The 57,671-nt window shown below is 40.7% G+C and carries 51 protein-coding genes and 1 other annotated feature (1 of these 52 cut by a window edge); of the genes, 32 read left to right on the top strand and 19 right to left on the bottom strand.

Features of this window, described 5'->3' with window-relative positions:
- The first annotated feature begins 5 nt into the window (after positions 1-5).
- The 12 genes from ribF (at position 6) to BM380_RS08945 (ending at position 13,205) form a co-directional block, all read left to right on the top strand.
- Entirely contained in the window at positions 6-932 is a 927-nt protein-coding gene (gene ribF / locus BM380_RS09000) for a bifunctional riboflavin kinase/FAD synthetase (RefSeq protein ID WP_024602833.1), read from the top strand.
- A gap of 29 nt (positions 933-961) precedes the next feature.
- Entirely contained in the window at positions 962-3,790 is a 2,829-nt protein-coding gene (gene ileS / locus BM380_RS08995; RefSeq protein ID WP_090494031.1) for an isoleucine--tRNA ligase, read from the top strand.
- 12 nt (positions 3,791-3,802) lie between these two features.
- Complete coding sequence (gene lspA / locus BM380_RS08990) at positions 3,803-4,303, top strand: signal peptidase II (protein ID WP_013464471.1); 501 nt, start codon at positions 3,803-3,805, stop codon at positions 4,301-4,303.
- Positions 4,300-4,740, top strand: a complete 441-nt coding sequence (fkpB, locus tag BM380_RS08985; RefSeq protein WP_013464472.1) for an FKBP-type peptidyl-prolyl cis-trans isomerase — start codon at positions 4,300-4,302, stop codon at positions 4,738-4,740. The genes lspA and fkpB overlap by 4 nt, the downstream gene beginning before the upstream one ends.
- Positions 4,740-5,669, top strand: coding sequence for a 4-hydroxy-3-methylbut-2-enyl diphosphate reductase (gene ispH / locus BM380_RS08980; protein WP_013464473.1), 930 nt, complete (start codon positions 4,740-4,742; stop codon positions 5,667-5,669). The genes fkpB and ispH overlap by 1 nt, the downstream gene beginning before the upstream one ends.
- A 30-nt stretch (positions 5,670-5,699) precedes the next feature.
- The gene (locus BM380_RS08975) at positions 5,700-6,734 is read left to right on the top strand and encodes a sensor histidine kinase (protein ID WP_013464474.1); all 1,035 of its coding nucleotides are present in this window, start codon (positions 5,700-5,702) and stop codon (positions 6,732-6,734) included.
- Positions 6,731-7,435, top strand: coding sequence for a LytR/AlgR family response regulator transcription factor (locus tag BM380_RS08970; RefSeq protein ID WP_024602831.1), 705 nt, complete (start codon positions 6,731-6,733; stop codon positions 7,433-7,435). Before BM380_RS08975 ends, BM380_RS08970 begins: the two co-directional genes overlap by 4 nt.
- 114 nt (positions 7,436-7,549) lie before the next feature.
- On the top strand, positions 7,550-8,110 hold the full coding sequence (gene pilV / locus BM380_RS08965; RefSeq protein ID WP_024602830.1) for a type IV pilus modification protein PilV: 561 nt from the start codon (positions 7,550-7,552) through the stop codon (positions 8,108-8,110).
- 1 nt (position 8,111) lies between these two features.
- Complete coding sequence (locus BM380_RS08960) at positions 8,112-9,110, top strand: PilW family protein (RefSeq protein WP_090494029.1); 999 nt, start codon at positions 8,112-8,114, stop codon at positions 9,108-9,110.
- Positions 9,098-9,601: a hypothetical protein gene (locus BM380_RS08955; RefSeq protein WP_016899436.1), complete on the top strand. Its 504-nt coding sequence runs from the start codon at positions 9,098-9,100 to the stop codon at positions 9,599-9,601. Before BM380_RS08960 ends, BM380_RS08955 begins: the two co-directional genes overlap by 13 nt.
- A gap of 1 nt (position 9,602) precedes the next feature.
- The gene (locus BM380_RS08950) at positions 9,603-12,776 is read left to right on the top strand and encodes a pilus assembly protein (protein WP_090494027.1); all 3,174 of its coding nucleotides are present in this window, start codon (positions 9,603-9,605) and stop codon (positions 12,774-12,776) included.
- A 9-nt stretch (positions 12,777-12,785) separates the two neighbouring features.
- Positions 12,786-13,205 (top strand): type IV pilin protein, encoded by a 420-nt coding sequence (locus BM380_RS08945; protein ID WP_013464480.1) that lies wholly within the window; start codon positions 12,786-12,788, stop codon positions 13,203-13,205.
- Between the two features lie 6 nt (positions 13,206-13,211).
- Here the strand turns inward: BM380_RS08945 and BM380_RS08940 are convergent, their stop codons facing one another.
- Together BM380_RS08940 and BM380_RS08935 are read right to left on the bottom strand one after the other, a co-directional pair.
- Positions 13,212-13,745, bottom strand: coding sequence for a GspH/FimT family pseudopilin (locus tag BM380_RS08940; protein WP_013464481.1), 534 nt, complete (start codon positions 13,743-13,745; stop codon positions 13,212-13,214).
- 78 nt (positions 13,746-13,823) lie between these two features.
- Positions 13,824-14,369, bottom strand: a complete 546-nt coding sequence (locus tag BM380_RS08935; protein ID WP_013464482.1) for a GspH/FimT family pseudopilin — start codon at positions 14,367-14,369, stop codon at positions 13,824-13,826.
- A 158-nt stretch (positions 14,370-14,527) separates the two neighbouring features.
- Here BM380_RS08935 and BM380_RS08930 point away from each other — a divergent pair, with 158 nt between their 5' ends.
- Positions 14,528-14,866 (top strand): P-II family nitrogen regulator, encoded by a 339-nt coding sequence (locus tag BM380_RS08930; protein ID WP_013464483.1) that lies wholly within the window; start codon positions 14,528-14,530, stop codon positions 14,864-14,866.
- Positions 14,867-14,920: 54 nt separating this feature from the next.
- On the opposite strand, the gene BM380_RS08925 is transcribed toward BM380_RS08930, so the two are convergent.
- Complete coding sequence (locus BM380_RS08925; protein WP_013464484.1) at positions 14,921-15,685, bottom strand: outer membrane protein assembly factor BamD; 765 nt, start codon at positions 15,683-15,685, stop codon at positions 14,921-14,923.
- Between the two features lie 141 nt (positions 15,686-15,826).
- Here BM380_RS08925 and rluD point away from each other — a divergent pair, with 141 nt between their 5' ends.
- From rluD to clpB, 3 genes are all read left to right on the top strand, one after another.
- On the top strand, positions 15,827-16,804 hold the full coding sequence (gene rluD, locus BM380_RS08920) for a 23S rRNA pseudouridine(1911/1915/1917) synthase RluD (RefSeq protein WP_028835384.1): 978 nt from the start codon (positions 15,827-15,829) through the stop codon (positions 16,802-16,804).
- A 2-nt stretch (positions 16,805-16,806) separates the two neighbouring features.
- Positions 16,807-17,538 carry a peptidoglycan editing factor PgeF gene (gene pgeF / locus BM380_RS08915; protein WP_090494025.1) on the top strand — a complete coding sequence of 244 codons (732 nt, stop codon included), beginning with the start codon at positions 16,807-16,809 and terminating at the stop codon, positions 17,536-17,538.
- 96 nt (positions 17,539-17,634) lie between these two features.
- Positions 17,635-20,211, top strand: coding sequence for an ATP-dependent chaperone ClpB (clpB, locus tag BM380_RS08910; protein ID WP_090494023.1), 2,577 nt, complete (start codon positions 17,635-17,637; stop codon positions 20,209-20,211).
- Positions 20,212-20,273: 62 nt separating this feature from the next.
- Here clpB and BM380_RS08905 read toward each other — a convergent pair whose 3' ends face one another.
- The gene (locus BM380_RS08905) at positions 20,274-21,821 is read right to left on the bottom strand and encodes a methyl-accepting chemotaxis protein (protein WP_090494021.1); all 1,548 of its coding nucleotides are present in this window, start codon (positions 21,819-21,821) and stop codon (positions 20,274-20,276) included.
- 427 nt (positions 21,822-22,248) lie between these two features.
- On the opposite strand from BM380_RS08905, the gene gshA reads away from it, so the two are divergent.
- Both gshA and BM380_RS08895 read left to right on the top strand, forming a co-directional pair.
- Positions 22,249-23,826, top strand: coding sequence for a glutamate--cysteine ligase (gene gshA, locus BM380_RS08900; RefSeq protein ID WP_090494019.1), 1,578 nt, complete (start codon positions 22,249-22,251; stop codon positions 23,824-23,826).
- A 389-nt stretch (positions 23,827-24,215) separates the two neighbouring features.
- Positions 24,216-24,824, top strand: a complete 609-nt coding sequence (locus BM380_RS08895; RefSeq protein ID WP_013464490.1) for a transglycosylase SLT domain-containing protein — start codon at positions 24,216-24,218, stop codon at positions 24,822-24,824.
- Positions 24,825-24,865: 41 nt separating this feature from the next.
- On the opposite strand, the gene BM380_RS08890 is transcribed toward BM380_RS08895, so the two are convergent.
- Both BM380_RS08890 and ccsA read right to left on the bottom strand, forming a co-directional pair.
- The gene (locus BM380_RS08890) at positions 24,866-26,134 is read right to left on the bottom strand and encodes an HlyC/CorC family transporter (protein ID WP_013464491.1); all 1,269 of its coding nucleotides are present in this window, start codon (positions 26,132-26,134) and stop codon (positions 24,866-24,868) included.
- 61 nt (positions 26,135-26,195) lie between these two features.
- Complete coding sequence (gene ccsA, locus BM380_RS08885) at positions 26,196-27,002, bottom strand: cytochrome C assembly family protein (RefSeq protein ID WP_013464492.1); 807 nt, start codon at positions 27,000-27,002, stop codon at positions 26,196-26,198.
- Between the two features lie 223 nt (positions 27,003-27,225).
- Here ccsA and ffh point away from each other — a divergent pair, with 223 nt between their 5' ends.
- The 7 genes from ffh (at position 27,226) to tyrA (ending at position 33,307) form a co-directional block, all read left to right on the top strand.
- Positions 27,226-28,605 (top strand): signal recognition particle protein, encoded by a 1,380-nt coding sequence (ffh, locus tag BM380_RS08880; RefSeq protein ID WP_090494018.1) that lies wholly within the window; start codon positions 27,226-27,228, stop codon positions 28,603-28,605.
- A 261-nt stretch (positions 28,606-28,866) separates the two neighbouring features.
- Entirely contained in the window at positions 28,867-29,115 is a 249-nt protein-coding gene (gene rpsP / locus BM380_RS08875) for a 30S ribosomal protein S16 (protein WP_008114468.1), read from the top strand.
- Between the two features lie 17 nt (positions 29,116-29,132).
- Positions 29,133-29,669, top strand: coding sequence for a ribosome maturation factor RimM (gene rimM / locus BM380_RS08870; RefSeq protein ID WP_008114470.1), 537 nt, complete (start codon positions 29,133-29,135; stop codon positions 29,667-29,669).
- Positions 29,669-30,436, top strand: a complete 768-nt coding sequence (gene trmD, locus BM380_RS08865; RefSeq protein ID WP_008114471.1) for a tRNA (guanosine(37)-N1)-methyltransferase TrmD — start codon at positions 29,669-29,671, stop codon at positions 30,434-30,436. The genes rimM and trmD overlap by 1 nt, the downstream gene beginning before the upstream one ends.
- Before the next feature lie 33 nt (positions 30,437-30,469).
- On the top strand, positions 30,470-30,829 hold the full coding sequence (gene rplS, locus BM380_RS08860; RefSeq protein WP_011327636.1) for a 50S ribosomal protein L19: 360 nt from the start codon (positions 30,470-30,472) through the stop codon (positions 30,827-30,829).
- Between the two features lie 192 nt (positions 30,830-31,021).
- Positions 31,022-31,891 carry an MYG1 family protein gene (locus BM380_RS08855; RefSeq protein ID WP_090494016.1) on the top strand — a complete coding sequence of 290 codons (870 nt, stop codon included), beginning with the start codon at positions 31,022-31,024 and terminating at the stop codon, positions 31,889-31,891.
- Positions 31,892-32,173: 282 nt separating this feature from the next.
- Positions 32,174-33,307 (top strand): bifunctional chorismate mutase/prephenate dehydrogenase, encoded by a 1,134-nt coding sequence (gene tyrA / locus BM380_RS08850; RefSeq protein WP_013464496.1) that lies wholly within the window; start codon positions 32,174-32,176, stop codon positions 33,305-33,307.
- A gap of 61 nt (positions 33,308-33,368) precedes the next feature.
- Here tyrA and BM380_RS08845 read toward each other — a convergent pair whose 3' ends face one another.
- Positions 33,369-34,526, bottom strand: a complete 1,158-nt coding sequence (locus BM380_RS08845) for a chorismate mutase (RefSeq protein WP_013464497.1) — start codon at positions 34,524-34,526, stop codon at positions 33,369-33,371.
- 44 nt (positions 34,527-34,570) lie between these two features.
- Positions 34,571-34,693: a sequence feature (Phe leader region), on the bottom strand.
- A 189-nt stretch (positions 34,694-34,882) separates the two neighbouring features.
- Here BM380_RS08845 and BM380_RS08840 point away from each other — a divergent pair.
- Positions 34,883-37,885 (top strand): bifunctional diguanylate cyclase/phosphodiesterase, encoded by a 3,003-nt coding sequence (locus BM380_RS08840; protein WP_064663788.1) that lies wholly within the window; start codon positions 34,883-34,885, stop codon positions 37,883-37,885.
- A 15-nt stretch (positions 37,886-37,900) separates the two neighbouring features.
- Here BM380_RS08840 and BM380_RS08835 read toward each other — a convergent pair whose 3' ends face one another.
- Positions 37,901-38,230 carry an SUI1 family translation initiation factor gene (locus BM380_RS08835; RefSeq protein WP_008464752.1) on the bottom strand — a complete coding sequence of 110 codons (330 nt, stop codon included), beginning with the start codon at positions 38,228-38,230 and terminating at the stop codon, positions 37,901-37,903.
- Between the two features lie 247 nt (positions 38,231-38,477).
- Between BM380_RS08835 and BM380_RS08830 the strand changes: the two genes are divergently transcribed.
- Positions 38,478-39,137 (top strand): GAF domain-containing protein, encoded by a 660-nt coding sequence (locus tag BM380_RS08830; protein ID WP_090494014.1) that lies wholly within the window; start codon positions 38,478-38,480, stop codon positions 39,135-39,137.
- A gap of 78 nt (positions 39,138-39,215) precedes the next feature.
- Positions 39,216-40,406, top strand: a complete 1,191-nt coding sequence (locus BM380_RS08825; RefSeq protein WP_090494012.1) for an amino acid aminotransferase — start codon at positions 39,216-39,218, stop codon at positions 40,404-40,406.
- Between the two features lie 152 nt (positions 40,407-40,558).
- On the opposite strand, the gene BM380_RS08820 is transcribed toward BM380_RS08825, so the two are convergent.
- The 8 genes from BM380_RS08820 to BM380_RS08785 are packed head-to-tail and all read right to left on the bottom strand — an operon-like array spanning position 40,559 to position 48,775.
- Positions 40,559-41,311: a DUF3379 family protein gene (locus BM380_RS08820; protein WP_090494010.1), complete on the bottom strand. Its 753-nt coding sequence runs from the start codon at positions 41,309-41,311 to the stop codon at positions 40,559-40,561.
- Positions 41,311-41,868, bottom strand: coding sequence for a sigma-70 family RNA polymerase sigma factor (locus tag BM380_RS08815; protein ID WP_013464502.1), 558 nt, complete (start codon positions 41,866-41,868; stop codon positions 41,311-41,313). The genes BM380_RS08820 and BM380_RS08815 overlap by 1 nt, the downstream gene beginning before the upstream one ends.
- A gap of 53 nt (positions 41,869-41,921) precedes the next feature.
- Entirely contained in the window at positions 41,922-43,568 is a 1,647-nt protein-coding gene (locus tag BM380_RS08810; protein WP_090494008.1) for a BatD family protein, read from the bottom strand.
- Positions 43,562-45,457 carry a vWA domain-containing protein gene (locus BM380_RS08805; RefSeq protein ID WP_090494006.1) on the bottom strand — a complete coding sequence of 632 codons (1,896 nt, stop codon included), beginning with the start codon at positions 45,455-45,457 and terminating at the stop codon, positions 43,562-43,564. The genes BM380_RS08810 and BM380_RS08805 overlap by 7 nt, the downstream gene beginning before the upstream one ends.
- The gene (locus BM380_RS08800) at positions 45,457-46,440 is read right to left on the bottom strand and encodes a vWA domain-containing protein (RefSeq protein WP_090494005.1); all 984 of its coding nucleotides are present in this window, start codon (positions 46,438-46,440) and stop codon (positions 45,457-45,459) included. The genes BM380_RS08805 and BM380_RS08800 overlap by 1 nt, the downstream gene beginning before the upstream one ends.
- Positions 46,433-46,867 carry a DUF4381 domain-containing protein gene (locus BM380_RS08795; RefSeq protein WP_013464506.1) on the bottom strand — a complete coding sequence of 145 codons (435 nt, stop codon included), beginning with the start codon at positions 46,865-46,867 and terminating at the stop codon, positions 46,433-46,435. The genes BM380_RS08800 and BM380_RS08795 overlap by 8 nt, the downstream gene beginning before the upstream one ends.
- 3 nt (positions 46,868-46,870) lie before the next feature.
- Complete coding sequence (locus BM380_RS08790) at positions 46,871-47,815, bottom strand: DUF58 domain-containing protein (RefSeq protein WP_024602812.1); 945 nt, start codon at positions 47,813-47,815, stop codon at positions 46,871-46,873.
- Positions 47,816-47,818: 3 nt separating this feature from the next.
- Complete coding sequence (locus BM380_RS08785; RefSeq protein ID WP_013464508.1) at positions 47,819-48,775, bottom strand: AAA family ATPase; 957 nt, start codon at positions 48,773-48,775, stop codon at positions 47,819-47,821.
- A gap of 330 nt (positions 48,776-49,105) precedes the next feature.
- Between BM380_RS08785 and fadI the strand changes: the two genes are divergently transcribed.
- Together fadI and fadJ are read left to right on the top strand one after the other, a co-directional pair.
- Positions 49,106-50,416: an acetyl-CoA C-acyltransferase FadI gene (gene fadI, locus BM380_RS08780; protein WP_013464510.1), complete on the top strand. Its 1,311-nt coding sequence runs from the start codon at positions 49,106-49,108 to the stop codon at positions 50,414-50,416.
- Positions 50,416-52,608, top strand: coding sequence for a fatty acid oxidation complex subunit alpha FadJ (gene fadJ, locus BM380_RS08775; protein ID WP_090494003.1), 2,193 nt, complete (start codon positions 50,416-50,418; stop codon positions 52,606-52,608). The genes fadI and fadJ overlap by 1 nt, the downstream gene beginning before the upstream one ends.
- Before the next feature lie 110 nt (positions 52,609-52,718).
- Here the strand turns inward: fadJ and BM380_RS08770 are convergent, their stop codons facing one another.
- Complete coding sequence (locus BM380_RS08770; protein ID WP_013464512.1) at positions 52,719-53,105, bottom strand: MmcQ/YjbR family DNA-binding protein; 387 nt, start codon at positions 53,103-53,105, stop codon at positions 52,719-52,721.
- Positions 53,106-53,298: 193 nt separating this feature from the next.
- On the opposite strand from BM380_RS08770, the gene yeiP reads away from it, so the two are divergent.
- On the top strand, positions 53,299-53,871 hold the full coding sequence (yeiP, locus tag BM380_RS08765; protein ID WP_024602810.1) for an elongation factor P-like protein EfpL: 573 nt from the start codon (positions 53,299-53,301) through the stop codon (positions 53,869-53,871).
- 174 nt (positions 53,872-54,045) lie between these two features.
- Entirely contained in the window at positions 54,046-54,240 is a 195-nt protein-coding gene (locus BM380_RS08760; RefSeq protein ID WP_024602809.1) for a hypothetical protein, read from the top strand.
- Here the strand turns inward: BM380_RS08760 and BM380_RS08755 are convergent.
- Both BM380_RS08755 and BM380_RS08750 read right to left on the bottom strand, forming a co-directional pair.
- Positions 54,237-56,477, bottom strand: a complete 2,241-nt coding sequence (locus BM380_RS08755) for a sensor domain-containing protein (protein ID WP_033103870.1) — start codon at positions 56,475-56,477, stop codon at positions 54,237-54,239. The genes BM380_RS08760 and BM380_RS08755 overlap by 4 nt on opposite strands.
- 51 nt (positions 56,478-56,528) lie before the next feature.
- A protein-coding gene (locus BM380_RS08750; RefSeq protein WP_090494001.1) for an insulinase family protein crosses the window boundary here: on the bottom strand, positions 56,529-57,671 show its final stretch. 1,581 nt of this gene lie beyond the right edge of the window; only the last 1,143 of its 2,724 coding nucleotides appear in the window; its start codon lies beyond the right edge, outside the window; its stop codon occupies positions 56,529-56,531.

Here is a 57,671-nt window from a genome sequence, read left to right as displayed (position 1 = left end):
GTGGCATGGAGTTAATTAGAGGTATACACAATATACGCCCACAACACTTTGGTTGTGTGCTAACCATTGGTAATTTTGATGGTGTTCATTTGGGTCATGCTGCCGTATTAAAAGGGCTGTTAGCGGATGCCAAAGAAAATAATTTACCCAGCACTGTAATGTTATTTGAGCCTCAGCCACAAGAGTTTTTTGCAAAAAACAATGCCCCGGCTAGGCTTACTCGACTGCGTGATAAACTTCGTCTATTGAGTAACTTGGGGATTGAGCGCGTTATTTGTATTAGCTTTAATCAAGCGTTTGCAAATATGCATGCAGAGCAGTTTGTGAGCGATATTTTAATTAAAAAGCTGGGCGTTAAAGCATTAACGGTTGGCGATGATTTTAGATTTGGTAAACAGCGCCAAGGAAATTTTAGCCTATTGGCTAATATGGGTACTCAAGCGGGAATGAGTGTTAAAAGCACTGCCAGCTTTAGGCAATTAAATGCTAGAGTAAGCAGTACCTTAATACGAGAAGCGCTTGCTGAGGGTGACTTGGTTAGTGCAAAAGTCATGCTTGGGCATAATTATGCGATATCTGGGCGTGTTATTCACGGTTGGAAAAAAGGCCGAGAACTAGGTTTTAGAACGGCAAATATTGCCCTAAAGCGTCAAGTTTGTCCGGTTAATGGCGTATTTGCGGTTCAAGTGATGATCGCAGGAAAACACGTTTTTGGGGTAGCTAACATTGGAAACAAACCCACATTTAATGGAACTCGTGCCTTATTAGAAGTACACCTTTTTGATTTTGCACAAGATATTTATGGACAATTTATGCATGTGGAGTTGATTGAAAAACTCCGCAACGAGAAAAAATTCGAGACATTAACACAACTGACGGCACAAATAGCAACCGATGTTGCCGCCGCTAAGCAGTGTTTTGGTTTAAATTAGGTAGCCGATAGAGACGGAAAGTAGGATTAATGAGCGACTACAAACATACTTTGAATTTACCGGAAACAATGTTTCCAATGCGTGGCAATTTGGCACAACGTGAACCAAAAATGCTTAAAGCATGGTATGAAGACGACCTGTATGGTCAAATTCGCAGCGCAAAGAAAGGTAAAAAAACTTTCATTTTGCATGACGGCCCTCCGTATGCAAACGGCGATATCCATTTAGGCCATTCAGTAAATAAAATATTAAAAGATATTATTGTTAAGTCTAAAACCTTATCAGACTTCGATGCGCCATACGTACCGGGTTGGGACTGTCATGGTTTACCAATCGAGTTAATGGTTGAGAAAAAAGTCGGTAAACCCGGTGTTAAGGTAACTGCTGCAGAATTTCGCGAAAAATGTCGTGCCTATGCTAAAAAGCAAGTGGAAGGCCAAAAAGTAGACTTTAAACGTTTAGGCGTTTTTGGTGATTGGGATAAGCCTTACCTAACCATGAACTTTGACTTTGAAGCCAATGCAATTCGTGTACTAGGTCGCATTATAAAAAATGGCCATCTACACAAAGGCGCAAAACCTGTGCATTGGTGTACAGATTGTGGCTCTGCATTAGCAGAAGCAGAAGTTGAATACCAAGATAAACAATCGCCAGCTATCGATGTACGTTTTACTTTTGCTGATCAAGACGCAGTAATAAATGCGTTTAACTTAGCTGATGGCCATCAAGGCACTGGCAGTGTAGGGACTGTTATTTGGACTACGACACCGTGGACTTTGCCAGCTAACCGTGCGGTTGCTGTGCATGCTGATTTAGAATACGCGCTAGTACAAGTAGACGATGAAGGTGCTCAGCAGCGTCTGATTTTAGGTTCTGAGCTTGTTAAAGATGCGATGGATCGTTTTGGCTTTAACCACTTCCATATCCTTGGCTATGTTAAAGGTGCAGCACTTGAAAACTTAAACGTTGCACACCCATTTTATGACTTTAACGTACCGGTTATTGTAGCTGAACACGTAACCACAGATTCTGGTACGGGTGTTGTACATACTGCACCTGGTCATGGTCAAGAAGATTTCGTGGCAGGCCTTGAGTATAATCTTGAAGTAGCTAACCCAGTTGGCGCAAACGGAGTGTACTTACCTGACACTGAATTATTTGCCGGTCAGCATGTGTTTAAAGCCAATGCGAGTGTAATTGAGGTATTAAAAGAAAATAATGCCCTAATGCATCATCATGCATTAACTCACAGCTACCCACATTGTTGGCGCCATAAAACGCCTATTATCTTTCGTGCCACACCACAATGGTTTGTTAGCATGGATCAGGCTAACTTACGCAAAGATTCACTGGCTGAAATTAAAAATACTCAATGGTTACCTGAATGGGGCGAAAGCCGTATTGCCAACATGGTTGAAGGCCGCCCTGATTGGTGTATTTCGCGTCAACGTACGTGGGGTGTACCTATTGCATTGTTTGTTGATAAAGACACGGGTGCATTACACCCAAATACTCAAGAGCTGATTGAACAAGCTGCAGTACTTGTGGAAAAATCAGGTATTCAAGCATGGTATGACCTAGAGCCTGCTACTTTGCTAGGTGAAGAAGACGCTAAACAGTACATGAAAGTACAAGACACGCTAGATGTGTGGTTTGACTCAGGTGTGACTCATGCCTGTGTTGTTGATGCGCGTGAAGATTTAGTTGGTCCTGCAGATTTATACCTTGAAGGTTCTGATCAACACCGTGGTTGGTTTATGTCATCAATGATGACTTCAGTGGCAATTAATGGTCATGCACCATACAAGCAAGTGCTTACGCATGGCTTTACGGTTGATGAAAACGGCCGCAAAATGTCTAAGTCATTAGGCAATGTTATTTCGCCACAAAATGTGATGAATAAACTGGGCGCTGATATTTTACGTTTATGGGTAGCATCAACTGATTACACGGCAGAAATGACTGTATCCGATGAAATATTCAAACGTTCGGCAGATCGTTACCGTCGTATTCGTAACACCAGCCGTTACTTACTTGCTAACCTAAGTGGTTTTGATCCAAAAACGGATCAAGTTGCTGTTGATGATATGGTTGAGCTTGATAAGTGGATTGTAGGGCGCGCAGCACAGTTACAAGATGATATTTTAGCGGCTTACGATAGCTACCAAATGCTATTAGTAACGCAAAAGCTAATGAACTTCTGTACCGGTGAGCTTGGTTCGTTCTACTTAGACGTTATAAAAGACCGTCAGTACACGGCAAAAAGCGACAGCCATGCACGTCGTTCTTGTCAAACAGCGCTTTATCATATTGCTGAAGCAATGACGCGTTGGATGGCACCAATCATGAGCTTTACAGCGCAAGAAATTTGGGAAGCACTGCCGGGTGAGCGCAGTGACTATGTATTTACTTCAACATGGTATGAGGGATTACAAGCACCAACAACGACCAAGTTTAGTAATGAAGACTGGCAAGCTATTTTAAATGTGCGTGACGAAGTGAACCGTCTGTTAGAAGCTGCACGTAAAGAAGAAGTGATTGGGGCAACATTACAAGCAACCGTAAACCTGTTTGCCAGCAAAGAGCTTGCAGCAAAACTTGCGGCGTTAGGCGATGAGCTACGTTTTGTGTTGTTAACCTCTGCGGTTAACGTTACCGAGGTAGACAGTCAACCTGCAGATTCACAAACTACTGAAATTGATGGTTTATACATTAGCGTATCAGCAACAGATGCTAAAAAGTGTGAGCGTTGTTGGCATTACAGTGAAGATGTAGGTGTTGAGCCTGCTCATCCTGAAATTTGTGGTCGTTGTGTAAGTAACGTTGACGGTGAAGGTGAAAAGCGTCAATTCGCTTAGGAGTTGTTTTTAGTGAGCAAACTAACCCAAAAAAGTGGTTTAGTGTGGCTTTGGTTGAGTCTATTACTGCTTGTAATAGACTTTGCCAGTAAAACACTGGTTGTAAACACCATGGCGTATGGTGAGTCAATTAATTTACTGCCTGTTTTTAGCATCACTTATGTACATAACTACGGTGCAGCCTATAGCTTTTTAAGCGAAGCGGGTGGCTGGCAGCGTTGGTTTTTAAGTGCAATAGCAATCGCGATTAGTTGTTTGTTGGTGTGGTGGTTAAAACGTCTTCCAGCGTCTAATAAAGTATTATGTGGTGCTTACTCGTTAGTTTTAGCCGGTGCTATTGGTAACTTGTACGACCGCATTGCTTATGGTTACGTTATTGATTTTTTACATGTGTTTTACGAAGACTCACATTTTCCCGTATTTAATATTGCAGACTGCGCTATTTGTATTGGTGCTGCATTATTACTATTTGACGCCTTTACCGGCGAAAATCCAAAGGAGCACAAAGCATGAGCCAAGCTGTAATTGGTGAAAACTCAGACGTTATTTTTCATTTTTCTATTAAACTAGAAGATGGCTCTGCCGCTGACTCAACGAAAGTGCATAACAAGCCGGCTAAGCTCACTATGGGTGATGGTAGCTTAACCGCTAATTTTGAAAAATGTTTACTTGGCCTAACGGCCGGTGAGAGCAAAACATTTGAACTTGAGCCGGAAGATGCCTTTGGTCAACCAAACCCAGATAATATTTATTATGTGGACCGTAGTAAGTTTGGTGTAGAAACGCCGGCTAAAGTAGGCGCTATTATTGCGTTTACTCAACCTGATGGCACCGAGCTTCCGGGTTTGGTTCGTGAAGTGCAAGGCGAGTCAGTTACTATCGATTTTAATCACCCATTAGCGGGCCAGCGCTTAACGTTTGAAGTTGATATTATTGAGGTGCAAGGTTAATGGAAATATTATTAGCTAATCCACGAGGCTTTTGCGCCGGTGTTGACCGCGCAATTAGCATTGTTGAGCGCGCTTTAGATATTTTTGAAAAACCAATCTATGTGCGCCATGAAGTGGTACACAATCGTTATGTGGTTGATGGCTTAAAAAATCGCGGCGCTGTGTTTGTTGAAGAGCTTGATCAGGTACCGGATGACAGTATTGTTATATTTAGTGCACATGGTGTATCACAGGCTGTACGCAGTGAAGCAAAACGCCGTGAGCTTAAAGTATTTGATGCAACCTGCCCGTTAGTGACTAAAGTGCATATGGAAGTTACCCGTGCCAGCAGAAAAGGCATTGAATGCATTTTAATTGGTCACCATGGACACCCCGAGGTTGAGGGCACTATGGGTCAATACGACAATCAACAAGGTGGCATTTACCTAGTTGAAACCGTTGATGACGTGCTAAAGCTTGATGTTAAGAATGCAGATAACCTTTTTTATTGCAGCCAAACAACCTTATCGGTAGATGATACTGCGGATGTGATTGATGCCTTACGCAGCAAGTTTCCTGCTATTGATGGTCCGCGTAAAGATGATATTTGTTATGCAACTCAAAACCGTCAAGATGCAGTACGTGACTTAGCAGACAAAGTCGATGTGCTATTGGTTGTAGGCGCTAAAAATAGCTCTAACTCCAATCGTTTACGAGAACTAGCTGATAAAATGGGCACGCGTGCGTACTTAATTGACGATGCCAGCAATGTTGAAGCGTCATGGTTTGATGGTATCAATAGTGTGGGGGTTACCGCAGGCGCGTCAGCACCTGAAGTGCTAGTGCAGCAAGTGATTACCCGCTTAAAAGAGCTCGGTGGTAACCAAGTAACAGAAAACCCTGGTGAAGAAGAAAACATTGTTTTTGCTGTACCAGTAGAGCTGCGTTAATTTAGAGATAAATCATAAAAGGAGGGTCGAATGGGTAAGCAACTGTCACCAGATGCGTTACTTTTTTCGGCCCTTTTTAATGAGCGTGGTGTGCTTGCATCCCTCGTAGTAACACAGGTTGTGGCTATTATATTAGCTTTTGCTCCTAATGCTGGCGATGACATATGGCTGCATTTGGGGGCGATCAGTTTGTTTCTCCATGTAACTGTGCTGGTCAGTACCTCTTTTTTATATCTTTGTCGTCGATTACTCGCAAAACAGACTCAGTTTATTCAGATCAGTTTTTTTATTGCTTCATATAGTCTCAGTACTGCTGTATTTAGTCTGGTGTTTTCTCATATTGCTTTTGATATTGAAAACGAAAAACAACTGACGTTTTTTGTGCTGCGTAATTGCATTATTGTATTTTTGCTTACCTTACTGTTTGTACAATTTTTGCTTATTCATTTTGAAAAAGAGCAGCAAACCAAAGCACTTTCTCGTGCAGAACTTGATGCTTTGCAGGCACGGATCCGACCCCACTTTTTATATAATAGCTTGAATACGGCGGCAGAATTAACGCATCATGACGTTGAGGCTGCAGAGCATGCAATTTTAGCACTAGCAGCGCTGTCTCAAGCTGCAATGCGTTCAGGTCAAAGTGTATTACTCAGTGATGAAATAACATTAACTAAACAGTATATTGCGCTTGAATCATGGCGCTTTGCAGAGCGCTTAAAGGTTGAGTGGTTATTACCAGAACATCTCCCTGCGCTATATATTCCATATCTAACATTACAACCTTTGGTAGAGAACGCAGTATGTCATGGCATTGAGCCAAGCCAAAGTGGTGCTACTATAAGTATTGAACTGCATGTGACAACACATTATTTAACCTTAATTGTAACTAATCCTGTACCTACTGAAACTGAAAATACTAGAGAGCATAACGGTATGGCTCTTGATAATATTCGTTCTCGTTTAAGTATTTATTATAAAGGTCGGGCGCAACTGACAATAACCAACAAAGATAATCAATTTAGAGTCAAAGTAGTCATCCCAAAACAAGCAGAGAATACGTTATGAATGTATTGATTGTAGATGATGAACCCTTAGCAAGGGCACGATTGAAGCGTTTACTTGCTGAAAACCATACATCCATTCATGTGCAAGGAGAGGCTAGTAATGGCAATGACGCTTTAACACAAATGAAAAAGCAGCAGCCTGATTTAGTGTTTTTAGATATTGATATGCCAGGCTTAAATGGCATCGAAGTGGCCAATCAACTCAATGATCTAGCGGTACCTCCGGCGATTATTTTTATAACCGCTCATCCTGAGCATGCACTTGATGCGATGCAGTTAAATGCAGCCGGATATTTGGTAAAACCTATATCAGAAAAAAGTTTGCAACATGCATTACAACAGCTAGGACGTTTAAACAGAGTACACCTGCAACAACAACAAACAGAAAAAATAACCTATCAATTAGCAGGCACCGTAAGAAGTATAAAAATAGAAAATGTTTTTTATTTTTATGCACAGGAAAAGTATACCAAAGTCGTGTTCGATGGTGGGGAGGCTCTAATTGAAGACAGTTTAAAGCAACTTGAAATGCAATATCCTCGTCACTTATTGCGAATTCATCGAAATACCTTAGTGAATAAAAATAAAATTTTGGCACTCCATACACTTAAAAACCATCAACATGTTATTGAACTCAAAGGGTGTTCACCTTTTTTAGCTGTTAGTCGTCGAGCGCTCAAAAGCGTAAAAAGCGTACTTTAGCACACCGACCTATTAACCGCTTATCAACATAATTAACCGTTGGTCGTGGTCCTAGTTGAATCTATTTTTTTATTGCATACACTTAGTATCAGATAATTATTAATTGGTTTTACTATGTCTTTGAGCACGTTTAAATTGCAAAAAGGTTTTACCCTTATTGAGGTCCTGATTGCGTTTATTATTCTTAGCTTTGGTTTATTGGGGGCTGTAGCCCTGCAAGCAAAAGCAAAACAAGCAAGCTTTGATTCAATGCAACGTGCTGCTGCTGTTGCGCTTGGTAATGATATTATCCAACGTATTCGGGCTAACGATACATCGCAACTAGCTACATTATACGACCTTGAGTTTACCAGCGAGACAAGTATTAATTCCTCTACAACCTGTTTTACAAGTTCATGCAGTAATGCACAAATTGCGAGTTTAGATATAGAGCAGTGGAAGCGTGCTATTCGTGCCCGCGAAAATACGGGATCACTTGATGGTGCCACCGTATGTATTAATCCAGAGTCGGTAGCAGGCTCTGGCGGTAAGGCGTTTAATATTGAGGTCATTGTTTCTTGGCAGGGTCGTCAAGAATTTAAGGCGAGTGAGGCAACAGGCAAAATTAGCTGTGGTGTAGCAGATAAAAGGCGCCGTTTAGTTGTACTTACTAGCTACATTTACGTTAGGAGCTAAGATGAAGCAAGCTGGTTTTACACTCATTGAAATGATGATCTCTTTATTTATAGGGGGATTAATTTTGGGTGGCGTAATGTTTACCTATATTGGTATGAAAGTGACGACCCGCGATACGATGACAATAGGTGAGCTGCAAGAGTCTGGTCGATTAGCCATTAATATTATGCAACGCGATATAGAACAAGTAGGCTTTTGGGGAACATTTTATGATGATTCGTTTACTGCAATAAATACATCATCATTAACAAATCCTACGGGTGATTGCTTTGAAGGTCTCAACAATGGCAGCTTTCCTGATTTAACCAGCAGCAGTAATTTTAAAACCCTTTATGCAAAAACAGCGGCAAGTTCAAGTGAACTTAATTGTGTTAATAACCCTTTAGCGGGTACTGATATTTTACAGGTTAAGTTTTTACAAGGTCACCAACTAGAAGTTAATGCCGCAGGTGTTAATGAAACGCAAAGTGATGAGAATTACTTTATTGCTGAGCAAGAAAATGCACGCTTTGTTCGAGGTGTTATCGACCCTGATAGTTTAAATGTTAATGCCAGTGTTTGGCCTTACAGCCATCATAGTTATTATATCGCTGAGCAAACTTATACAGTCAATAATAAAAGTATTACTGTACCCGCACTCATGCGAAAACGTTTAGTGGCTGGTTCTATGAATACAGAAACCATAATGGAAGGCGTGGAGAATATGCGTTTTGTGTTTGGTTTAGATACCACCACCGATAGTCGCGTGGATACCTATAAAAGCATTAATAACATGACAGCCACAGACTGGGAAAATCGCAAAGGTATTTTAACGGTACAAGTTTTTTTATTGATTAGAGCACTGCAACCGGACCCAGGTATTACACTCAAAAACCAAACCTATGTATTAGGGGAAGATGCTAATAAACGCACCCTTACTTTTTCAGATAACTTTAGACGTACTGTATTCACAACAACTATCCGTTTAAATAACGTGGGAGCAAATTTATGGCGTATTTAATCCCGATGAAAAATAAACAGCAAGGTGTGGTGCTTATCACTGCACTAATAATGGTCATAGCCGTTACAGGTATTGCAGTGACGTTAATGAGTAGCAGTAGTATAGATATTAAAATTACTAATTCAGCACAAGAGCGAGAAGTTGCCGAAAATGAACTTATCGGCGAAGTGCAGCGCATGATTGCCGATGAAGCGAGCAATGGTGCAACAAATCAATTTTTCTTAACGCCAGAGGAAGTAACTACCATGGCGTCTGGCAATGAAAAAGGCATGGTTATAGCCGAACATAATGATATGCAAAGTAGAATGATTAACTTAAATAAAGGCGTGCTTGATTTAGAATGTCCTCGTCGTTTTAGTTTTACAGCTGGGATCTCATGCAACATGGTACAAGTTTCAACAACTATTGAGTATGGTTCTAAAAGTAAGCACCAACTAACAATTGTGACAGGCGTAGCCCAAGAGATGGCTAGCCTAAGCAAGGGGATTTAAAATGAAACTGATACTAAATAAAGCACTCATTTCTTTAATAGGAATAATGCTTAGCATGTCAGCAGGCGCTGAAGATATAGAACTGTATGTTAATCATAATGTACAAACCAATGAAAAGCCTCGCGTAATCATGATTTTTGATACATCGGGAAGTATGGCATGGGATGTAAATGATGGTGATGCCTGTTATAAAAGAAGCGGTAATAGTTATTACGAGGTTGATTGCTTTGAAAGTAAAGACAGTTATAAACGAAATGAGCAATGTTATAAAAGAACTAGTTACTACAATTATGAACCCACATGTAGTGATAGCCGCTTAAGAGTTGCGCAAAATGCTATCACCCAATTAGTGAACGATAACGATGATATTGAATTTGGTTTAATGCGCTTTAATGGTAGCAATGGCGGGTATGTTTTAGCCAGAGTAGGGGCTGAAAAGTCATTTTTACTAAATAAAGTAGAAGAGTTACCTGCAAGTGGTTCAACTCCATTAACAGAAACACTCTGGGAAGCCTACCTGTATATCACGGGACAAAACGTATACTACGGGGGAAATACTAATGAACGAGATTTTACAGCAGAGTCATCAGGGATATATAAATCACCCTTTGCGCCTGTTACTGGCGAGCCACTTAGGTGTGATAACAGTATTAATATTATTTTAATGACAGACGGCGATCCAACCAACGATTCAAATAGAAATAATGATATATACAACCTTCATAATAGTTATTTCTCTGGTAATCCGCCTGCTGTTAGTAACAGCTATTTGGCGGCGCTAGCAAAAATTATTCACGGTACAGATGATGTAAAAGTTGACTTGTATAGCAAAACTAAGAACATACTTGATATAGGACGTGTATTTCCTATCGGTTTTGGTACGGGTATGAGTGACTCAGGTAAAAACTTACTTACTGAGACTGCAGATTACGGTGGTGGGCAATACTTACATGCGAATACAGCTGCGCAACTATCTGATGCACTTAAAAATACGATTTCTCGTATTCGTGAAGTAAATGACAGTTTTTCATCGCCGTCAGTGGCGAGTAACAATGTAGATCAAACTCGAAGTCGTGATGCTATTTATTTTGCTATGTTTTATCCAGAAACCGGGGCGCGCTGGCGTGGTAACCTGAAAAAGTTAAAGGTATCGGGCAGCCAAATAGTCGATGCAACCAACAAACAAGCCCTTAATAGTGACGGTTTAATTTCAAAAGAGGCAAAAACATTTTGGTTACCTGCGGGCCAACCCGCTGATGGTAACGCGGTTGCGCAGGGGGGGGTAAACCATTATTTAAGCACCATAGATCCACTTGCTCGTAATTTATTTACGGAGAATCAAGGCTCGATTGTTAGTTTTGATACTTCGGCTGTTAGTGACATTCTCAGTGGCATTGTTAATAACCCGCTGACCTTATCCACTCAAGATGTTAATTGGGCAAGAGGAGTAGATGTTGATGATGAGGACAAAGATGGCTCATCACAAGACCAACGCACTGATATATTTGGTGATCCTTTGCATTCAAAACCAATTGCAATTGATTATGGTAATGATGATATTCGCATCCTCATAGGGACAAATGCTGGCTTCTTACATATGTTTAAAGATGCCGGTGAGACTGTAAGTGAAAGTTGGGCATTTATACCTTCAGCACTGTTTGACATTATTAAACCACTTAGAAATAAACAAGCAGATAGTAAAGTATATGGTATGGATGGCCCTATCAGTGTCTACTTTAGTAATAAAAGCTTAAATAGTGAAGGTTTGAATGACGGTATTATAGATGCTAGCAAAGGAGACGAGGTATGGGCTTTTGCAGGAATGCGCCGTGGTGGTAAAAACTACTATGGTTTAGATATTACAAATCCTAATCAGCCAAAACGTCTTTGGAGCAAACCAATTGAAGGGGGTAAAGGCGACTTTACTGAATTGGCACAAACGTGGTCAAAGCCACAAATAGCTTATATTAAAGCTTTTGGTAATAAGCCTTTGCTTGTGTTTGGCGCGGGTTACGATACAAATAAAGATGCGGCAATAAGAGCAGAGGACTCAAAAGGGCGTGGTATTTATATTGTTGAGGCAAAAACAGGCAGCTTAGTTTGGGCGTTAACCCCAGACAGTAATGGCTTTAAAGGTAAACACAGTATTGCTGCTGATTTAACTACGCTTGATTCAGATTATGATGGCTACATTGATAGAATTTATGCCTCAGATACCGGTGGTAATATTTGGCGAATTGATATGCCTGGAGAAGATAGCAGTGAGTTTAGCCATTTCAAACTTGCAGAGCTAGGTAGTAATCAAGATACTCAAGATAGACGATTCTTTTATAAACCATTGGTTGCGCGTACTTTGTTTAGTAAAGTAACAGAGACCACGGTTAATGGTAATAAAGTCATTACTCGTTTAGATACTCCTTATGATGCAGTTGTTATTGGCAGCGGTAACCGTTCAAAACCAACGAATACAAACGAGCAAGATCAATTGTTTATGATCCGTGATGAGAATACTCTGACGCGTTCATTTAAAACTAATGCTCCTGCGCCAATTGTGCCTGCAGATTTAATGGTGATGAATAGTGATCCCTTTGGTAATACTTTAGATGACTTAGATGGTTTCACCCTTGTTGAAGCTGAACTGGCGAAAAAGAAAGGGTGGCGTTATGAGCTAGCGAAAGGTGAAAAGTCATTAGCTGCAGCTACCGTTGTTGGTGGGGTTGCTTATTTTACCTCTTTCACGCCAGCATCTGATGAAGTTGTAGAGAATCAATGTTCTTTAAGTGGCGGTGGCGGCGCACTTTATGCTTTTCATTTGCATTACGGTACTAAAGTGTATGAACAACTAAAATTTGCAACCAGTTATGATGTGCCAGATACACCACAGCTTTATTTTGGTGCGACTAATTCCTGTGCTGATTCTAACAATGATGGAAAATGTGATGATAATCCAGAGGAAGATGTTATCGAAGAGAGCCAGTTTTTTCTAATTGGCCCTGGGATCAAAGGGGAACAAGCTGAAAATCCACTTAAGCCAATAGAAATTACAGGACCTGGCTTAAAAGTGGTAGATGGTAAAATTAAGCTAGTGAATGATAAACAACCCATTGGCTTTGGTTTTAAAACGCAGCAAACATATATTTATAAGCGTGAAGAAAACGATGAGATCAACAATTAAGGGCTGTATATGAATAAGACACAACAAGGATTTACATTAATTGAGTTAATGATCACCGTTGCGATTGTTGGCATCATTGCCGCCATTGCAGTGCCTAATTACAGTGAATATATAAAAAGGGCATCACGCGCAGAAGCCGCTTCTGCGCTTTTAGATGCGGCAAACAAGCAAGAGCAATACTTTGTGGATAACCGAGCATATTCAACTTCGTTTAGCGACTTAGGTATTCAAAGTAAAACTGAAAACGGTCATTTTGAGTTAACAATTAATGTGGTTAATAGCAATGAATTTACAATCACTGCTAAACCCATTGCTGGTGCCGTGAAAGGGGATGCTGATTGCACGTCATTAACCATTAATGACGTTGGCTTAAAAGGAGCAACGGGTAGTAAAGGCAATACCGACATCAACTATTGCTGGGGTAGATAACATTAGTTATTTTTGGCATTTGTTGGTAGATTTTATTCGTATTCGCCCAGTTTGACTTATTGACAGAGCAAGCCCCTCAAGGCTTGCTTTTTCGTTATTTGGGCAATAGATAAAAGTACCGTTTTGAAAGCCGTTTAAAGAGCCGTCGGGTCTAAAAGTGATGGCATCCCGAGGATACTCTAAGCTATCAGAGGGATGGATATGTTCAAAGGTACTAATAAGGCGCTCGTCATCATCCAAAGAGGTTGACTTGTCGTTATCAATAAAAAGTGACACCTGATTGTCCCAATCATCTTCTAAACACTCATTATTTTTCAAGGCACATAGAGTGACATAGCTATTATTTTCTATTGCATAAAGACGTGCATAATTAATGTTTCTGTGTAATAGATTAATCTGGTTATCTGCGCGATTGAGCGCCAAGAAATCAGGAAAAAACCATAAAGAGAGTTGGCTTAGTATCGCTATAACTGAAATGGTTACTAGTAATTCTAATAATGTAACGCCACCATTTTTGTGAGCACTTATAATTAACTTCATCCCTGAAGCCTTTCATTGAACAGTCCATTATATTAGTTTAGTAAACAATCAAAAAAACGACAAAGTATGAAATGGCTTTTAACCACAGCTCTCTGTGGTATCCCCTAAATAAAAAGCGGTGCCTGATTGCGTTAATGTTAACGCTTTTTGGTTTTTGTTGTCGCCGTTAGGACAAAATATGAAGTTCCCAGGATTTGTAGTTATACGTCCGCTGGTATTAAATCGTATACGGGTATCTGTAAATGAAACGCGATCATTAGGACTAATTTCCTCCATGACTCTGATCAAGCTATCTGTTTCATTATTATATTGGCCATTATTATTAGCATCTATAAAGGTAATAATTATTTGATCAACATCCCATTTACTTGAGCAAGTTAGGGTTTTATCATCACTTTTTACTTTTGTACCTGGAGCAGCGCACACAATTACGATCTCATCGGTACTAGCCGCTTGCGAGCGTGCAAAGCTAATATTACGTTTAAGTTCTAATAAAAAATTTTCACCTCGGTTTTCTTCCAGCATATCGCTACTGTTCCACAACGCAATAGTGGCTATAATGCCAACAATGGCCACGGTGACCATTAACTCTAATAGGGTAAATCCACGGTGCTTAGTTTTCATATAAATCTCATTAACTCGGTGATGTTTTAGTATAGTTATTTTTATTAAAATAATCATACCATGATTATTTTTCACCGGTGCTATTCAATCTCTTTGTTTGCTATGAACCTCATGATTGTCTAAAATCGAGGCAACTGAAGCTTTCAAAAGTAATTACTATGAAAAAAATAGAAGCAATCATTAAACCGTTTAAGCTCGATGATGTGCGTGAAGCATTATCTGATGTAGGCATTACGGGTATGACAGTAAGTGAAGTAAAAGGGTTTGGGCGTCAAAAAGGCCACACAGAGCTATACCGTGGTGCTGAGTACATGGTTGACTTTTTACCTAAAGTAAAACTAGATATTGTGCTCGGTGATGAAGACGTAGAACGTGCTATTGATGTTATTGTTAAAACAGCACAAACTGGCAAAATCGGTGATGGTAAAATATTTGTCACTGACGTAGAACGTGTGGTTCGAATTCGTACTGCAGAAGAGGATGAAGAGGCTATATAGTCGAGTAAACCTCGTAAAAAAGGCGCTAATTTTATAACTAGCGCCTTTTTCGTGTTATTTATTTCTGCTATTAAATTTACGCGTTTGCTCTGCATGCTGACTTAGTTCAGTCAAGCCAAGCTTCTCGTAACTTTTTTCCATCATGGCGAGTGCCGCATCAAGATAACTACTTTGTGAGTAGTGCTCTACCACATATTTACCGCGATTTGCGGCTGCTAAATAGGCTTCACGTTCGTAATAGTAAGTTGCCACTTTTAGCTCATAACGTGCCATGCGGTTTAATAACCAAACTAAACGACGTTTTGCTTCTGGCGCATAATCACTTTCTGGAAAACGTTTAACCAAAGTTGATAAGTCGGTATAAGCAACACGGGTGCGTTTAGCATCTCTGTCAGCTCTGTCTACACCAAAGTATTCTTGGAAAGCATTTTTATCCGCCTTAATATTAACCAAGCCACGCATGTAGTACATGTAATCTAAATCTTTGTGGTTTGGGTTTAAGCGAATAAAACGGTCGATTGTAGCAAGCGCTTGCTCTGTATTACCTGATTGGTAATGTGCATACACTAAATCCATTTGGACTTGTTTTGAAAACGGACCAAACGGGTAGCGAGAATCAATTGCCGTTAATAATTCAATTGCACGAGCGTATAAACCAGAATCAAGCGTTTGTTTTGCATCTTCGTATAGTGCTTGTGCCGATCTGTTGGGTACGCGTTGAATATCTTCTTGGTCAGGTGCAGACGAGCAGGCCCCTAAACTAAGCACTGAAACTGAAAAAACAATGGCGAATGCACGTTTCCCTATTTTATTTATCATTTTATTTGTTACCTTCGATGTCTTCGGCTAGGCCAAGTGGGTAAAACCGAGTAAACTATGCGTATTATGTTATGCTTTTATTAAAAGCGATTCTAACCCAGTCAAGCAAAGCTTGCACTGGTAAATTGGGTAAAGTTACTAATGTCAGAGCAAATATCTCTCCAAGCCGAGGTCCCAACAGACTTAGGTGGTAAACGTCTAGACCAAGTATTAGCACAATTGTTCCCTGATTATTCACGATCACGGATAAAAACGTGGATTTTAGATGATAAAATCACCGTTGATGGTGAAATTTTCAACACCCCGCGTGAAAAACTACTCGGTGGTGAAGTTGTAGCTGTTGAAACAACAATAGAAGCACCTCGTGAATACGAAGCACAAGATATCAAATTAAACATCGTTTATGAAGACGATGATATTTTAGTGATCAACAAACCAATGGGATTAGTGGTTCATCCTGGCGCAGGTAACCCTGACGGTACGGTGTTAAATGCTTTATTACACTATTACCCAGAAATTATTAATGTGCCACGAGCAGGTATTGTGCATCGTTTAGACAAAGATACAACAGGTTTAATGGTTGTTGCTAAAACGATTCAGGCACAAACACATTTAGTTAAAGCACTGCAAAAGCGCGAAAACTTCACACGTGAATATGAAGCGTTATGTAATGGCACTATGACAGCCGGTGGTATGGTTGAAAAACCAATTGGTCGTCATGCAACGCAGCGTACGCATATGGCAGTACATGAAATGGGTAAACCAGCTATTACGCATTACCGTGTTGCCGAAAAATTCCGCGCCCATACACGTTTACGTTTACGTCTTGAAACAGGGCGTACACACCAAATTCGTGTGCATATGGCGTACTTAAACCACCCATTAATTGGCGATCAATCTTATGGCGGTCGTCCTCGTCCACCAAAAGGGGCAACGCCTGAGTTATTTGAGTTACTGCGTAGCTTTAAACGCCAAGCGCTTCATGCCGTTAAATTAAGTATTGCGCATCCAATCACCGGTGAAATGATGACCTGGCAAGCGCCTATCCCTGATGATATGGTGGCGATGACTCAAGCACTGCGTGAAGACACAAAAGCAAACCCTGATATAGCGAGTTAACAATGTTTGGCTTATCAGCTACATGGCAATCTCTTCATGGTGTAGATACATTGAGTACTACACGTGAAGGGGGCGTATCTCAGCCTCCATTCGATAGTTTGAATTTAGGGTTGCATGTAGGTGATAACAGCCAAGATGTATTAAATAACAGAGCACGTGTAAATGCTCATTTGCCTAAACCGGCAATTTGGTTAAATCAGGTTCATAGCGCAGATGTAATTACAGTGGATGAGCGATTTGACCCCAACCAAACACTCACAGCCGATGCGCTATATACGCAATTACGCAATCAACCTTTAGCCATAATGACTGCTGATTGTTTACCTATTTTACTCTCATCGAGTGACGGGCAAGAAGTGGCCGCAATTCATGCTGGTTGGCGAGGGTTAGAGCAAGGGGTGATAAACAATACGCTGGCATGTTTTAAAAATGCCTCGGCGAATATACATGCTTGGTTAGGTCCTGCAATAGGGGCGAATCAATTTCAAGTCGGCCAAGAGGTAGTCGAGTTATTTACAGCAAATAACCCACTAATGCACAGCGCGTTCAAAGCTCAAAATAATGAAAAGTATTTAGCTGATATCTATCTAATAGCAACTATTTTACTTAATCAACAGGGCGTTATAAACATTAGCGGAGGTGAATATTGCACTGTTTCTCAAGCTAACTTGTTTTTTTCTTATCGGCGCGATGGCCAAACCGGTCGTATGGCAAGTTTGATCTGGCGCAAGTAAATAATCATTAGGTGATTATTTTTCCCACAATACCTTGAACAAACCCGCTAACATACCCATCTATTAAGTAATTCGTTTTTTTATAGGTAAACCCCCATGCGTTTAGATAGATTTACAAGTAAATTTCAGTCTGCGCTTTCAGATGCGCAATCATTAGCGCTAGGTCGCGATCATCAATTTATTGAACCTGTGCATCTAATGTACGCTTTGTTAAAACAAAGTGGCTCAAGTGTACGTGCACTATTTGCACAAATGAGCATCAGCGTTGATGAACTCAACACTAAATTATCACAAGAGATAGAAAAGTTATTTAAAGTGGAAGGTGTTGGTGGCGATGTACAGTTGTCAAATAACATGGTTTCACTGATAAACCTATGTGATAAATACGCCCAAAAACGTAAAGATAAATATATTTCAAGTGAGTTGTTTGTATTAGTTGCGTGTGAAGATAAAGGCCCGCTTGGCAGTGTTTTTAAAGCACTTAACATTACTGCGAGTAAGGTTGAAACGGCAATTGAAGCGATTCGTGGTGGCCAAAAAGTTGACGATCCTAATGCGGAAGAAACACGTCAAGCACTTGAAAAGTACACCATCGATTTAACTGAGCGTGCAGAGCAAGGTAAGCTTGACCCTGTAATCGGTCGTGATGATGAAATTCGCCGCACTATTCAAGTATTACAACGCCGTACCAAAAATAACCCTGTGTTAATTGGTGAGCCAGGGGTGGGTAAAACAGCCATAGCTGAAGGGCTTGCACAGCGTATTATTAATGGTGAAGTGCCTGAGGGCTTAAAAAACAAGCGCGTATTATCACTTGATTTAGGCGCATTAGTTGCTGGTGCAAAATACCGAGGTGAATTTGAAGAGCGTTTAAAATCAGTACTTAATGAGTTGGCTAAAGAAGAAGGCCAAGTTATTTTATTTATTGATGAAATTCATACCATTGTTGGAGCGGGTAAAAGTGATGGCGCTATGGATGCGGGTAACATGTTAAAACCTGCCTTAGCACGCGGTGAACTCCATTGCGTAGGCGCAACCACTTTAGATGAATACCGTAAGTACATTGAAAAAGATGCTGCGCTTGAACGCCGTTTCCAAAAGGTATTAATAGAAGAGCCTTCAGTAGAAGACACCATTGCTATTCTGCGTGGCTTGAAAGAGCGTTACGAATTACACCATTCAGTGGAGATCACCGACCCTGCAATCGTTGCCGCAGCGCAGTTATCGCATCGTTATATTAGTGATCGCCAATTACCCGATAAAGCAATCGATTTAATTGACGAAGCGGGCTCTTCTATTCGCTTGCAAATTGATTCAAAGCCAGAAGCTTTAGATAAATTAGAGCGTCGTATTATCCAATTAAAAATTGAAGATAACGCATTGGCCAAAGAGAAAGATGAAGCAAGTCAAAAGCGCCGTACAGAAATGGTCGAGCTGATCACTGAGCTTGAAGGGCAATACCGTGAACTAGATGAAGTATGGAATGCAGAAAAAGCGTCTTTACAAGGCACGCAGGTTATTAAAGCTGAGCTAGAGCAGGCACGACTTGATTTAGAAGTGGCTCGCAGAGCAAGTGACTTGCAGCGTATGTCTGAACTGCAATATGGACGTATACCTGAGCTTGAGCGCAAACTCGATTTAGCATCACAAGCAGAAATGCAAGAAATGAGCTTGCTTAAAAATCAGGTAGGCGAAGATGAAATTGCAGAAATTTTATCACGTTGGACCGGGATCCCAGTGGCGCGTATGCTCCAAGGTGAACGTGAAAAACTATTACAAATGGAAGAGCAGTTACATAACAAAGTCATTGGTCAAGATGAGGCCGTCGTTGCGGTGGCTAATGCCATTCGTCGTTCGCGTGCAGGGCTTGCTGATCCCAATCGTCCAATTGGCTCGTTCTTATTTTTAGGGCCTACAGGGGTTGGTAAAACAGAACTTACCAAGGCACTAGCAGGCTATATGTTTGATACCGAAAGTGCCATGGTGCGTATAGATATGTCTGAGTTTATGGAAAAACACTCAGTCGCACGTTTAGTCGGTGCGCCTCCAGGGTACGTAGGTTACGAAGAAGGTGGTTATTTAACCGAAGCTGTTCGTCGTAAACCCTATTCGGTTATTTTGCTTGATGAAATAGAAAAAGCGCATCCAGATGTGTTTAATATTTTATTACAAGTCCTTGATGACGGGCGTTTAACGGATGGCCAAGGGCGTACGGTTGATTTTAAAAATACGGTTATCATTATGACCTCCAACTTGGGCTCAGATATCATTCAAGAGCAAGCGGAAAGTAATGACTATGACGAGCTTAAAGCAAAAGTCATGGGTGTTTTGCATAATGAATTTAGACCCGAGTTCATTAACCGTATTGATGAAACTGTGGTATTTCACTCACTTTCACATAGTCATATTAAAGAAATTGCAGATATTCAATTAAGTAAATTACGTCAACGATTAACAGAGATGGGGTATTTACTTGAGTTGACAGACGCTGCTCTTGAGCGAATTGCTGCCAGTGGCTTTGATCCTGTCTATGGCGCTCGTCCGCTTAAACGGGCAATACAGCAAACCATTGAAAATCCATTAGCACAAAAACTGCTTAATAATGACTTTCAACCAGGTTGTATCATTGTTATTGATGCTAACGAAGACGGCTTAGTGTTTACGAGTCGATAATCTGAGCACAGTAAAAAGCCGCTGTTTACAGCGGCTTTTTTGTTTTTATTAAAGGGAGTTGGTTAAACCTTAAAAGTCAGTAATAAATCATTCACTTTTCTTGAGCCTTCCACTAGTTCAGCCGCACCGCGCGCTACGCTAAAACTCAATTGTAAATTGTCATCCCCTAAGCCTTTAATCTTTTCAACATTACTACCAATGTCTTTACTTACAACCTGCTGCTGTTCTGCTGCGGCTGAAATATCCGTGGCGAGCTGTGAAATTTCACTAATTTGAATAAAAATACTATCAAGCTCTTGTTGTGTTTGTCCTGTCGTATTAACACAGTCATCGGCTTGTTGTTTTGTACTCTGCATGATTTTAGACCAGCTAAACAAGGTATCTTGAATTTCTTTAATTGAGCTGTGAATTTGTGCTGTGGCGTTTTGAGTACGTGACGACAGCGCTCTTACTTCATCGGCAACAACGGCAAAACCACGGCCATGCTCACCGGCGCGTGCCGCTTCAATAGCCGCATTAAGTGCCAATAAGTTAGTTTGTTCAGCAATCCCTTCTATTTCACTCATGACTTGGCCAATTTTATCTGCTTCAGAGGCAAGCCCCGTTGCTGTGGCGGCCGCTTGCTCAACTTGTACAGCTAAGTCAGACACCATTTTACTGTTATCTGCAATATGATTTTTGATATCAGAGCAGCTTTGATAAGTAATGCCCACTTTATCAGCTGTGTTATTAGTATTGTTAGAGATTTCACCAATCGTGGTACTCATTTGTGACATGGCTGAAGCAATTTGTTCTAGCTGAGTGCCTTGAGAAGAAATACCTTGCTCGGTCAACGTCGATTGTTGATCTAACCCTTGGGCAATCGTATTAAAACTCAAGGTTGAATCTTTTACCCGTCCCAGTACCGTTCTTAATTTAGCACTGAGCATCTGCTCTCTATACTCACTAATGCTGTGTGGGTGCGAGCCACTAAACACATAACGAGATACAGAGTCTGCTTGGCTTTTTTGTTGTTTGAGGGTTGCTGGTGTGATTACCAGCTCATCATAATTTAAAACTAAAATAACAATACATACTAATAAGTTAATCGCGGCAAGCGAAATTGAGCCCCATATTGCGACACTTGCTAACCAAATTAAAATTCCCGCAATGCTTAAACCTTGTCTCAATGATGTGCGTTCGCGCCAGCTGAATAATGATTTATTAGCGTTAATTTTGGCATAGAGCTTTTGTGCTCTGCGTTTTGCGCGTTGCTCTAGTTTTATTCGCACAGACTGATAACCAATCAGTTGGCCATGCTCAAAAATAGGCGTTACAAATGCATCAACCCAATAATAGCGGCCGTCTTTACATAAGTTTTTTACTGCGCCACGCCACGAATGGCCTTGTTTTAAGGTGTCCCACATTTCTTTAAATGCAGCTTTTGGCATATCAGGATGGCGAACGATATTGTGATTTTTATTTATCAGCTCATCCATCTCGTAGCCTGCGATACTACAAAACTCATGATTGGCATAAGTAATAACACCGCGTAAGTCAGTGGTTGAAACCAACTCTTGGTGTTCTTCGAAGTTAACTTCTTCATCTATTAAGCTTTGATTACGACGCATAGTGACTCTTTATCATTCTTTATTATGGCGGCTATTGTAATTACTAAAACTAATGTACGTTAGTGGTATGTGTAAAATAGCAGGAATAAGACATTTTTTTTGATATTTATATGATCTTTATCAATATTAAGCGTAATTGAATTTTTCAGTTATGACAAACTTTTAGGGTTTAATTCTATCTTATCAAAGCGTTTTAAAACGCCATGTTGTCAGCGGCGGATTATGGCAAATAATATGTAAAAGAAATTGTATATTCGTAGTGGCAATGGCAAGATTATCTTTTATAGCGTGAAACAAAGCGTGTTTAAAATCCAGTAAAAACTATATCTAATAAATTCATATAGTTTTTTCATCGTTTAATCTTGAGTAAAGGTAAAAAGACCCCATAACCTTATGATTAAGCCACTTGGCTCGAGGAAACTTTTTTTTGACAACTTATAATTTAAAAAACACGCTCAACGCGCTATCTAATGCAGATAATCAACAGGCTATTAAAGGCATTATGCGCGGTATTGAGAGAGAATCATTAAGAATTAATCACGATGGTTCTATTTCTAAACAGGCTCATCCTCAAGGTGTGGGCTGTGCGCTCACCAATGGACATATTACCACTGATTTTTCTGAGTCTTTACTTGAGTTCATTACACCGGTTAGCGAGTCATCAAAGCAAACTTTGCAGCAGCTAAAAGATTTACAAAAGTTCACCCTAGAACATATGGGCGATGAATTATTGTGGCCAATTAGTATGCCGTGCTTTATAAATCATCAAGACGATATTGTATTGGCACAATTTGGCGACTCTAACGTCGGTAAAATGAAAACCCTATATCGCGAAGGCTTGAAGAATCGTTACGGCAGTATGATGCAAGCGATTGCTGGCGTGCATTTCAATATTTCTTTTCCACAAACGCTATGGCAGTCACTGCACTCATTAAAGCAAAGTAATGCGAAACTTGAAGATTTTATATCGGATAGTTACTTGGCGTTAATTCGTAACTTTAAACGCGAACTGTGGTTAATTAGCTACATGTTTGGCGCATCACCGGCATTATGTAGTTCTTTTTTACAAGGGCGTAAAAGCGACTTACCGTTTAAAAAACTCGGTAAAGGCACTTTATATTTGGAAGTGGGCACCGCATTACGTTTAGGCAACTTAGGCTATACCAATAGCGCACAATCGTCATTACGAGTAATGTATAACTCATTAGATGAATATGTCGCAGGACTTAAAAAAGCCATAAATACGCCTTCAGATATTTACGGCAGTATTGACGATTACACCAGTGCTACGCCAAAGCAATTAAATAAAAACATTTTGCAAATAGAGAACGAGTTTTACTCGCCAATTCGTCCTAAACGTAATGCAAAAAATGGTGAAACGCCCACCGATGCATTGCTAAGAGCGGGTATAGAATATATTGAAATTCGTGCATTGGATGTTAATCCGTTTAGTGAAGTTGGCATTGATTTAGAGCAAATACACTTTTTAGATGTGTTTTTAACTTATTGTTTATTAAAAGATTCAGCGCCTATGGATTGGCAAGAGCAAACTTGTAGCACTGAAAATCTTGATACTGTGGTTAACCAAGGTCGAGAACAAGGCTTAATGCTTAATTTTAATAATGAGCAGCGCAGCCTAGAATCTTGGGGTGATGAAATATTTAGTCAGCTGAGTGATGTTGCTCAGTGGATGGATACTGCTTACGATGTTGACTACTACTCAAACACCATTAAGCGCATGGCGACTTGGATTCATGATCCGGCATTAACGTATTCTGGTCGTTATGTTGAGCAGTTAAAAGCGTCAGGGTTAGATAATGGCCACTTTGCACTCTCACTTGCTCAGAAGTACAAACAAAGCCATGAGACAGCCAGTTATACTGAATTCTCAAAGTCGTGGCTAGAGCAACAAGCGGCAGAGTCTTATCAGGCTCAAAAAGCAATTGAGCAAGCTGATAATCAATCATTTACTGCATTTTTAGATACGTATTTCAGGGTCTGTTGACCTTTGCGGATTACAATTTGTTCAAACTAGGAGCGGTTTAATCGCGGCGCGAGGTTTGTAACCTAGTGGGCTAAGTAAAAACCGAGCAACAAAGAGTAAATCGCTCCTAGGCAGAACCCGAAGGGCAGCACCTGTTTGGCATTGATGCTGCGTTATCGCCTATTTATGGGGAATAACCACACCACATAGGCTTTGCCTTGCCTAAATACCAAACAAACTGCTGCAAATGCAACCTTGAAAGGTCAACAGACCCAAGTAAGTAGCAGGCAAAAAAAAACGCAGCTCATAGTAGCTGCGTAAATATTCTTTAGGGATGAAACAATGCTGTACTGCTGCATTCATAGATTCAGACCCACACTTTTTTAAAAAGTTCAGTGAGATCTTAAAAAATGAAAAAAAATATTATTACCTTATCTTTGCTGCTCACTATAGCTGGGTGTGCAACAGCTCCCCCAAAGCAACCAGAAGATATTTGTAAAATTTTCGAAGAGAAATCTGACTGGTATTTTGATGCCAAAGACGCGCAGGAAAAGTGGGGCTCCCCAAAACATGTGTTAATGAGCATGATGTATCAAGAAAGTTCTTTTCGCCACGATGCAGCACCGCCTATGGAATACTTCTTATGGATAATCCCTACTGGTCGTGCAAGCGATGCCTATGGCTATTCTCAAGCTAAAACGCCTACTTGGTCTGATTATATTCGTGAAACAGGTAACAGTGGCGCCGACAGAGACGAATTTGAAGATGCGATTGATTTTATGGCGTGGTTTGTTTATAAAACCCATAAAGTTAATGGTGTGTCTAAGTGGGACGCCTACGCACAGTATTTAAATTATCATGAGGGATGGGGCGGTTATAAACGAGGCACCTATCGTAAGAAAAAATGGCTAATGAGCGTTGCCAATAAAGTAAAACATCGGGCAAGCCGTTATGGCGCACAGCTAAGACGCTGCGAAGATGATTTAGATAAAGGTTGGTTAGAGCGATTGTTCTTTTAGATTAGATTAAAAAGGAGCCAGCAGGCTCCTTTTTTATTGGTTTATTTTTTACGTTTGTTTGGTTGAATTTTAACTTGTTTAATCATGTTTTCTTTTACCTCAAGTACTTCAACCGGGTAGCCTGCAATACGAATACTTAAATTAGCATCGGGGATATCTTCTAAGTACTCAACAATCAAGCCACTCAATGTTTTAGGGCCGTCTAATGGGAATTCCCAGCCCATTTCTTTATTTAAGTCGCGAACGTTAGCACCGCCGTCGACAATATAAGAGCCATCGTTTTGTGTGGTTACTTCTTCACTCGGTGTCCGAGTTTGAGTGGTAGTAAAATCACCCACAACTTCTTCAAGAATATCTTCAAGAGTGACTAAGCCCTGAATGTCGCCATATTCATCAACAACAATACCAATACGTTCTTTTGATAACTGAAATTTTAGTAGCTGAGTGTTAAGCGAGGTGCCCTCAGGGATAAAGTAAATTTCACGTACCGCACGCAATAGCGAAGGCTTATCAAACTGCTCTTTAGTTAAAAGGCGAAGCGCATCACGAGAGTGAATAAAGCCAACAGCATCATCAATATTGTCGCGGTATAAAAGCACCCGAGTATGTTGAGCATGAGTAAGTTGTTTACTGATTATTTTCCAATCGTCATTAATATCAATCGCCACAATTTCATTGCGAGGGATCATAATATCTTCAACGGTAACTTGTTCTAAATCTAAAATAGAGGTCAACATACTTTGGTGACGAGCGGGGATCAGTGCACCCGATTCATTCAGCACGGTTTTTAATTCTTCTTTACTCATGCTGTGCTCATCTATTTGTGCAGCGCTAATACCAAATAAGCGCAATATACCATTGGTCATCCAGTTAACAACGACAACAAATGGGAAGAGAATTTTTAGTAACCCTTTGAGTATCACCGAACTTGGAAAAGCGACTCGCTCAGGATAGAGGGCGGCCAGTGTTTTTGGCGTTACTTCAGCGAAAATCAGCACCACAAGTGTTAATGCACCTGTTGCTATAGCAATACCTAAATCACCATACAAACGAATACCAATAATGGTGGCAACTTGGGCAGCCGCAATATTGACAAGGTTATTACCAATAAGGATAAGACCTATCAACCTGTCAGGTCGACTGAGTAATTTACTAACGCGTTTCGCAGCACGATGATTCTCTTTAGCGAGGTGTCGTAAACGAATACGGTTGATTGACATGATTCCGGTTTCTGACCCGGAGAAGTAAGCAGAAAAAAGTACCAATAAACCTAAAATGATAAACAGCGTACTTGTCGATATGTCGTCCAACGATGGATCCTTTTTTTATAAACCAATGCGTATTAAGCTAGAGTGAGCTTTCAGAGTCAAGTTAAAACTTATTTAGAACCACTTCTTGTATAAAACGGCTGCCAAAATAAGCGAGTGTGAGTGTAAATGCGGCAATCATAATACTCACTACCACCATTTTCCCTCGCCAACCTCGTTTAACATGGCCAACGGCAATCGTAGCAAAAATAGCCCAAGCAACTAAAGATAAGATTGTTTTATGAATAAACTCTTTGGCAAACATGCCATCAAGAAATACAAACCCTGTAATCAGCGCCACGCTTAATAATACTGTGCCTAAATTTAATAGTTGATAAAGTTGACGCTCTACCACCATTAGTGGCGGTAAATGGCTATGTACTATTGCTAAATCTTTACGTTTCAAACGTTTATCAATAAAGTAAAATTGTACGCCGTAAAGGGTGGCAATAATTAAGATACAGTAGGCTAATAACGACAGTGAAATATGCGCAACTAACGCAAGCTCTACATTAATGCTATGAAGTAAAACGTGATGAGGAATAAACAGGCTAGCAATAGTTAACAGGGCAGCAAAGCCGTATACAACAGGTAATAGCAGTGTCGCAGGGAACTTCAAAGAGACGGTGGTGACACAAAGCACTATTACCCAACAAGTCAGTAATGCAACATTAACAATACTTAAATCTTGGCCATCGGCTCTAAACACCGAGTTTACTAAAAGCAGCATATGCGCCAAAATAGCGACAGTGCTCAGTATTATAGTAATTTTTTGGCTTGGTCCCTGACGATGAAACAATCGCGAAAGCACGTGAGACGTTGCTAACACATAAAATAAACTGGCAATAATAGTTAAACTAATAATCAGCATTTTGCTTTGGCCACTTAATTGAAGTCAAATAATTCGTGTTCGTTATCTGGTCATTGTATTTTATAGCAACGCAAATGCATAGACCCTGTAAAAAGAAACTCAATAAGCAGCACTTCAGCACTGTATTGTATGCCACCATTTACGGTATACTATTTTCAATTGAATTTTAATAGCATCGACCTTATTAATAGAGTTGATATAAACGTCTTTTCGGAACCGTTACATGTTTGAGAACCTCCAAGAACGATTAGGTAAAACCCTAAAAAATATTAGTGGCCGTGGTCGCTTAACTGAAGACAACATTAAAGATACACTTCGTGAAGTGCGAATGGCATTTTTAGAAGCCGATGTGGCGTTGCCTGTTGTTCGCGAGTTTGTAAAGCAAGTTAAAGAGCGTGCGGTTGGTGTTGAAGTCACCAAAAGCTTGAGCCCTGGCCAAGTATTTATAAAAATTGTTCGTGAAGAACTTGAAAAAGCCATGGGTGAAGCCAACGAAGAGCTAAGCCTTAACTCACAGCCACCGGCGGTAGTGATGATGGCTGGTCTTCAAGGTGCGGGTAAAACCACCAGTGTGGGTAAGCTGGCTAAGTTTTTAAAAGAGCGCAAGAAGAAGTCTGTGCTAGTGGTAAGTGCCGATGTGTATCGTCCAGCAGCAATTAAGCAATTAGAAACCTTAGCAACAGAAGTTGATGTAGAATTTTTCCCAAGTGATATTTCGCAAAAACCAGTTGATATTGCAACTGCCGCCATTTCTCATGCGAAAAAGAAATTTATTGATGTTGTATTAGTCGATACTGCGGGTCGTTTGCATGTTGATAGCGACATGATGGATGAAATTAAAGCCTTGCATCATGCAATTAATCCAATCGAAACGCTATTCGTTGTTGATGCAATGACAGGTCAAGATGCGGCAAATACAGCAAAAGCATTTGACGAAGCTTTACCGCTGACCGGTGTGATACTGACTAAAACAGATGGTGATGCCCGAGGTGGTGCTGCTTTATCTATTCGTCATATTACTGGTAAGCCAATTAAGTTTATGGGTGTGGGTGAGCGCACTGATGCCCTTGAGCCTTTCCACCCAGACCGAATTGCTTCACGTATTTTAGGCATGGGTGATGTACTTTCATTAATCGAAGAAGTCGAGATGAAAGTAGACAAAGAACAAGCGGCAAAAGTAGCACAAAAAGTATTTAAAGGTGATGGCTTTACGCTGGATGACTTTGCTGATCAACTAAAGCAAATGAAAAACATGGGTGGCATGATGTCGATGCTCGATAAACTGCCTGGCATGCAAAACATCCCAGATGCGGTTAAAGGGCAAATGGGTGATAAAACCTTTATTCAAATGGAAGCGATTATTAGCTCTATGACCAAAAAAGAGCGTGCACGCCCAGAAATCATCAAAGGTTCGCGTAAAAAGCGTATTGCTGCGGGCTCTGGTACTCAAGTACAAGAGATCAATAAACTGCTTAAGCAATTTACGCAAATGCAAAAAATGATGAAGAAGATGAAAGGTAAAGGTGGCATGCAAAAAATGATGCGTGGCATGAAAGGGATGTTACCACCTGGCATGATGGGTGGCGGTGGTCCAAAATTTTAATAATTTAACCTTTAATACCTCCAATACGAGATAAAAAGTAATCAATAAAGAGGCAAAATGCCTCTTTATTGTTGAATAAACTATGCACAGAATAGCTTATTCATATACTTTTTCATCTTGGATCACGGTTTAATCTACTAAACTGGCTTTTTGCATCACTTCTTACTTGCATTGTTGCTAAAAACTCGTACAATTCACCGGCTCCCCATACTGGGGAGTAAATCTTATTAATGAAAACAGTCAATCTATTTAGAGGACGGTATGGTAACTATTCGTTTGCAACGTGGTGGCGCTAAAAAACGCCCTTTCTATCAAATTGTGGTTGCGGATAGCCGTTTCTCGCGTGACGGTCGCTTCATCGAGAAAGTAGGTTTCTTTAACCCAATTGCTTCAGGTCAAGAAGAAAAACTTCGTTTAGATTTACCACGTGTTGAACACTGGTTAGGTCAAGGCGCAGGTCTTTCAGATCGTGTAGCTAAATTAGTTAAAGACGCTCGTAAAGCGGCTTAATAGGCGTAAGTGTAACCATGAGTCAAGAGAACACCTCATCAATAATTGTCGTAGGAAAGCTCGGCGCCCCATATGGTATAAAGGGCTGGCTTAAGGTGCATTCATTTACTGATGATCCCCAAGGGATCTTCGATTTCAGCCCGTGGTTGATAGGGCAGCAAGGTAAATGGCAATCCTTAGAAGTGGTCGACTGGCGTCGCCACAACAAAGGCTTTATCGCTAAGTTTGCGCAAGTAAATGACAGAGACCAAGCAATGGCTTATACCAATGTAGAAATTTCTGTTGATTCAGCGCAGCTACCAGAATTACCGCAAGGTGAATTCTATTGGCGAGATCTCATCGGCATGTCGGTTGTAACTGATAAAGGTTATAACTTAGGCATTGTTGATGACCTTATGGAGACAGGCTCAAATGATGTGCTGGTTGTGAAAGCAAACAGTAAAGATGCATTTGGCCAAGCAGAACGTTTAATTCCTTTTTTAACTGATTCAGTTATTCAAGAAGTTAAATATGATGCGAAAGAAATTACTGTAGATTGGGATCCAAGCTTTTAATGAGTCAAACAAGTTCGTTGTGGGTAGGGGTTATCAGCCTTTTCCCGGATATGTTTGATGCAATTACAACGCAAGGTGTAACCGGTCGTGCTGTTAAAAATGGCTTAATCGATTTTAACTGCTGGAATCCACGTGACTATGCAACTGATAAGCATAGAACCGTAGATGATCGTCCTTACGGGGGCGGGCCAGGCATGTTAATGATGGTTGAACCATTAAAACAAGCCATTCTTGAAGCCAAACAGGCTGCAGGTGATGGTGCAAAAGTAATTTATATGTCGCCACAAGGGCGCAAATTAGATCAGCAAGGGGCTAGCGAACTCGCAAACTCTGAAAAACTGATTTTAATTGCCGGTCGCTATGAAGGTATAGACGAGAGAATAATAGAGTCGTACGTTGACGAAGAATGGTCAATTGGTGATTTTATTTTGAGTGGGGGTGAACTACCTGCCATGACATTAATTGACGCAGTAGCGCGATTAGTGCCAGGGGTTTTAGGACACAACCAGTCAGCAGAGCAAGACTCATTTTCGGATGGCTTGCTAGATTGTCCTCACTATACACGGCCAGAAACATTGGACGACAAACAGGTGCCTGCTGTATTACTCAGCGGAAACCACCAAGAGATAGCAAAATGGCGGCTTATGCAGTCATTAGGTAGAACTTGGCTTCGCCGTCCTGACTTGTTGCATAACCTAGCTCTGACTGAGGAGCAAGCGGTATTACTCGCGAAATTTCAGCAAGAGTACCAAAAAGCTTGTGGCTAGAAGACAGTTACACCTAGGAAAGTGAGAAACATAATGGCAAAAGTAAACCAAAATATTATTAAAGCGCTTGAAGATGAGCAGCTTAAAACAGACGTACCTGCATTCGGCGCTGGTGATACAGTAGTTGTACAGGTAAAAGTAAAAGAAGGTGCTAAAGAGCGTCTACAGGCCTTTGAAGGTGTTGTAATCGCTAAGCGTAATCGTGGTCTTCACTCAGCATTCACAGTTCGTAAAATCTCGAACGGTGAAGGTGTTGAGCGTGTATTCCAAACGCACAGCCCTCTTATTGATAGCGTAACAGTTAAGCGTCGCGGTGCGGTTCGTCGTGCTAAGCTTTACTATCTACGTGAGCGTTCTGGTAAATCTGCACGTATTAGAGAAAAACTTAACTAATACGCGCTGTTTATCAACGCAAAAAAACGGGTTGCAACCTTTGGGTTGCAACCCGTTTTGGTTTTAATGCTATTGCAATTTTTATATTGCTACATTTAAAAACCAATACACACCTTAACCAGCATGCGTTAAAGTGTGGTTCACTTCAAAGCACAATATCTTCTCACTTCTTGCAAAAAATGATGTACAAAAATGAATGATAAAACGATAGTTACGCACAACGGCAATTTTCATGCAGATGATGTTTTTAGTATCGCTGCGCTTAAAATTATTTTCCCTTCTTTTACCCTGATCCGCACACGCGATAATGCGATTATTAATGACGCTGATGTGGTTATTGATGTTGGCGGCCAATATGACCCAGAAACTGACCGGTTTGATCATCATCAGCGCGGCGGTGCCGGTGCTCGCGAAAATGGGATTCCTTTTTCGTCATTTGGCTTGGTGTGGAAAAAATATGGCTTAGCAATATGTGATGATAATCAAGATGTGGCGAATGCAGTTGATGCAGGGCTTGTATCAACTATTGATGCCATTGATTGTGGTCATGTTGAAGGTGTTGCCACAGGAATTAGTTTAAGCCAAACAATTTCTATGTTTAACCCAACATGGGAAGAGGAAAGTAATTTTGATACTGCTTTTGATCAAGCGGTTGAATTTGCACACACTTTGCTGCTTCGTTTTGTTGCCTCAGCGCAGGGTGGTTTAAATGCTAAAAAGATTGTTGCTCAAGCAATTAAACAAGCAGACGATCCACGATTAATCGTACTAGAGCGTTATACGCCGTGGAAAAAAACCGTACATAGCTTATCAGAAGAAGCGCTATATGTAGTGTATCCATCGCATTCTGGTAAGTGGATAGTGCAAACGGTACCTGCAGAGCTAGGCTCGTTTGAAGACCGAAAGCCATTACCTGCACCGTGGGCTGGATTATCTGATAGTGAATTTCAAGCAGTGACCGGTATAGATGATGCTATGTTTTGCCATAATGGCCTATTTATCGCCGGTGCAGAATCATTCGAAAGTGTTATGTCGCTTGCGACTATGGCATTGGAATATTAGATAAAAAGTGCTAATTAAAGTGGCTATTAAGCCACTTTAATTTTCATTGTTTAAACTCGGCATAGACTTACATTTTTATATGCTTTTTAATTCACTTTACGCAAGCTGTGTTCTATTCATTTAATTATCCTACCTTGGTCGCAGTTGAGTGACTCATACTGATCTTTTCACTAATTAGCCTTTTAACCCCTAACGTATCCTGTTAGTATTTATCGTATTGATTAGTTTACTTTTTTGTAATTATTAATTTACGATTTTGCTTTTTTTGGATGGAATGAGAACGTGGCAGAGATAAGTGATTTAGCGCAGCTAAGAAAAGGTATAGATGAATGCGATGCGCAACTGGTTGCCTTACTTGCAAAGCGCAATGGTATTACTCAACAAATTGGCGCAATAAAACAACAAACTGGCGCGCCACTACATGCACCCGATAGAGAAGCTGATTTATTAGCTGCACGACGCCAAGAGGCAATTAATCAAGGTGTAAACCCTGATTTAGTCGAAGACATTCTCAGGCGCATGATGCGTGAAGCTTATCAAAATCAACAGGCCAAATTAGCTTGTGCCGACTCACAACTATCTCCGATTGTCATTGTTGGTGGTGAAGGGGCAATGGGGCAGCTATTTGCAAAACAATTTCAGCGCTCGGGTTACGAAGTTAAAGTTTTAGATAAAGCCCAGCAATCACAGGCAGCAGAGATTTTAAAAGGCGCAAAACTGGTGATGATCAGTGTGCCAATTAATGCCCTCGAAACGGTTGTTAACGCGTTACCTAAACTCGATGATGATTGTTTGCTGGTTGATATTACATCGGTTAAACAAGCGCCGTTAAATGTGCTCAAAAAAGTTCACAATGGCGCTGTTGTTGGCTTACACCCCATGTTTGGTCCTGATATTTCTCATTGGGTGAAACAAACCGTGGTGGTATGTGAAGGGCGTAATCCTGAAGTGGCACAAGGTTTATTAAAGCAGCTACAAATTTGGGGCTGTCAGTTAGTAGAACTTGATGCTAAAAAACACGATGAAGCGATGCAAATCATTCAGGTTATGCGCCATTTAACCACCTTTGTGTACGGTCAGTTTTTAGCAAAACAAGGACATACACTGGCAGAGCTGCGTAGTTGCTCATCACCTATTTATCAGTTAGAGCTGATGATGGTCGGTCGTCTCTTTGCGCAATCGCCAGAGCTGTATACTGATATTATGCTGGCGCAATTTGATAATGTAGAAAGCTTATTAGCGCAGTATCAGTGTTTGTTCTCAGAGACGCTTAAAAAGTTAAAAGCAGGGGATAAGCCAGCCTTAATCGATGCCTTTGCTGATGCAAAAGCCTACTTTTCTGACTCCACAGCGCACTTTTTGACACAAAGTCGCAGTTTATTAAATAAAGCGAACGACGCCAAAGTACTCGATTAAACTTGACAGATTAATTAAAACGAAAAAGGGCCCACAGGCCCTTTTTTAATGTTGCTTTAGGCTAGCTTTGTACACTCACCGCTTGCAGTGATTCGCTTTGATAACAGCCTAATACGCGTACGTACTGGGTATGCTCTTTAAGCTCTTCTAACGCATGTTTCACTTGGCTATCAGCAAGGTTCGCTTCTAAATCCACATAGAATACTTCTTCCCATGGATTTCCTGGTACAGGGCGAGACTCTAATTTTACTAGATTTATATTATGCTGTTTAAAAATCATCAGCGCATCGGCGAGTGAGCCTGCTTGTTGCTTAGTTGCCATAATTAAACTGGTTTTAGTGGGGATTTGTTTAGATACATGTAGCGGTTTACGTGCAACCACAATGAAGCGACTATGGTTTTCTTTTTGATTAGCAAGATTGGCCTTAATGACTTCAAGCCCTACATTTTTACCTGCTTGTGCAGAGCCAATAGCCGCACTGTTAGGTGTTTCAAGTGCTGATTTTAATGCACTCGATGTTGAATCGCAGGTTTCATGTTGCAAATCGCCAAGCCCTTGTAAAAAACGGCTACATTGAGCAAACGGTTGCGGGTGAGCAAACACTTTGGTTAATTGGTTAAGTTCTGTGTCTGGGGCGGCTAATAAACAATGCTCTACGCTGTGAGTGACTTCGCCGACAATAGAGACTTGCGCGTGCTGGAGTAAATCAAATACTTCATTAATACTGCCTGAGCTGGTATTTTCAATCGGTAACAAGCCAAAGTCGGCTTGGCCATTTTCTACTTTACCGGTGATCTCATCAAAAGAACTACAGCCAATTTCAATTAATTTGCCTGGTCGGCGACTAAAGTACTTATGACACGCAAGTTGACTGTAAGATCCTTGTCCGCCTAAATAGGTCACCCGATGGGTTTCACTTAGCGCATCAGGGTTGAGGTTTTTTTGCAGCATAGCTTGTTGATGTAATACTGAGTCTTCTAATATAGTTTGAAAAACATTATTTACATAGTAGGCATCTAAACCAAGAGATTTACCATAACCGATTAATTTTTCGAGTAATGCTAATTCACGTGCTTCATCACGAATTGGTTTATTATTCGCTATCTTATATTCAACAACACCATGGCTAATACGGCGTCGCTTCGCTAATAACACAAGTAGGTCAGAATCGATTTCATTTATATCGTGCCTAAGCGTGTCTAAAACATCATTGCTCATTTGGTTTTCCTCATTCCAAAAATGTCACTGTATTTAACAGCGTAAACAAAAAAGCCTCCCAGTTGGGAGGCTTTACTATTCGATTGATTTTATCTCACAAACAGGGAAGCCTCTTCTATATAAAGAAGCTAAAAAAAGATAAGAAAGTAAGTGAGTATTTTATATTCATGCCCTTAATGTATGAAGAGTAACCTCTAATGTCAACAAGCACTTATATTAAATAGGTTTTTTACCTGATATATATACAAAACATATTGTTTTTTAAAAACTTTACAAATAATTTATAATTCTGATTTGAGATCTGGTATATTTCTACTACTCGCAAAAATAATAATTATAAATAAGGTTGGCCTTTTGTGTATCGACGCCCTCCATCTCGATTTGGAATAAACTCACTCAGTGTCAAGTTATCACTGTTGATCTCTGGCATTTGTTTAGTTGCAGGTATTTGTGCGGCTGCATTAATGCTCAAATCAGAAGAGAAACAGCTTGTATTTGAAGAGCATGAGGTATTAAAGCAATCAAATGAATTATTAATAAACCAGTTTAATAATTTGATAGCGACCAAAGTTAAAATAGCTGAGCAAGCTAATATTGTTGTTAGCGAGCAGTTATTTGAGGGGCAATTATCATTTAAGAATAACAATGCCCCGACTATGCAAGTCACTAATGATGGTTCAGTGCGCAGCGCATCTGCCGATGGCTTATCTGCGGCGTTCATTCCCGAAAATGCTTATTCTCCTTTTTATAAACAGTTAATTGCAGATTCTGAATCGCTTTGGAAAGTGATTTCCCCCACGTTAATTCAAGATTTTTATAATTTTTACCTGATCACCAAAGATAATTTTATCCGTGTTGCGCCACCAAATTGGGCACTTAATGTCCCCGGAGATTACACCTTTAATCAAAGCAAAAGTTTTAATTACGCAAAATCGTTAACAAACCCACAACGCGAGCCGCTGTGGTCACGAGTGTATTACGATGGCGTTTGGAATAAGTGGGTCGTTAGTTTAATTGTACCTATTTATAAAAATGATGAGTTTTTAGGAGTTACGGGTAGTGATATTTCTCTCGACTCTCTCATATCGCAATTGCCCGTCGGCGGAAAAGAAAAACACTTAGTGGTGTTCGATAAGCAAGGGCAGCTATTGGCGCACCCTAATTTAGGAGCCGATAGTTATACCCAATACGGAGAGGCGGGAAAAAAGTTGCTACCTGGCGATTTTATTTCTCCTGAGCTAAAGCGAGTTATTGATAATGCAGGGCAAATACAATTGCCGGAATATGCCGACTCGTTTTCATTAAATGATGAAGACTACATTATAAATATCCATAAAGTTGAAGGTGTAAATTGGTACGTGGGCGTATATAAAAAGCGCTCTTCTACACTATCGGCACTGAAAGACTTAAAACTGAAGTTTTTTGGCTTGTTTATTCTGTATGCCATTTTAGTTGCTTTATTATTACACCAAGCACTTTACCAACTAGTATTAAGACGCCTACATTCACTGGTTTATGCGGTTACTAACTTTGGTAAAGGTCAGTTAGAAATTGATTTTCCAAAAGAAAATAAAGATGAAATTGGCACGCTTAATGGTTCATTCAAAGATATGACCATTGAAATCCGCAAACTCATCGATGGCTTAAACCAGCGCATAATAGAAAAAGAAATTGCAGAAAAGGCTGCAAATCGCTTGTCTAAAGCGGTTGCCTTCTCGGGCACGGGGGTGGTGATCACTGATGAAAACTTTGTGATTGAATATGTTAATCCAAAAATGCTGGAAATGACCGACTTTGCAGAAAGTGATTTCCTGCGCCAGCCACTTCTGACTATTATTGCTAATGAAATGACCATGCTGGTAGAGGACATTGACATTGATTTGCGCAACCGTAATTACTGGCGAGGGGATACCCTTATTGAAGCGCAAAACAAGCCACCCATATGGGTATCGCTGAGTGTGTCACCTATTCGTGAAGATGGTGGAAAAATCACCAGTTACGTTGCTTCAGCGCAAGACATTTCATTTGTAAAAGAAAGCCAACGCAAAATGGAACAGCTCGCTTACTTCGACACATTAACCGGGCTTGCTAATCGTACATTCTTTAGAATGCAGCTTAGAAAGTCGATGGCGCTTGCTGAAAGAGGGCGTTACTCGTTTGCTTTATTTTATTTTGATTTGGATGAATTTAAGCGTATTAACGATACTTTAGGTCACGATGCAGGCGATCAACTATTGGTTGAAGTGGCAACACGCTTAAAGCAGCGCTTACGAGCAGAAGATACTATAGCCCGTTTAGGCGGTGATGAGTTTGCGGTATTACTCAGTGGTATTGAGCATCAAAAAGAAGCATCGGAAGTCGCTGACACCATTCAAAAAACGTTAAATCAGCCAATAAAATTAGGTAGTAACGAAGTCATTGTTAGTGCCAGTATTGGTATTACCTTGGCGCCATTTGATAGCTTAGAAGAAGATCAGTTATTAAAACATGCCGATTTAGCCATGTATGAAGCAAAAGCGAAAGGGCGTAATACGTTCCACTTTTATAGCCAAGATCTAAATGCAGCCGCCAATGAGCGATTATTCCTTGAAAATGAGTTGCGCCATGCAATTAAAGAAAAGCAACTCACACTGCATTATCAGCCACAAGTTGATTGTCGAGATAATAGTGTAGTGGGATATGAAGCATTGCTTCGCTGGTTCCATCCTACGCAGGGATTCATTCCACCTACTAAATTTATTCCTATTGCTGAGGCAACGGGTTTAATTGTGGAACTTGGTAAGTGGGTGTTACAACAAGCATGTGAGTTCACTAAACGACTAGAGCAACAAGGTAGAGCGAGCAACATGTCGATAAACCTGTCAGCAAGGCAGTTTAAAGACGCAAGCTTAGTACCTATGCTGAAAAAAATAATCATAGAGACGCAAATTAATGCTAAAAGCCTGCACCTTGAACTGACTGAGAGCATGCTAATGGGTAATGTTGAGGCGGCTATTGATCAGCTACATCAATTGAAAAAGCTGGGTATTTCAATTTCTATTGACGATTTTGGTACGGGCTATTCTTCGTTGAGTTACCTTAAACGTTTTCCTGTTGATATTCTTAAAATTGACCGCTCGTTTGTTAAAGATATCCCTGAAGATGATAATGATATGGAGATCACCGCTGCGATTATTGCGATGGCACAAAAGCTCAAGCTTGATGTGGTTGCTGAAGGGGTTGAAACAATAGAGCAAGTTGAATTTTTACAAAACAATAATTGTTTTATTGTGCAAGGCTATTACTTTAGTAAGCCCGTAGCCGAAGCCGATATCCCTGTGTTGTTTGATCAATTAGCTGCGTTAAAAGTCCCTGAATAGAACAAAAATTGCGGGTTAACCACCCGCAATTTTTACCTTAAACTTTAATCCTTCTAAAATCGCCTTTAACTTATCGCGATCATCACCTTGTACTTCAATAACTCCTTCTTTTACTGCGCCACCTTGGCCCATCTTACTTTTTATTGTTTTTGCTAACTTTTTTAAATCGTGCTGTTGGGGATCTAATCCTACAACTAGCATTACGCCTTTACCTTTTCGACCTTTGGTTTGACGCTCTATGCGAATAGACCCGTCTTTAAATAGTTTTACATCCAGTTCTTTTTCTGGCTTTGGCTGGTCAATTCGCCCTGTTGCTGTTGAATACACTAAGTGATTATCACTCATAATTAACCTATCTAAGATTGAATCTAATATTGGGCTAAATAATAACAAATTTGTGACGCAAAGGCGTAATTTTTGCGCCTAAGCTGAACACCTTTTAATCCCGCAAAGATAAACATCCTCTGTTTAAGTACCGCAATAGTGCTTATGAATAAAAGTGCTTAAGGATTTTAAAAAGCGCTTTAAATTGGCTAGCGCTATAAAAATATCCATGCTACTATTTCGGCATTATAGATGTATGGATGGCCAAATGATAAATTCTTATTTAGAGCAAGCTCAGCTTAATGTAGAGCAACAGTTAATTAATGCTGAGCTAGAAAAGCTTGAGCAGTACTTAAATAGCAATGCTGCACCGGCCGTGCGTTGGCAGTATCAAATTCCAGAACTCGGTGAAGGTGGCGCATGTAGTTTATTCGGCTACTTGCAAGATGAGCCGTTTAATTTAAACGATTACGTTAGCCAAAATACGCAAACAACGGCAAAGTTAGCGCAACTTCAGTTGATTGTTGACTATGTAATCGAAAACACCCAGTTAGATTGGTATGGCATCTATCAAAATACGGCCACCCCTGAAGGCGAGCAGTTATTAAAGCTCGCTTATTTTGGTGCACCGAGTCGCCCTTTATTTCCGCTCACCGCTGAATTTGCAACCGGCAGTAATAATGTGCAAGTGGCACTCAGTGGTAAAGGACGTGTCATTAATAATGTTGAGCAATATTTAGCCGCGGGTGGTGAGTATTACACCTGCGATCCTAAGGTAAAAGCAGAGGCCTGTTTACCACTATTTAATGCACAAAAGCAGTGCATTGGCATTATCGATGGCGAAGCCTTTAACACGGATTTTTTTGATAATGCGACACTCGCATTATTAATTGCATGCTGTATTAAAATTCCTCACTTTTTAGTGTAAATAACACTGGTCAATCGAGAGAGTTTTTATGTTAAGCTTAGCGCAACAGCTAACCCCTAAATAACGAAGAGATAGTCAATGTTCTCAGTATTAAAACCATTACCAACAGACCCTATTCTTGGCCTTATGGCGGCCTATAAGCAAGATACTAACCCTAATAAGATTGACTTAGGGGTTGGTGTATATAAAGACGAGCAGGGGAATACCCCGGTATTAAAGTCAGTAAAAAAAGCAGAAGCGTTTCGTTTAGAAAATGAAATGAGCAAATCTTACATTGGTCTTGCTGGTAACTTAGATTACTGTCAACAAATGGAAAATCTTCTTCTTGGTGAGCACCCAGCATTATTAGCTAATCGCGTACGCACAGCACAAGCACCTGGTGGTACAGGCGCACTTCGTGTTGCAGCAGAATTTATTGTACGTTGTAACCCAGGCGCAACTGTATGGGTTACTAACCCAACGTGGGCTAACCACATTAGCTTATTTAAAGCTGCAGGCTTAACTGTTAAAGAATACCCATACTACGACTACGAAAACAAAGATTTATTGTTTGATGAAATGGTTGAAACATTAACACAGGTGCCTAAGGGCGATGTTGTGTTATTACATGCATGTTGTCACAACCCAAGTGGTATGGATTTAAACGAAACACAATGGAATACTATTGCTGAACTTGCAAAAGATGTGGGCTTTACGCCATTGATTGATATTGCATACCAAGGTTTTGGTTCTTCTTTAGAAGAAGATGCCAATGGTTTACGTATTTTAGCCAATGCGGTTGAAGAGTTGATCATTTGTTCATCATGTTCTAAAAACTTTGGCTTATACCGTGAGCGTATTGGTGCGTGTTCAATTATTGCAAAAGACAGTGCAACCGCTGATATTTCAAACTCGGTATTATTAAGTGTGGTACGTAGCATTTATTCTATGCCGCCAGCGCACGGTGCAGACATTGTAAACACCATTTTAAGCAGCACAGAGTTAACGCAGTTATGGCACAGTGAACTTGATGAAATGCGTAACCGTATTAATGGTTTACGTAGTTTAATTAAAGACAGCCTTGCAGCCAAAGACATTGCTCAAGACTTCTCATTTATAGACCGCCAACACGGTATGTTCTCTTTCTTAGGTATTAATAAAGAGCAAATCGAGCGTCTACAAAAAGACTACGGTATTTATATTGTGGGCTCTAGCCGTGTAAACGTAGCGGGAATTAGTCAAGCAAACATCGATTACTTTGCTAACGCTGTTGCTGATGTATGTAAGTAACCAATAATAAGTTTTAGCTTATTAGCAATAAAAAAACCGCACACTCGTTGCGGTTTTTTTATTGTTTGTAATACCCATCCCCTTATATCAATCTGCTTAGATATAAGGGAGTTTAACTCGTTAAATTGTTCAAATATTTATACAAATTGGTATTACAGCCAGCGAATAGCGCCTGCAATACGTTCATTATACATATCAACCGGTGAGCCTAGGCTTGCTATTAGTACAGTATCAGCTTGTTTTCCTCGGCTTATATGGCCTACGTAGCGAGAGTCACTAAAGTCACCCGAGCCAATTTCAAAGACTTTGTTATCACTAGGGACAATAAACACGGTCATAGGGCCAAAGTCCGATTCAAACACTAAATGGATGCCTTTCTCGCCTTGAAAATCGCAAAAGTTAACATAAGTAACTTTCCCAGGTAAATCATTAAGTTGACCGCCAAGTAAAGCCAGCTTTTCATTGACTGTTTGTAAGCTGATAGGTTGATTTTTATTTAACGCGTTAAGTTCATGATAAACATGCGCCAATGCATGCTCGCCAGCCGCATGATTCAAGTTTTGCTCTGTGCTAAACATAAACGCACTTACCGCAATCACAAATGAAGCAGCGAACGCCAAATATACACGGTCAAACTTAAAGCGTGAGCGTGAATCAATAACGTTGTCTTTTTGTTCAAGCTCATCTTTTCTGGCTTTTTCTTTTAACGAGGTGTTTAAAATAATCCGTTCAGCAAGGTTGTCAGGCACAGGAATATCAAGCGCATCATTGAGTTGCTTATCAAATGTTTTGTTTTCATTTAAAAATTGTTGTCTATCGGGACTGCTGTTTGCAAATTCCAGTAGTTCTTTGTCTAGCTCGTTTGGCTGTGCAATCGTGCGGCGACGAAACTCAAGTTCATCCATTATTTTGATGCCCCTTTAAGTTGTTCATCATCACGGCTTAGTGCCTCTTTAAGTTGATTTTTTGCTCGAAATAAACGTGTCATAACCGTATTTTTGTTTAAATCGAGTATGTCTGCAATTTCATCCCCAGAGCAGCCCATAACCACTTGTAATAGTAGCGGCTCTTTGTATTCATCGGCCAACAACGAAATTTGCCGTTGAATAACGGTTTGCTCCATTTCATCATCTAAAGAATGACTGGTTTGATCCACTAGCGTGTCGTTATCTACATCACTGTAATCAAATTGCTTGCGCTCAAAGCGCCTCGCATTTTCGCGTCTTAAAATTGTTAGCAACCATGGCTTAGCTGCTTTTTGATCGAGTAACGAGTCAAGCGATCGCCAAGCACGTAAAAAGGTTTCTTGCACTAAGTCATCTGCAATATTCGGATCGTTACATAACCAGTAAGCGAAGCGATAGAGTTCCTTATGATAAACGTGAACCAGGGCTTCGTAGCGTTGTTGTTTTTCAGCCATATTTAGTAAGACCCGATCATTCGATTTTTTATTTCCAAACATAAGCACTTTTTAGTTAAAATTATTATAGTCAAAAAAGCAAAATACAATTGAGATCAAGAATACAGCTCTTTTAACGCAGGTGATGAAGGCTTAGCTGTTTGCGATTGATGTGCCTTTAACATGCTAACTATAGCGTCTAAATTGGCGCGAGCCGTTTGCTTACTGTACAACTGTGCTTGTAAATTGTTTATCTGCGCGGTGAACTGCGAGTTGTTTATCATAGCGCATAAATGGGATAGCGCCCCTACCTTTTTACCTGTAAGGGTTAGCGCATACTGATTAAGCGCATCGTAAAATGCTTTTTCGTCATGGCTTTTAGCTAATACCAGCAGGGCTTTTAAAGATGGTTGTTGATTTGTTTTATTAGTTGTTTGAGCCGCTTGTTGCACTTCTTTAGCTGGGCGTTTAATAAAGTAAAAAATCACCGTCGCAATCCATAAAACATAACCAAGCGCGGCCACAATAATTAGCCACAGTGGTGTGGCAGTTTGCTGTTGCACTGTAACTGCTTGCTCCGTTGACTCTGCCATAGTGTTATTTAGGTTGTTTTCAGCTGGCGGATTAAGCGTTTGCACTGGCGCTGTTGTACTGGGTGTTACTGTAATAGTACGCTCAGGTAAGGTCGCATAACTAATTCGATTTATTTTGGTGTTATACCAAGGCAAGCTAATTTCAGGCAATGTGTAAGTGCCAGGTGTTTGTGGCAATAGCGCAAATGAGGCGCTTTGCTGTGATACCACTCGACCATCACGTACCGCATTATTGGTTTCTTTTTCATCAGGGTAGCTGCGAATACCATTAATAGTAGGCATATCAATTTCGGGTAACTGCTCTTTAGTCACCCCTAAGGCGGTAAGCATAATAGTGCGTGTTATTGGCGTGCCGGCTTCAACGGTATTATCCTCTGGTTGCCATTGCTCGGTTAAGCTCACCAGTTCACTGGGTAACCAGTCTCCTTGATAGTTTTCAGGGATAGGTTTAATTTCAATTTGCTGCTCATCGCCAAGCGCTGACACTTCCAATTGGCGATAGTTTTGCTGAATACGCCCCTGAAAAACGGGAGCTGCAATAGTGTAGGCGCCACTTTTTTGGGGCTGAATTAAATAATTACGGGTGATCACTAAATAACGTTTACCGTTAACCAGTTCATAATCTTCGCTTTGTTTACCGAGTTGGGTAAGTTGGGCATCTTCCATACTTGGCGCACTTAAGCTGCCATCAAGAAGCTCTTTGGCTAAGTAAAGCTTAATGGTGTAAACGCCAGCCTCTTGTACAAATAAGCTGTTGTTTGAGAGTGAGGTTTTTAAAAATATATCGTTATTTTTATCTGCGTCGCTGCTGCGCTCTTTAACCGATAAACTAATTGGTTGCGAGTTTAGCCCTGCAACACTAAAACTAGGAATGGTGTATTCACCCGCCTTGCGGGTCATTAGTTTAACAGACCAAGAGGTTTGTTTTTTTATACTGCCATTAATAATGTTAGTGCGGCTACTTAAGCTCATAGGGCCGACTACAAAATCTTTTAATAATGCTGAGGTGTCGGGTTGTTGCCCTTTTATTGAATCATCAATGCTAATATTAAGCATAAAAAATTCACCCGCTAATACTGGGTTTTTATCAACGCTTGCCTCCAAAGTGGTGGCGGCCATTAATGGCATGGCAGTTAATAGCAATAAACAGCAAAATAATCGCATTACCATGATTTTTCTACTCCTGTTGGACGGCGTTGATATTGTCTTTTTTGGGCTTCTAATTGCATTTTGTTTCTTAATAAAATAGCGGGATCGTCGGGCACTTTTCTTAATAACTGATTTAGTTGCTGTGCTTTTTCTTTTTCTTCATTAGTGAGCTCAGCGGCTTGTGCCTGCATGGCTTGTTGCTGTGCCTGCTGTTTTTGCTCATCAGAGGGCGGTTGCTCACTCATTTCATTAGGTTGATTTTGCGGCTCATCTTGCTGCGGTGTATTCTCGTCTTTATTTTCATTTTGTTGGCTTTGTGACTGAGCTTGCATGTCAGGCTCATTCTGTTTGTCTGATTGCTCACCAGATTGGCGTTGTTCATCTTTTGATTGTTCAGAGGACTGATCTGATTGCTGTTGCTCACTATTTTGGCTGTCCTCTTCGCTTTTATCTGCGTTGTTTTTCTCGCCATTTTTTTGCTGATCTTGTTTTGATTTATCTGCATCATCTTGACTTTGCTTATCTTGATTTTGCGAATCATTGCCTTGCTGATTTTCTTGGTCTTGCTGTTGATTCAGTAACTGCTCAACAAGCGCTTGATTCTCAGCGGCTTCACTAAAGTTATCTTGCTTTACTTGCGCTTGTTTATACGCGTCAATGGCAGCCTCTAATTGTCCTGCTTTAGCCAAGGCGTTGCCATAGTTATAATAACCGGTTGCTGACTTATCTTGGCTAAACTCATTTAAGGCAGCATCAAATTGCCCTTGCTGATAAAGTGCAGCCCCTTTGAGAGCGCTTGAGCGAGCCTGGGCTGCTTGTTGATACTCTTTGTTGTTGTATGCCTCTAATGCCCGTTGATCCGTATTTTTAAACAGGGTTGGCAGCTCTGCGGCATGCGCATTTTGTTGAGGTAAAAAGCTAAGTAATAGTACTGCGCTAACTAATGCAGAACGTCTAAATAAATACAAAGCTAAAGGCAGTAAAATAAGCAAACCATAAATACCGGCGTCAATTCGCCATAAGGCTAAATTTGGTTTTTCACTTTTTAATACCTCACTGTTTGCTTGCGGTGAAAAAACGGCAATATCGCTATTGCTTGGCTGATAATCGGCAAACTGCCCACCGCTATTTTTTGCAAGTCCTTCAAGTAAAGATGCATTGAGGGTTGGCACCACAATTTGACCATAATTATCTTTTAAAAACCCGCCTTCAGGTAACTTTATAGGAGCTCCTTGCGCTGTGCCTACGCCGTAAATATTAAGTCGATATTGGCTACTGTTGGTAAAACGGCTTACATCGCTTTGCTGTTGTTGCTCAATACCATCGGTGATCAAAATAATATCGCCATCGAGGTAGCCGGCTTGGCTTAGTAGCTCTTGTGCCATATCTAAGCCAGCGAGTACGTTTGAGCCTTTATCTGGCATAATTTCAGGGCTTAAACTAGGAATAAGGTTGGCAAGAGTCTTAGCGTCGTTGGTCAGTGGTGAAATGGTATAGGCAGTGCCTGCGTAAGCCACTAACGCGGTATCGCCTTCTTTAAATAGCTCAACCATATCGAGGGCTTTAAAACGTGATTGCATTAATCGATTGGGAGCAATGTCGGTGCTATACATAGAGTAGGACATATCCATGACAATAACGCGGGCACTTTTACTTTGAAACACGGGTACTTGTTTCTCTTCAAAGCTTGGCCCTGCACTAAATATAATTGCTAAATTGCAAAATAACGCAACCAGCCACAGCGGCTGGCGAGCTTTATTGTTTGATTCACTCATTACAAATGGTGCCAAATGCGGCGCAATAAGCGGCGCTGACTGGTTTTTTTTATGTTTTAGTAAGGCGATAAAAAATAACCCTGAGGCAGGGAATAACAGCCATAAAATAGCAGGACGAATAAATTCAAAATCCATTAGTTTGGCTCCTTCATTGCGCGCACCGTTTTTATCAATGCCATTGCACTTATGAGTAAAATGGCCAGTAATAACGGATAATAGAACAAGGCTGTTTGTGGGCGAAAGGTTTGCTCATCGGCACTAATTGGTTCAAGCTTATCAAGCTCAGCGTAAATCTGTTGCAGGCCAGCGACATCTTTTGCTCTAAAATACAGACCGCCTGTTTGCTCAGCAATTTTTTTCAATAAGCCCTCATCTAGGTTACTGCCCCCAGAGCCCATATTAAATAAACTAAAGCCGCGCGGGTTATCTGAACCGACTCCGATGGTGTACACTTTTATACCTTCTTCACGGGCAAGTAGCAGCGCATCTTCTGGGTTTAAATTTCCTGCGGTGTTTTGTCCATCTGTAAGCAACACCACAATACGGTTACTTTCTTTTTTACTGGCAAAGCGTTTTACCGATAAACCTAAAGCGTCACCAATCGCCGTGGCACGTCCTACTAAACCAATTTGCGCCTCAGAGAGCATTTTAATGACGGTTTTCACATCACGCGTCAATGGGGTTTGTAAAAAAGCGGTATCACCAAACAATATAAGGCCGAGTCTGTCGCCTTGGCGCTGCTCTATAAAGTCACTTAGCACTGCTTTAACCATGGTTAAACGGTCAACATATTGGCCATTGTAAGCCATGTCTTGTTCTGTCATTGAGCCCGATAAATCCACAGCGAGCATTATATCGCGGCCTTCGTTGGGTAGCGATATGGGCTCATCTAACCACGTTGGATTTGCTGATGCGGTCACTAATAATAACCATAGCAACCACTCGATAATATTCAATTTACGCGCACTTGGCTCTATGCTTTGATTGCTTAAATTATGTGATGCAAAACTTGGGATGCGCAGACGCGTGTTGGCATCATTGGCGGCGGGTTTTAATAGTAACAATATTAAAGGCAGCGGCAGTAATAAAAACAGCCATGGCCAGCTAAATTCAAACATGCAGCGGCTCCTTTAGTTTAAATTGTTTAATGGCTTGGCGAAATTTATCACTGAGGGCTGCCTGTGTTTGATTAGCGTTATATAGGCTTAAAATTTCTTCTTCTGTAAAGCCAATAGCTGAAAGTTGGTTTAATGTGTTGCACCAATGCGTTGTTGATTGCGCGGCCAAACGCGGATCGTAATAGGTGATCACTAAACGCTTTAAAATGACATGCAATTGCTGCGCTGACTGTTGTTGATTAGCTAATGCAATGGCATCACGTTTTGGCTTTTTAAAGCGATAATTTTTATAAATTATGACAATTAAGCTACACAATAAACACACAGCAATTGCAATAACAACCCACCAAGCAGGAGCGAGTGGCCACCAGTCGACTTGGGTGGGAGCAATAATATCGTGTAGACCATCAAGTGGAGAGGTTTGCATGATTTATTTTCTCACTAATTGCAGTTCCAGCGCAGTGGCTGCATCAAATGATAATAGGGTGAGTCCAGACTTTGTTAAGCGATTAATGCGTGCGCTAAATGCGTGCTCGGCATTTTTGGCAAATCGTTGTCTAAAGCTCTTGTCCATTAAGGGCAGGGCAAATTGCTGATTATTAGCACTGACGGTTACCGTTTGTTTAAAAGCAGGTAATTGATGTTCAAAGGGGTCGCTAATATGACACCCAATCAGTTCACAATGACGCGCTAAAAGTTCAAGTTGCTTAAAGCTGGCGTCATCCAAGGCGTTAAAATCAGACACGATATAAACCAAACTACCGGGCTTAGCTAAGTGATTTAAACGTTTGAGGTTATCGCTAAAATTATTCGCGGCCGGCTTATCAATGTTTTCAAGAGCCAGCTGATGCGCATCGCATAAATTATGGCATAGTTTTAATACCGCTTTTTCACGAGCGCTGGGTTTTAGCTCTAAATGCGAGTGCTGATTAAACACAATACCGCCAATTCTGTCGCCACGCTGACACGCTGACCACGCAACTAAGGCGCTAATATGTGCTGCTTGCACCGATTTTAACAGTAATTGCGAGCCAAATAGCATTGAGTTTGAAAAGTCAGTAAACACAAATACCGGGCGCTCTTTTTCCTCTTGAAAAAGTTTAGTGTGGGTTTCGCCTGTGCGCGCGGTAACGCGCCAATCAATAGAGCGTATATCGTCACCGTTTTGATAATGACGCACTTCGGCAAATTCCATACCCCGGCCTTTGTGGGGCGCAAGGTATTGCCCCGCCAAGGTGTTTTTTATTCTAACTTTAGGTGCCAGCTCAAGCAGTTGCGCTTTTGCTTTATAATACATCAGCTCTTTAAGCGATAAATTAACACCATGGCTATGGCTTAATTTAAGCCATGCCTGAGAATCAACGTGTGTTTGCATAACTTAAGGTACTGCGACTAGTTCAACAATACGGCTAATAACCTGATCTTTTGTAATACCATCGGCTTGTGCTTCGTAACTTAGAATAATGCGATGGCGCAATACATTATGTACCACAGCTTGTATATCGTCAGGTGATACAAAATCACGACCACTTAACCACGCATGAGCGCGGGCACACTTATCAAGAGCGATAGTAGCGCGAGGGCTTGCGCCGTATTCAATCCAGCGGCCAAGTTGCTCATCTAAGTTTGCGCCTTCTCGAGTAGCAATAATCAATTGAACTAAGTACTGCTCTAATGGCTCGGCCAAATACAGACCTAAAATTGCTTTTCGCGCAGCAAACAAATCGGGTTGTGAAATTTGCTCAAGCACTGGGGCTTCATCATTAAGTGCTTCACCACGGGTCAAACGTAAAATATCAAGCTCATGCTCAGCACCTGGGTAATTAATACTTAGGTGCATTAAAAAACGGTCTAATTGCGCTTCTGGTAGCGGGTAAGTACCTTCTTGCTCAAGCGGATTTTGTGTTGCCATCACTAAAAACAGGTCACTGAGTGGATAGGTGTTTTTGCCTACCGTGACTTGGCGCTCGGCCATTGCTTCTAATAATGCCGATTGTACTTTTGCTGGTGCTCGGTTTATTTCGTCCGCTAAAATGAGATTATGAAATAAAGGGCCTTTTTCAAACACAAACTCACTGGTTTGTTGGCGATAAATATCGGTGCCGGTCACATCGGCTGGTAATAAATCTGGGGTAAACTGAACACGCTGAAACGAGCCTTCAATACCTTTTGCTAAGGCATTAACAGCGCGTGTTTTTGCAAGCCCAGGTGGGCCTTCAACTAATAAATGACCATCGGCTAAAATAGCAATTAATAGTGCTTGAGTGAGCGCAGGCTGGCCAATAATTTGGGTGTCTAAATACGTTTTTAATTGTGAAAATGCGTTAGCTGCCATAATAAGTGGACTGTCCTCGTCAGCTTAAATAATACCTAAATTGGTTAGGTAACAAATACTGAGCTAGTTATAAGGTTTATAAGTGGATAACTCAAGAGTTAGACTGATTTTTTAAAAATAGTTCGTTATTTTTTAACGATTTTTTAGCCTAACATAAAACTTTGTAAAACCAGCTAAAAAAGCCTATTGTATTACCCTCATACAATGTATGTAGTGATTTACAATGGCGCTTTTGTATTAATTTACCTTTATCTATTGGCTTTATCACACGGGTTGTTTAGAATCGGAGAAAATATACAGGTCTGACCTGTCAGCGGGAGAGAATAATAAATGTCTGAGCAAAACATACTTAAAACACCAAAAGGCGACCGTATTGCCATCGTAAGCGGCTTACGTACTCCTTTTGCTAAGCAAGCGACTGCGTTCCACCATGTACCAGCATTGGATATGGGTAAGCTAGTAGTTAATGAAATGCTTGAGCGATTAAATTTCGACAAGTCAGAAATCGATCAATTGGTTTTTGGGCAAGTAGTACAAATGCCAGAAGCGCCAAATATTGCGCGTGAAATTGTATTGGGTACTGGGATGCCAGTATCGGTTGATGCGTACTCTGTATCGCGTGCTTGTGCGACGAGTTTTCAAGCGATAGCAAACGTTGCCGAATCAATTATGGCAGGCTCTGTGAGCGTAGGTATTGCCGGTGGTGCCGATTCATCATCTGTATTGCCAATTGGTGTAAGTAAAAAATTAGCGGGTAGCTTAGTTGATTTAAACAAAGCACGTACGCTTGGTCAGCGTTTAAAAATATTCTCAAAACTACGTTTAAAAGATTTATTGCCAGTGCCGCCAGCGGTTGCTGAGTACTCAACGGGTTTATCAATGGGACAAACAGCCGAGCAAATGGCTAAAACCCATAACATTAGCCGTGAAGATCAAGATGCCTTAGCGCATCGTTCTCACTCACTGGCAACTCAAGCCTGGGCTGATGGCAAGCTTAAAGATGAAGTAATGACGGCTCATTTACCGCCTTATAAAAGCTTTATTGAAGAAGATAACAATATTCGTAAAAACTCAACGGTTGAAGGTTATGCCAAGCTTAAGCCGGTATTTGACCGTCAACACGGCTCAGTCACTGCAGCCAATGCAACCCCATTAACCGATGGCGCAGCCGCAGTGTTAATGATGAGCGAAAGCAAAGCCAAAGCATTGGGTTATGAAATTTTAGGTTATGTGCGCAGTTTTGCGTTCTCAGCCATTGGCGTAGAAAAAGACATGCTAATGGGGCCGGCTCACTCAACGCCTATCGCACTTGATAGAGCAGGTATTACGTTAGCCGATTTAGATCTAATTGAAATGCATGAAGCGTTTGCATCGCAAACCTTAGCGAATATGAAAATGTTTGCTTCAGATAAATTTGCACAAGAGCACTTAGGGCGTAATAAAGCCATAGGTGAAATTAACATGGATAAGTTTAACGTGAACGGCGGCTCGCTTGCATATGGTCATCCATTTGCGGCAACCGGCGCGCGTTTAATTACACAAAGTTTATACGAGCTTAAGCGTCGTGGCGGTGGTTTAGCGTTAACGACTGCCTGTGCTGCGGGTGGTTTAGGTGCAGCCTTTGTATTGGAGAGTGCGTAATGACAGATTCAGTATTTAATTTAACGGTTGATGATAACAAAATAGCCGTAGTGACCATTGATGTGCCGGGTGAGAAAATGAATACCCTGCGAGATAGCTTTGCTGATGATTTAAAAGCATTATTAGCACAAGCTAAAGAGCACGCAGTTAAAGGTATGGTATTTATTAGTGGTAAAAGCGATAACTTTATTGCTGGTGCCGATGTTAAAATGCTAGACAGCGTGCAAAAGCGTGAAGATGCATTAGCTATTAGCGAATTATGCCATCAAGCATTTTTTGATATGAAAAAGCTTCCGTACACCACAGTTAGTGCTATACATGGCGCAGCGCTTGGTGGCGGTTTAGAATTTGCTTTAGCCTGTGATTACCGCGTAGGTACAGATAGCGATTTAACTAGAATTGGTTTACCAGAAGTACAACTAGGTTTATTACCTGGCGGTGGTGGTACACAGCGCTTAACTAAAATCGTGGGCATTCAAAAAGCCCTTGAGTGGATGCTAACCGGAAAACAAATTCGTCCTAAACAAGCTAAAAAAGCCGGTGTATTGGATGATTGTGTACCACAAAGCGTACTGTTAAAAGTGGCTAAAGAGTTTGCGGCGAAGAAAAAGCCACAAGCTAAAGAGCCTAAACTAGATAAAATCAGTCAGCTATTAGAGTCAAACCCATTTGGTCGTAACTTTATCTTTAAAAAAGCTAAAGAAAACGTTCTTAAAAAAACCGGTGGTCATTACCCTGCGCCGCTTGCAATTATTAAAGCGGTACGTGCAAGCGTAGAGCTTGATGAAATGAAAGCGTATAAAACCGAAGCAGAAGGTTTTGCCACATTGGTAATGAGTGATGAGTCTAAAGCGCTGCGCGGTATTTTCTTTGCAACCACTGAAATGAAAAAAGAATGGCGCAATGATGATGCTCCCGCGATTAGTAAAACTGCCGTGTTAGGTGGTGGCTTAATGGGCGCAGGTATTGCCCATGTGAGTGCGGTCAAAGCTAAATTGCCGGTCCGTATTAAAGATGTGGCAGAGCAGGGCATAAGTAATGCCATGAACTACACATACAAAATTTTAGATAAGCGTCTTAAACGCCGTATTATGTCTAAAGCCGATATGCAGTTAACGATGAACCGCATTACCGGCACTACCGATTACAGCGGTTTTAAACACATAGATTTAGTGATAGAAGCCGTATTTGAAGATTTAGAGCTTAAGCAAGGTATGGTTGCTGATGTAGAGCAGCATTGCCAAGCGAATACTATTTTCGCAAGTAATACTTCGTCATTACCTATTTCGCAAATTGCAGCTAAAGCAGCGCGTCCTGAAAATGTAATTGGTTTACATTATTTCTCACCAGTAGAGAAAATGCCACTGGTAGAAATTATTCCTCACGAAGGCACCTCAAAAGAAACGATTGCTCGTGTAGTTAACTTTGCGCGTAAGCAAGGTAAAACGCCAATTGTGGTAAAAGATATGGCTGGTTTTTATGTTAACCGTATTTTAGCGCCATACCTGAATGAGGCGGCAAACTTAATGCTTGCCGGTGAGCCAATTGAAAAAATTGACGCAGCCTTAGTTGAGTTTGGTTTTCCAGTTGGACCGTTGGCACTCCTGGACGAAGTGGGTATTGATATTGGTTCTAAAATCGCGCCAATTCTTGAAAAAGAACTCGGTGAGCGTTTTAAAGGCCCAGATGCTTTCTCGCGCATGATTGATTCCAAACGCTTAGGCCGTAAAACGGGTCGTGGTTTTTATGAATACGACAAGAAAGGCAAAAAGGTTGATGAGTCAGTCTATGAGCTACTAGGTGTAACCCCAGCTCCACGTTTAAATAAAAACGAAATTGCTAAGCGTTGTATCTCACAAATGCTTAATGAGGCCGTTCGCTGTTTAGATGACGGTATTATTGCCAGCCCACGTGATGGTGATATTGGTGCTATTTTTGGTATTGGTTTCCCACCGTTCTTAGGTGGCCCGTTTAGCTACATGGATAAATTAGGCGCAGGTAAAATAAGCTCTGATATGTCTACTCTGGCTAACAGCAACGCTATTTTTACACCTTGTGATACTTTACTTACAATGGCTGACAAGGGCGATAAGTTTTACACAACAGCCGCTAATAAAGCTGAAGTGGAGTTAGTGCAAGGTGATGATAAATCAACAGATACTCCAAATGAGACGACTGAACAGAAAGATTAATGTTTTAAGTTAACGTAAAAAAGCCGCAAATTATGCGGCTTTTTTGTGTTGGATAATCAACAATAATACTTAATTAATCGAATTGGTAAAAGTTGCGTCTGGACGCTTATTTACAGTAACGCTTCAATGGCCTTTTTATCTTTATCAGGCATGTTGTCGACCACCAAATTAAACGAGTTATCAATCATACGCTCAATTTCACCCTGTGGTACTGAGCCATCTAAAATCACGGTATTCCAAAGGCGTTTATTCATATGATAACCTGGAATAACGGCAGGGAAAATATCTCGTAATGATTGCGCCTCATCAGGATCGCACTTTAAGTTTAGCCACCAAATAGGTTCGCCATTTTCGTCAGTTTCACCCTCATTGCTAAGTGCAAGAGTGGCAAACATTTTATGATTTACTTTATACACATCAACATCTTTAGCAAAAGGCTGGGTTAGTTTAACTAACGGCTTGTTCATTAAATAGGTATGTACAGTTTGTTGGTTCATGAGCCATTCCTTGAGGTCATAATCGATAACTTAACCATAGCAGCTTTTTGCCACTAGATAACACGAGTTTAAGTCTAAATTACAGATTTATGAGTCAGTACGAAGTAAGAAGCTAATCATATCACTTTATTGTTGAACAAAATCAGTTTCGTGGTATGTTTCTCGCAATCAAAAAAACAATAGGAATTCACCCATGCCAAAGGCAAGTGATGTTAAAAAAGGGACGGCTATTGACTTTAATGGCCGTGTATTAGTAGTAAAAGATATCGTACGTTCTGTACCACAAGGTCGTGCCGGTGGTAGTTTATACCGTATGCGTTTATACGATGTGGTCACGGGTAGCAAAGTTGACGAAACATTTAAAGACAGCGACATGCTTAACCTTGCGGATTTAACCCGTCGTGAAGCGATGCTGTCGTACATTGATGGCGATGAGTATGTCTTTATGGATAATGAAGACTACACGCCTTACAACTTGGCTAAAGACGCGATAGCTGAAGAGATTCAGTTTGTTAACGAAGAGACCCAAGGCGTGCATGTTATTGTGATTGATGGTGCGCCAGTTGGGCTTGATCTTCCTTCAAGTGTTGAGCTTGTAGTTGAGGAAACCGACCCTTCAATTAAAGGTGCTTCAGCTAGCGCGCGTTCAAAGCCTGCTCGTTTATCAACCGGCTTAACTATTCAAGTGCCAGAGCATATTTCTACGGGCGATCGCATCCGTATTAATACTGCAGAGCATAAGTTTATGGGCCGTGCTGACAAGTAAGCCGCTATAAATCTATGATGATTAGCCGAGTATTTAAGTTGCTCGGCTTTTTTGTGTCTGATTTGCCCCTCAAATTGATTAAGCATTATTGCTGATTAGCAGCATGCGTTGCTTCAAATTTAGCCAATTTAACGTTATTATACGCGCCTTATTTTTGAGCTGGTTGAGGTGGTGGTGTTATTTATTTTGCTTAGCGGTGTATTTATAGCGCTTATGTATTTAGAAACCATTAAAAAGGGCATGCCTGTTAAACGCTGGTTATTTTTAGGTGGCGTGTTTGGTCCTGTTGCTTGGTGCTTGTTTAATATGCATTATCGACGTGCATTGATACGCAATATAGGTGTAAATGCATGTCTATGGCGTGCTTAACTGGTCGCTCTAATTAAACTGAGTTTTGATTGGCTTTGTTGTTGTTTTAAAAACGCAGTAAATTCATCTTTTGAGAGTGGTTTAGAGTAGTAATAACCCTGCAGTGTTTCACAGTTTAGCTCTTCAAGTATGCTTATTTGCGACGCTTGCTCCACCCCTTCGGCAACTACATGCAAATCAAGGTTATGCGCAATAGTGACGATAGAGTCCACCATATTGCGGCCACGTTCAGTCTTCATATCATCGATAAAGGCTTTATCTACCTTAAGCGTATTGAGTGGAAACTGCTTTAAATACGCAAGTGATGAATAGCCGGTACCAAAGTCATCCATTGCTAAGTGAATTCCACGGGCACTTAAAGAGCGCATAATCGCAATGGCTTCTTGTGGGTCGTCCATTACGGTGCCTTCAGTTATCTCAAGCTCTAAAAAGTACGAAGGCAGTTCATTTTTTTGTAAAATCACATCTATGCGCGAGGTTAGATCGGGTAGGCTAAATTGTTTTGCTGATAAGTTAACAGCAACACGGGCATTAAATAAGCCTGCATCTAACCACTGTTTTACATCGCGACAAGCTTTATTTAAAACTACTTCACCAATTTCAATAATTTGCCCTGTTTCTTCGGCAATTGGAATAAATACCCCTGGGCTAATAACCCCCTTTTTCGGGGTAATAAAACGTACCAACGCTTCCATTCCAGCAAGCTTACCAGTACGAATATTCATTTTAGGCTGGTAATACACCTCAAAATGATCTTCTTTTAAGCCAAAGCGCATTAGGTTTTCTATTTGCAGTCGTTTTACTGCTTGGCGGTTCATGGTGTCATTAAAGAACAGGTAGCTATTGCCTTTCTTTTTAGCATGATACATCGCAGTATCGGCGTTCTTTAATAGTATTTCGGGGGTGTTACCATCTTCGGGGAACAACACTATACCAACGCTTGAGGTGATAGCAAGTTCATGGCCTGCCATTTTAAATGGTGTAGCTATGGCCGCCAAAAACTGTTTAGCCATGCGAGTGATAGTGAGAATATCGTTGGTGTTTGACATAACTAGCGCAAATTCATCGCCGCCAAGGCGATAAAATACGTCATTTTCACGGGTGAGCTTATTTAAACGCATAGCAAGCTTTGCCAGTAAACTATCACCTAATTGATGGCCTAATGAGTCGTTTATCTTTTTAAAGTTATCTAAATCAAATACGAGTAATGCATGATGAGAGTGCTGCTTTGCGAGTTTTTGTAAGTCAGAAAAAAACAAATTACGGTTAGGTAAGCTGGTGGTGCGATCTCGGTTTGATAAATTATTCAGTTCAGATTCGGTTTTTTTACGTTCGGTTAAATCTGAATACACCACCACATAATTGGTTATTTGATTTTGTGCGTTTTTAATTTCATCTATTGAAATTTCAAATGGCAGCAGAGCATGATCGCTATTGCGAAGCTTTACTTCTTCTTGAATATGTTCGTGCTTTCTAACGGTATTTTTTATGGATTCTATATAGCTTTTGTCGTAACCGGCTAAATGAAACTCTTTCTTTAGGTATTGCTCGCGTACGCCGCCAAACAAAGTTAAAAAGCTGGGATTAATATCCACAAGCCTAAAGTCTTTATCATAAATGGCCAGCGCATCAGTGAGTGACTCAACACATTTTGCAAATAAGTTAAGTCGATCTTCCGTTGATTTTAACTGCGAGATATCTCTGACTGTGCCAGTCATTCGCAGTGGGCTTAGGTTAGCGTCTTTTTCAATGATTTTTCCGCGGTCGAGCACCCAGTGCCATTTACCAAAGCTGTCTTTAATACGATAAGTTGCTTCAAAAAAAGTACTTTCTTCGGCAAAGTGTTTTTTTAGTAGGTAATCAACATGGGTTAAATCGCGGGGGTGGATCAAGCTTTTATTCGGTGGAAATTCTACTAGGTTATTACTATTCATCACGTATTTGTCATTGATACGAATAACTTTACCGGTTTTGATATTCCAATCCCATAGAGTATCACCACTGCCTTCTACGGTACTTTTTAATCGTTTTTCAGAAAGCTGTAATTGAGAGTGTGAACGCTTGAGTGAGTGAACAATCGTTAACAAATAAACCACAACTAACGACATTATTGCGCACACGCTCACGACCAACGCATTTAAATTCAAGTTAAACGATGACTCGAATGCACTCGCTGAGTAGGCTGTGGCCAAAGAGGCCAACAATAGAATGTATTTTATTATTTTTATTTTTTTCATTGTCTTACTTCTTATTAACAAAAGACAATCTAAATCAAGCGCGAGCAAGAGTCAAAGAGAATGCGAATAAAGTGGTAGTTTCTCAGACAAATTCACAGATTTGGCACTTAAAAGCTCATATCTTGGGCGATCTGCATTAAAAATTTCAGCGGCGTAGGCTTTTAAATCTTCAAGCGTTAATGCGTTTAAAGAATCCAGCAGGCGTTGCTGCATATTAAACCGATGATCGCCATTACCTATAGCAAGCCATAAACGTTGTGAACGTAAACGCAAATTTTTGTCTTTTTCAGCAATATGGGTTGTTAATCCATGTTTTTGTTGCAGCCAGTCTTGTTCTGTTAGTTCATTAATTGTTGCTAAATACTGGCTAATAAATAAATTATGCCTGTGCAGTAACGTGGTGGGCTCAAATTTTGGTGATTGTATATAAAAGGCAATACCAGCACGGGTATTAAAAGGAGCGTATCCTGCGCCTACTAAATAACCGAGTTGTTGCGTGGTTCTGAGTTCATTAAAGTAATCTTGATTAATTAAATGATTTAGCGCCATCATTTTCACTTTTTCAATAACGTCATCGCTTTGTGCTTGGTAGTAAATCACCATGGCATTATCGCTGCAGGCAAGTTCAAGCTCGTAGCGGGTCACTTTAGTAATTTCATAAAGTGGGCGCTTTAAATCGTCGATAACGGCTGATTTTTTAAGGTGCTGGGCGACCTTCTTTTGAAACTCAAGCGCATCATTTTGCTGCCAATTACCATGTAAAAAAGACTCAACATGAAGGGCATTAAAAAACGCTTGTCTAAATTCATTAAACTGATGGAAACAGGTGTCTTTGAGTGCATTTGCTAACTCGTCAGGCTGAGGATTCCACGGCATTATTTTAGCGCCTAAAATACTAAATAGCTCACTAACGGGTTTGTTTTGATTGCTATTACGCCAGTGTCTAACTAATTGCTTTTTATATTCTGCAAAGCGTTTGGCACAAATTTTTACGTTAAATAGTGCATCAATCAGCTGATCGACTAATTCGAGTTGGCTTGAAGAAAGCCCCGCAGTGTGAAGCGTTAAGCCACCTTGATGAGAGGTTAAGTGATAACTTAAGCCCGCAAGTTCCGCTGGGTAAAACTGTTCGCCAACACTGTCCATGAATAAATCTGAAAATAACCGCGTCAGTGCCATATGTTTCACATCTTT

This window comes from Pseudoalteromonas sp. DSM 26666 (assembly GCF_900116475.1).
GTDB lineage: Bacteria > Pseudomonadota > Gammaproteobacteria > Enterobacterales > Alteromonadaceae > Pseudoalteromonas > Pseudoalteromonas tetraodonis.
The sequence above is the reverse complement of the archived record's forward strand: the minus strand, read 5'-3'. Positions and strand labels throughout refer to the sequence as shown.

Coding starts and splice junctions, on each gene's coding strand:
- BM380_RS08770 (WP_013464512.1), bottom strand. CDS start 53,105: ATGAACCAACAAACTGTACATACCTATTTAATGAACAAGCCGTTAGTT.
- BM380_RS08950 (WP_090494027.1), top strand. CDS start 9,603: ATGAAACTGATACTAAATAAAGCACTCATTTCTTTAATAGGAATAATG.
- BM380_RS08830 (WP_090494014.1), top strand. CDS start 38,478: ATGATAAATTCTTATTTAGAGCAAGCTCAGCTTAATGTAGAGCAACAG.
- fadJ (WP_090494003.1), top strand. CDS start 50,416: ATGACAGATTCAGTATTTAATTTAACGGTTGATGATAACAAAATAGCC.
- rpsP (WP_008114468.1), top strand. CDS start 28,867: ATGGTAACTATTCGTTTGCAACGTGGTGGCGCTAAAAAACGCCCTTTC.
- BM380_RS08905 (WP_090494021.1), bottom strand. CDS start 21,821: ATGCGTCGTAATCAAAGCTTAATAGATGAAGAAGTTAACTTCGAAGAA.
- BM380_RS08810 (WP_090494008.1), bottom strand. CDS start 43,568: ATGGTAATGCGATTATTTTGCTGTTTATTGCTATTAACTGCCATGCCA.
- ccsA (WP_013464492.1), bottom strand. CDS start 27,002: ATGCTGATTATTAGTTTAACTATTATTGCCAGTTTATTTTATGTGTTA.
- fadI (WP_013464510.1), top strand. CDS start 49,106: ATGTCTGAGCAAAACATACTTAAAACACCAAAAGGCGACCGTATTGCC.
- trmD (WP_008114471.1), top strand. CDS start 29,669: ATGAGTCAAACAAGTTCGTTGTGGGTAGGGGTTATCAGCCTTTTCCCG.
- fkpB (WP_013464472.1), top strand. CDS start 4,300: ATGAGCCAAGCTGTAATTGGTGAAAACTCAGACGTTATTTTTCATTTT.
- rimM (WP_008114470.1), top strand. CDS start 29,133: ATGAGTCAAGAGAACACCTCATCAATAATTGTCGTAGGAAAGCTCGGC.
- BM380_RS08755 (WP_033103870.1), bottom strand. CDS start 56,477: ATGAAAAAAATAAAAATAATAAAATACATTCTATTGTTGGCCTCTTTG.
- rplS (WP_011327636.1), top strand. CDS start 30,470: ATGGCAAAAGTAAACCAAAATATTATTAAAGCGCTTGAAGATGAGCAG.
- BM380_RS08930 (WP_013464483.1), top strand. CDS start 14,528: ATGAAAAAAATAGAAGCAATCATTAAACCGTTTAAGCTCGATGATGTG.
- BM380_RS08815 (WP_013464502.1), bottom strand. CDS start 41,868: ATGTTTGGAAATAAAAAATCGAATGATCGGGTCTTACTAAATATGGCT.
- BM380_RS08960 (WP_090494029.1), top strand. CDS start 8,112: ATGAAGCAAGCTGGTTTTACACTCATTGAAATGATGATCTCTTTATTT.
- ffh (WP_090494018.1), top strand. CDS start 27,226: ATGTTTGAGAACCTCCAAGAACGATTAGGTAAAACCCTAAAAAATATT.
- BM380_RS08825 (WP_090494012.1), top strand. CDS start 39,216: ATGTTCTCAGTATTAAAACCATTACCAACAGACCCTATTCTTGGCCTT.
- BM380_RS08955 (WP_016899436.1), top strand. CDS start 9,098: ATGGCGTATTTAATCCCGATGAAAAATAAACAGCAAGGTGTGGTGCTT.
- BM380_RS08820 (WP_090494010.1), bottom strand. CDS start 41,311: ATGGATGAACTTGAGTTTCGTCGCCGCACGATTGCACAGCCAAACGAG.
- clpB (WP_090494023.1), top strand. CDS start 17,635: ATGCGTTTAGATAGATTTACAAGTAAATTTCAGTCTGCGCTTTCAGAT.
- BM380_RS08970 (WP_024602831.1), top strand. CDS start 6,731: ATGAATGTATTGATTGTAGATGATGAACCCTTAGCAAGGGCACGATTG.
- BM380_RS08895 (WP_013464490.1), top strand. CDS start 24,216: ATGAAAAAAAATATTATTACCTTATCTTTGCTGCTCACTATAGCTGGG.
- BM380_RS08845 (WP_013464497.1), bottom strand. CDS start 34,526: ATGAGCAATGATGTTTTAGACACGCTTAGGCACGATATAAATGAAATC.
- pilV (WP_024602830.1), top strand. CDS start 7,550: ATGTCTTTGAGCACGTTTAAATTGCAAAAAGGTTTTACCCTTATTGAG.
- BM380_RS08945 (WP_013464480.1), top strand. CDS start 12,786: ATGAATAAGACACAACAAGGATTTACATTAATTGAGTTAATGATCACC.
- BM380_RS08785 (WP_013464508.1), bottom strand. CDS start 48,775: ATGGCAGCTAACGCATTTTCACAATTAAAAACGTATTTAGACACCCAA.
- BM380_RS08940 (WP_013464481.1), bottom strand. CDS start 13,745: ATGAAGTTAATTATAAGTGCTCACAAAAATGGTGGCGTTACATTATTA.
- BM380_RS08805 (WP_090494006.1), bottom strand. CDS start 45,457: ATGGATTTTGAATTTATTCGTCCTGCTATTTTATGGCTGTTATTCCCT.
- ribF (WP_024602833.1), top strand. CDS start 6: ATGGAGTTAATTAGAGGTATACACAATATACGCCCACAACACTTTGGT.
- BM380_RS08975 (WP_013464474.1), top strand. CDS start 5,700: ATGGGTAAGCAACTGTCACCAGATGCGTTACTTTTTTCGGCCCTTTTT.
- pgeF (WP_090494025.1), top strand. CDS start 16,807: ATGTTTGGCTTATCAGCTACATGGCAATCTCTTCATGGTGTAGATACA.
- BM380_RS08935 (WP_013464482.1), bottom strand. CDS start 14,369: ATGAAAACTAAGCACCGTGGATTTACCCTATTAGAGTTAATGGTCACC.
- BM380_RS08835 (WP_008464752.1), bottom strand. CDS start 38,230: ATGAGTGATAATCACTTAGTGTATTCAACAGCAACAGGGCGAATTGAC.
- BM380_RS08790 (WP_024602812.1), bottom strand. CDS start 47,815: ATGCAAACACACGTTGATTCTCAGGCATGGCTTAAATTAAGCCATAGC.
- yeiP (WP_024602810.1), top strand. CDS start 53,299: ATGCCAAAGGCAAGTGATGTTAAAAAAGGGACGGCTATTGACTTTAAT.
- BM380_RS08795 (WP_013464506.1), bottom strand. CDS start 46,867: ATGCAAACCTCTCCACTTGATGGTCTACACGATATTATTGCTCCCACC.
- BM380_RS08855 (WP_090494016.1), top strand. CDS start 31,022: ATGAATGATAAAACGATAGTTACGCACAACGGCAATTTTCATGCAGAT.
- rluD (WP_028835384.1), top strand. CDS start 15,827: ATGTCAGAGCAAATATCTCTCCAAGCCGAGGTCCCAACAGACTTAGGT.
- BM380_RS08800 (WP_090494005.1), bottom strand. CDS start 46,440: ATGTTTGAATTTAGCTGGCCATGGCTGTTTTTATTACTGCCGCTGCCT.
- ileS (WP_090494031.1), top strand. CDS start 962: ATGAGCGACTACAAACATACTTTGAATTTACCGGAAACAATGTTTCCA.
- ispH (WP_013464473.1), top strand. CDS start 4,740: ATGGAAATATTATTAGCTAATCCACGAGGCTTTTGCGCCGGTGTTGAC.
- BM380_RS08925 (WP_013464484.1), bottom strand. CDS start 15,685: ATGATAAATAAAATAGGGAAACGTGCATTCGCCATTGTTTTTTCAGTT.